Source organism: Haloarcula sp. CBA1129, assembly GCF_008729015.1.
In the GTDB taxonomy this organism is placed as follows: domain Archaea; phylum Halobacteriota; class Halobacteria; order Halobacteriales; family Haloarculaceae; genus Haloarcula.
This window is the reverse complement of record NZ_RKSM01000001.1, coordinates 113,495-170,030: the sequence shown is the minus strand read 5'-3', so window position 1 is coordinate 170,030 and position 56,536 is coordinate 113,495. Positions and strand designations below refer to the sequence as shown.

The window sequence follows — 56,536 nt, the reverse complement described above, 5'->3', positions numbered from 1 at the left end:
CTGCCTCGTCCTCGCGGATGTCCGACAGCACGGCAAGCAGCCGCTCGCGGTCGATAGTGAACGTCACGTCGGACGCCTCAATCGCGTCGATGAGGTCGTCGTAGAACTTGTACGCCGTCTCCTCGTTACAGAGCTGGTCGTACAGCACGCCATCGAAGTCTTTGTCGGCTTCGTACTGGGCCTCGACTAGCATCTCGATTTCCTCGAACGGGACGGTATCCGCTTCGAGGTCGTCGATGAGCGCCTCCAGTTGCCGGCGGTGGTCGGCCGACTCCGTCTCGGCGTGTTCGAGGAGGTCGAGTACTGCCTGTTCGTGCTCACCGCTCGTTTCCTCTGCGTGCTTGGCCGACCGTGCCTCGACGACCTCTTCGAGGACGATACCGATCTGTAGCAGCCGGGCGAGCTGATGGTCGGACGCGACCGGCTGTGTGAGACTCACGGCAACACCCCCGCTCGGCGCTGTGCTGCAGTCATACACGTAGTTCAGAGAGGGCCGGACTTAAGCGGTTCCCTGTCGCCGCTTGGTCGCGCAACTGGCCGTTGCTCACTCTTCAGACGCTATCGGTACAAACCCGCTCGTGACTCTCAAAGCGGCCAGCAGGTCGACTGCTTCCGGGGTTACAAAGCCACGCAAACGACCACGTACACAGCCGTCAAAAGAACGAGTTCTTTCGAGCCTACGAGAGTAATCGGCCGATTACTCGCGCAGACGCTCGTAGATCAGCTGGTCGAGGTCTTCGCGGAGTTCGTCGACCTGCACCTCTTCGAGTACAGGGACGTAGAACCCTTCGACGAGCATATTCTTCGCTCGCTCCGGGTCGACACCGCGGGAGGTCATGTAGAACATGTCCTCTGCGTCGACCTGCCCGACCGTCGCGGAGTGGGAGGCCTCGGTGTCGTGGTTGTTGATGATGAGCTTCGGCGACGCGTCGGCCTCGGAGTCATCGGAGAGCATGAGCGTGTTCTCACGCTGGTAGGATGACGTGTCCCATGCCTCGCGACCGACATCTTGGACGCCTTCGTACACCGAGCGGGCGTCATCGTCGAGAACGCCGCGGGTGACGAGGTCGGCGATGGTGTGTTCGGCCTCGTGCCAGACACGCGACGCGATGTCGAAGTGTTGGTCTTCGTGGCCGAAGAACGCGCCCAGAATCTGGGATTCGGAGGAGTCGCCCAGCAGTCGGGTCTCGACGTTGGACTTGGTCAGGCGGGAGCCGATGTTGCCGTCGATCCAGTTGACCGTGGCGTAGGTGTCGGCGTGGCCGCGCTTGACTTGGAAGTTGTAGGTCTCCTCCGAGAGGTTCTGGAGCGCACCGTACTGGACGTAGGCGTTCTCCTCGGCGACGACTTCGACGATGCCGGAGTAGTACTGGTCAGCGTCGGTCGTTTCGCCGGTCTGCTGGCGCTCCAGAATCGTCACGGACGAGGACTCCTCGGCGAGGACGAGCGTGTAATTGAACAGCGACTGGCTGTTCATCGTCGTCCGGATTTTCACGTCCTCGGCGTCGACGCCCTCGGGGACGTAAACGACCGTGCCGGCCGAGAACAGGGCCGTCGACAGCGCAGTGAGGTAGTCCCGCTGTGGGTCGACAGTGCTGCCGAAGTGCTCCTTGACGAGGTCCGCGTGCTCTTCGAGCGCCTCGCTCCAAGACAGCACCTCGACGCCCTCTGCGTCGACGCGATCTTTGTCCTGTGCGTAGTCGAGCGGGTCGACCAGCGACTCGTATTCGAGCGCGTCGAGGTTCGTCCATGTGCGACCCGGCGTCCGGATGACATCCGGCATCTCCAGATCCTCGAGCGCTGCGAGCGCGTCCTTTCGCGTCTCCAGCAGCCACTCGGGCTCGCCGAGATCCTCTGAAATCTGTTCCACCTGACTCTCTGTGAGATTGGCGTGTACCTGCGTACTCATGGTTATCCGAGCGACCCCTCCATCTCCAGCTCAATGAGGCGGTTCAGCTCGACAGCGTACTCAATCGGTAGTTCTTCCGTGATTGGCTCGATGAAGCCGGCGACGATCATCTGCTTGGCGTCGTCGTCGTCCAGTCCGCGGGACTGGAGGTAGAAGACGTCCTCGTCGCCGATCTTACCGACGGTCGCCTCGTGGGCAACGTCGACTTTGGACTCCTGAATCTCCATGTACGGCATCGTGTCCGAGGTGGACTCGTTGTCGAACATCAGCGCGTCACACTCGACGGAGGTCGAGGAGTTCTCGGCGCCGTCGGCGATGTGGACGAGGCCGCGGTAGTTCGTGCGGCCGCCGTCCTTGCTGATGGACTTGGACTCGATGGTGGACTTCGTTTCGGGGGCGTTGTGGTAGACCTTCGCGCCCGTGTCGATGTCCTGCCCCTCGCCGGCGAAGGCGATGGTGATGTGGTTGTCTGTCGCGCCGGGACCTTTGAGGACGGTGGAGGGGTACAGCATCGTGGCCTTCGAGCCCATGCTGCCGGAAACCCACTCCATCGTACCGTCGGCCTCGCAGATGGCGCGCTTGGTGTTGAGGTTGTACGTGTTCTTCGACCAGTTCTGCACGGTCGAGTACTGGACGTGGGCGTTCTCCTTGACGAACACTTCGACGCCGCCGGAGTGGAGGTTGAACTCGGAGTACTTCGGGGCGGAACAGCCCTCGATGTAGTGGACCTCGGAGTTCTCCTCGGCGATGATGAGCGTGTGCTCGAACTGGCCCATCCCGTCGGAGTTCATGCGGAAGTACGCCTGCACCGGCATGTCGACCGTGGTGTCCTCGGGAACGTAGACGAACGACCCGCCGGACCAGATAGCGCCGTGCAGCGCCGCGAACTTGTTGTCGCTCGGCGGCACGGCCTTGGTCATGAAGTACTCTTTGAGGATGTCTTCGTGTTCTTGGACGGCCTTGTCCATGTCACAGAAGATGACACCCTTGTCTTCCCAGCGCTCCTGCATGTTCTGGTAGACAATCTCGGACTCGTACTGCGCGCCGACGCCCGAGAGGGCGTTCTTCTCGGCTTCCGGGATGCCGAGCTTGTCGAAGGTGTCCTGAATCTCTTCGGGGAGGTCGTTCCAGTCATCGACACCGCCACGGGTCTCGATGTCGGGGCGGATGTACGGGACGATCTCGTCGACGTCGACCTCGGAAAGGTCAGGTGCGCCCGGCCAGCCATCCGGCATCGGCATTTCGTGGAACTGCTCGAGTGCACGCAGGCGGCGTTCGAGCATCCATTCCGGCTCGTTCTTGTCTTCGGAGATGACCCGGATGGTCTCCTCCGTGAGGCCCTTCTCCGCTTGGAAGGCGGACTTCTCCTCCTTCTTGAACTCGAAGCGCTTCTCGGTGTCGGTCTCTTTGAGGTGGTCTTGATCTGAACTCATAGTGTGTGTAGTGTTATCGCTGTGTACGGAAGGGCGTTACGCGGCCTCGTAGGCTTCCTCTCGGACCCAGTCGTACCCCTCGTCTTCGAGCTTTTCGGCGAGTTCAGCGCCACCGGAGGTGGCGATCTGGCCGTCGAGCATCACGTGGACGTGGTCGGGTTCGACGTAGTCGAGGATGCGCTGGTAGTGGGTGATCTGGAGGATGCCCGCGCCCTGCTCGTCACGGAGCGCGTTGATGCCGTTGGAGACATCCTGTAGTCGGTCGATGTCCAGCCCGGAGTCGATCTCGTCGAGCACGGCGACCGAGGGCTCGAGGATCGCGGCCTGAAGGACTTCGTTTTGCTTCTTCTCGCCGCCCGAGAAGCCAGCGTTGAGATACCGGGACGCGAACTTCTCGTCCATGTCAAGCTGTTCCATCTTCTCCTGAAGGATCTCTTGGAACTCGGCGACGCCGATTTCGCCCTCTTCGACGTTGCCCTCCATCGGGGAGGTGTCGTAGCCGGCGGCGTCCTCGTTGGTGTCGCCGCCCTCGGCTTCGGCCTCCTCTTCTTCGTCGTCCTCGAACAGCTCTTCGCGCTCTTCGAGCTTGGCGTTGAGCGCGGTGCGGAGGAAGTTCACCATCGTGACGCCCTCGATCTCGGCCGGGTACTGGAAGCCGAGGAAGATGCCGAGCGCGGCGCGCTCGTTCGGTTCGAGGTCGAGCAGGTTCCATGTCCGGAGGTCCTCCGGGATCTCTTCGTCACCGAACTCGTTCTCGTCGAGGTGGATAAGCACTTCCCCGTCGGTTACATTGTAGGCGGGGTGGCCGGCGATGATCTTCGCCGTCGTGGACTTTCCTGAGCCGTTGGGACCCATCAGCGCGTGGATCTCACCGGACTCGACTTCGAGGTCGACACCGCGAAGAATCGTCTCACCGTCCTCTTCTGCGACTTCTGCGTGGAGATTGTTGATTTCGAGTTTAGCCATAGGTATCTCTTAGGTCAACCGAAAGAAGGTACGTTTCACCCATGAAGCTTTCGCATTGCCGTGAACTCAACTTTAGTATATAGAAATAATATTTCTTTCAGAGATAAGCGCTCGCCCTCTGTGGGTTACATGAAACTACTGAGTCCCGTCTGTTCCTGACCGGATTTGACCTCCTCCCAAGAGATGTCCATCGCCTCCAGAATACGTGCAATCGGGCCTTTCAGCGTCTTATCGAGCATCTTGTCCCAGTCGATCTCGAACTCCGCTGGAATCTGGTCTGCGTACTCGAAACAGATTACATCGGGGTCCCGACGGAACTCGCCGTACAGCGGGTCCCGCTGGGGGTCCAATCCCTCCTCGTCCTCGATACGCTGGAAGAAATCGGAATGGACTCGGTCGAGATACAGCCGCTTCGGTTTCGAGCCGCTCTGGAAGTTCGTCCCCAGCAGGAGGTTGGCGTATTTCGCGCCCCGCACCTGTGCAGTGTCGGTGTCGTAGTTGTCGAGTTTCTTCCCGATACCGCCGGGGATACCCACGTCGTCGTAGTTGACGTTCCCGTCTTGGTAGTCCTCGATAACGTCGCTGACGTACTGCTTGATCGACTCGGCGTCTTCCCCGCGAACGATGCGGTCGATGACCTCCTTCTGGACCCGCTTCGTGATGGGTGCGATGTCCGACCGCTGGTACTCGAAGCCGGTGATGTCGATGTCGTCGACGTGCTTGCCCTCCTTCCAGACGATGTTGCCCGCGTAGCGCTTCTTCTTGCCCGCCTGGAAGAACCGGCGGTAGAGCTTCTCGAACTCGATCTGGAATCGGTGGTCGCTCGCATTGAGCTGCTCCATCGCGAACTCGTCGTAGGAGTCGTTGATGGTCTCCTCCAGTTCGAACCCCTTCTGGATGGTCGTGGCGATGAGTTCGAGTTCGTCGTCGCCCATCTCGGGGTGCTTCTCACGCATCTCGTCGGTGACTTCCACGTCGCCCTCTACGTCGTCGGGGCCGACATCGCCGAGTTGGAGCATGACTGAGTCAGTATCCCCGTATACGACTTCGTACCCCTCGTTTGCGACGACGTTGTCGGTGTAGTCGATAACCTCGCGGCCGGTGGCGGTAACGGCAGCTCCCATCTCCTTGTCGTAGAGGCGGAAGCGGTCCCATCCCAGCACGCCGTATAAACTGTTCATTATCACCTTAACTGCCGCTTGCTGGCGGTCTAAGCGCCCATACTCCGGGTTTTCGGGATCGAATTCATTTCGCTTGGCCTTCTTTTCTTCGCGTTCTGATAGGAGTTCGTCGACCATCTCCCGGATGACGCCGTCCGGTTCCTTCCGGAAGTGGGTGCCGTTGGGGGCGCGGTAGGTATCGCCGTCGTAGGCATCGGGGTCGACTTTTGTCTCAGGGCTGGCGTTCGTGGTGACCATGCACATCGGATACAGCGATTTCAGGTCCAGCACTGTGACGTTCTCGCGGACGCCGGTGATCGGGTCGAAGACGGCCCCGCCCTCGTAGTCCTCACTCTCTTGCTGGCCCTTCGAGGGCAGTGCGAACTCGCCGTGGAGCTTGTGGAGAACGTACATGTCGACGGCGTCGCCGGGCGTCGTCGCGTCTTCCAGTTTGCAGCCGACGAAGGTGCGGACCTCGTCCCAGAAGTCGATGATGTCCTGCTCGCGGTCGAGTTCGACACACAGCTCCACGTCCCGGAGGTTGTACTCCAGCAACTGCTCGGGGTCCTGTTCCCAGAGATCGCCGATGTCGCCGGTGTAGCGCTCCTTGCCGACGCCGAGTTCCTGCTCGCCGACGGCGTCGAGCCGGTAGGATTCGAGTTCGGTGAACTGGGTGCGTTTGTAGGCATAGAGGAGGTCGAAGACGACCCGACCCTTGATGTCCGGGCCGCCCCAGCCGGAGCGCCAGACCTCGTCGACCCGCGACAGGCGGTCAATCTGCAGGTCGTAGTCGTGGGTGTAGCTCTGGAGTTCCTCCAGCCGGTCGAGGAAGTACGGCGCGTCGAAGTCGTCGAAGTTCCAGCCAGTCAGCACGTCCGGGTCGGTGTCGACGATGTAGTCGACGAACGCCTCCAGCATGGCCTCCTCCTCGTCGAAGACGCGCACGTCGGCCTCGAAGTCCTCACGAATCGGGTCGTAGCCGGCCAGCGCCTCGGGGCCGTCGATGCCGTCGGGTGACTCGTACAGCCAGACGACGTACTCGTCGCGGTAGGAGTCGTGGGAGGTGAGACAGATAATCGGCTCCTCGCCGTCCTCGGGGAAGCCGTGGCGGTCGTCGACCTCGATGTCGAAGGTGTTGACCCGCGGGTCGGCATGGGCCTCGACCGGCGTTATCTCTTCGTGGTGGACTTTCAGGCTGTCGTCGTCGAGTTCGCGGGCCGGGACGCGAACGCCGCTCGTGATGTCCTTGTCGATGAGCAGGCGATTGGGGAAGAGGATGTCCGCCTCGTAGTGGTCGAAGTCGTCACGTATCTGGCCCACATCGCGTGGTGTCTGGCCGAATATCTTCGTCAGGCGCTCGCCCCGGATCGATTCGTAGGGCTCGCCGTCCTCATCGACTGCTTCCCATCCGGAGATACTGCCGTACTGCCGGAGCTCGTCCTCGGTGACGCTGTCGGTCGGCGCGTAGAAGTAGGGTTGGAAATCGAAGACCCGCGCATGCATCGGCTCGTTGTCGTCGGTGCGCCCGAAGACGTGAACGACCGGGAACTCGTCGCCGCCCTGCTCCTCGATGGTGTAGTCGACCTGTGTGACAACGAACTCGACAGTCTCCTCGACCGGCGGGAACTCGCGCTCGTCGAGATCGACGACGCTCGCCCCACCGGTTTCGCTCCCACCGTTGCCCGCAATAGCTGCCGCTTCGTCGGCGACCGGGCGGTCCTCCTCCGCGTCTTGCTCGAAGGCCCCCAGTGTTTCCTGATTCCCGTCACTCATTCTTGGCCATGCTTCGAGATGCCGCATAAAAACACCGACGGTCGGCGGGATGTTGCCACAGGCAGAAAGTATATGTCATCGAGTACCATACCCAAGTTTGACGGCCAATGTCGCACCACGCATCCCCCCACGGCGAGGCGGATAGGTCCGAAGAACTGCGGTCGGAGCCGGCGCTCCCGGACGCCATCCAGACGACCGAGACCTACGAAACCGAGGAGGGGACAGTGTTCTACGACGCCGAGAACCCGCTCGCGTGGCTACAGACCGATACGGCGCTCACCTTACAGGAGATTGCATAAGCCCGTTTTCAGGGGTTACGCAACTTGCCGCTTTGTATAGCCCCACGCAGTAGGGTATGCTCTTGCCCGCTGGCGGTTCGAGTGTATAGTAGGTGCCAATACACCTATTTCTTTCGACCGTTCAAGGCCACAATTCCGATTAGACGCGTCGCACGCGGGATAAGACGCCAATTCCTCAATGAGTGTATCGCTCTACCCTATGGAGAAAGATACGGAACAGCAATACTTGCCGCCTTTCTACAGTCGTGCGACTGAAGCAGTCGCCCTAAAGAGTGCGAATTCGATAATTCGCACAAAGTCGTTCTCATCTTATGGGGATGTAGGATCCAAGTCGGTATCAGAACCACTACTTCGTGCGAAGACGTAGTATTCGCACTCAATGGTGCGGAGTTATCCGCACAACAGCGACCGCTGAGAGAGAGCCAAAGACTGCCCCATACCCCTTCAACCCGCCCGTCGAAATTGGGCAAGTAGGTAACATCTTTTTTATCGGGGTGCGGGGTGCATTGGGGCAAGAGAAACGTAGTATTATTACCACGCATATATAGCAAAATCAATAACAGAATTTAAACTTAATTTTTTCTATCAGATAGAAAATAATCCAATAGACTGGCCTTTTTAAGCCCCTTTTATACCATAAGCTCAAAAACAGTAGTGAAGCGGTGGGATTCCGCTTCAACTTCAATTAGCTTGCTGCTACCTGTGGAAGCTTGAAGTGTTGTCCATGTGGCGGGGTTAGTCACCCGCCACTGTTGTCTGTTTCTCGTTGTGGCTACTATTTTCGGCCACGACGTTTTATCGCTGATAGATTCGTCTACATGAATTTTGCCATGCCTGTGGGTTCATACTCGCTGAGACGTTTCTGTTCCTTATCAATAATCTTCGAGTAACCACTCTTTTTCCTCTCTATAGATACATCAAGTTCCTTCGCAGCATGCCGAACAGATTGGCGGCTTATATTAAACAACTGACCTATTTCAGCTAAGCTAAGATGTAATTCGTTATGTAGGCAATCTAATACTCTTGCATCCCACCACGGCCTTTGTTTCTCAGATAGGAGTCTGGAAACTTCTTCATTATCGACGGAAATATCGTAGGGATATTCAGTCATCATAGAACACTCCCATTGCATCAACAATACTAAAGTCACAATCTTTGAGGTATTCGACTACATCATCTCTACGCTTCAGCCGTCGCTGAAACAGTTTAGGTAGCGTCTCAGTTTCTTCGAGTAAGTTTAATGCGGTATTTGTTTCTGCATCGCTTAAACTGCCCTCAAACACATCTGCGACGGCGCTATCTACATCAGAACGTCGCACTTTCTCAGCGATGTGCCTATCATTGGCGATTAAGATAGCTCCGATTGCTATCTTTTCTAAGCTATGTCCAGTCCCATCAACTCCGCTGGCTAAGGTTCGTGCCTCATTTATTGTAGCTGAAGGTACCTCGAATTTAGCACCGATACGCTCTACAGTTTCCAGCTTATCTTGGTGCGCTCTACGTCCAGTAGTATCAGATGGATTAGAAATCTGAGACTCAAGCCCATCACCGTCCTCATACGATGGGCTGGCTCCCTCATTTATCAGCCAGAGGCGTCTCCAGCGGTCTTGCTGGCCTTTTGGAATATCGGACCTATCAAATCTGCTACCGTTACTGCTATCCCCGTCGTACTCTCGCTCACCACCAAACTCAGATAGCTCAAAAGCGTCACGCTCTCGCACTACGGTTTTAGGGTCATGTGCCGTATCGCCTATCTCTCTGCTAAGGTTATCGCTGCTACTATTCCACTGAATATTGCTGCTGCTGCCTATCGCTTCTGTTGTAGTCATATTGATAATTACTGCTGTCTGTTTCAGTTTGCTAACTATTCAAAATCCGAACTATTCACGGTAAGGCCCCGAGTTTCAGATTCGTTGAGTGTAGGCCCACCAAGACGGATATCATCTCTCTCACCGTCGTCTACATTCCCTTCGAGAAGTCCAACACGCTTTAGCTCCTCTCGAATATCTGATGTTTTGACCGTCCAGCGCGGCTTAGAACTATCACGCCCGTAGTTCCGTTCAGATTCCAAAAACTTCTGAATCTCGGCAATAGAGTAGCCACAATCTACATAGAGATATTCGAGTAGTCGAGAATCTGTGTAGATGGGGGTACGGAACTGTTCCGTATCCACGACCGTGCCATCAGGTAGCTCTAATTCGCTCTCAGATGGCTGTGCATCGTCTTCAACTGATTCTAAGCGGTCTACATCATGCAGTTCAAGCGCCTTGCTCACAACCGTTACATCGGCTCTCAATTCATCAGAGATATCACGGACGCTCCCGATAAGCGAGTGTTCTGCGAGAGTTTCCAGAACCCCGCTGGCATCTGGTGAGAGAATATCATCACCGCTCGGATATTTGTTGTAATCCCGATTTAAGAGTGGGTCACCATTCGAGAATCCAACAGCGGGATAATCTCGTTCAAATGCTGCATCGGCTTCATCAGCACATTCATCAGCATGTTCCCCATTTCTTTCTCGTGCCGCTTCGAGTTGTTCTTTATTCAACATTACTCGCCACCTCCGTAGGCCGACCGCGGCACAGCGTAGTAGAGTTTCTCATCGGCCACATCAGTGCCCAGAATTTCCGCCCTGTCCGCTACCTCTGTGCGGCCTACATCAGTGCTCAGAACGACGTATTCAGACTTCTCTCCACGGCCAACAACACTGATTTTAAAGGTGCCATCGCCTTGCTGACCTCCACCAAAGTGACCACAATCTTTCCGACCAAACTCGCTCGGTAACTCTACTGTAGAACCCACAGAGGGAGAAAACACGGTACTGAATATCTCACTCATCGTACATTTCCCTCCGTTCCTCACGGTAATCGGCAAACTCGTCGGGAATGTGGCTGAATGTACCATCGTTCGGTTCGGGGTAATGCTCTTCGCAATAATAATAGCCGCTCTCATCAGGAAATTCAGGGAGAATGATGGTACATTCATCTTCGGCGCATGTTTCGTCGGACATCAGAATCCGACCTCCGAATCATCGGCCAGCAGTTGCTTAGCCCCCTCAGCAGCTACATAGCCGAGTGGTAGCGATTCGTCTTCGCTATCTCGTGCGGCCTTCAGCGTACTTAGTTCGCTCTGTGATACTCGAATTTTCTTGTTTCGTGCCATTTTAAATCAACTCCAAAAACGTAGCACTTCTGTGCCACGCCTCTCGTTTATATCGTACTGACAGGTTATGGAGCCAATCTATTGCTGGATTTCTATATGGCTGATGTCCTACCACCGTCCTACAATCACTCTCAGAAGCCACAGAATACGCTGTGTGCAATCTTATCCAATTTCGAGTGGTGTCCATTGGAATAGAATACCGACCGCTTGAGAAGCCGTGTAGACGGTTACAGCTACTGCTACCGCTGCGGGAAGCCAAAGAACCACCCCCCAACTGCTGCTGTACGGAACAATAGTGAGGCGTGGTAGGTTTGTATATTACTTAAGTGGGTAATCACAGATACATACATAGTGGGAGTGCGGTGGCGGTGACTAAGGCTGTGGAATTGCTGAGGCGGTTACTCAGTGCGGTTCTGAAGGGATTTTGCTGTGGTTCCATCAGCGTGTGGCTGTTACTCATACTCGTGCTGTGGATGAGTGTGGATGATATCTACGCTGGTGGGTTATTCAATAATGTTCAGACTCAAAATAAGATTCCCACCAATAGCGTGGGACATGGATGGAATCGGTCAGATGGGTGGAAATACAACTGAAAAGATAAAATTAGCCCCCAATTGTGGTGGAATCTAATGGTGATTAGTTCAAGTACATTTATAACAGCCGAAGATAGGTCGAAGTGTCCAGAATGCGGTAACAAATACAAACGTCTTGCAACCCACTTTTCCCACTCCCCAACACATCGGCCCGAATTGAGCGAGCTACAGTTGGGAGTTATAGAGTATTTGATACTACGTGGAGTCACAATATCTGATAGGGCAGCATATCCCTCTATCGACGTTACTACCACTGATAAAGAGCTTTTACAGGCATATTCCGACTTACTCGGCTGGGTGAGCAATCCCGTGCGATTATATCAGTGTTCTGAAACTATTTCGGAGAGATTAAACGACCGTCTCGGTGGCGATGTTACTGCTGAAGATTGCAACGACGTATATGCCCTTTCTACGATTCCACATCCCGAATTCGAGAATTATACCGAAGGTAGCACGTCCGTGGAATCTCTCAGCAACGACTGTTTGAAGGCCACAGTCATCACTGCTGGCACCTTTGTAGGAAAACTATTTGGGAGTCTACATATCGACCTACGTGGCTGGGACGTCGATAGTGATAGGTTTGATGATATGTTGGCTGAGCGAGGTTACGATACAGTTTCCTACGATGGCGACGGCTATGCATCTGATGGCCACACACACCGCTATCACTACTCAGATGAAGTTCTCTGTATTCCACACTACGATGCGATGAATCTGCTGGATGAAATAGACCTACCTCTCAAAACTGTAGCTGAACCGATATAACCAGCGTAGATATTACCCATACTCATTAGTTGGTATGAGTGTGAGTAACAAACCACACGCTGATGGAATCCACAAAACCGTCCTTTAGAACACGGTCTTAGTTACCACCCAGCAACAAGAAACGTAAGTAATCCGCCCCACCGCGGTGGGATATGGTGTGTGTAGGTATACATTCTACAGCTACTTGAATGCAACGACCGTAGCACCAACACTAATCTAAAACCTTTAGGGCGAAGCCATATTCGGCTTCGTCTCGTGCGAAGACGTAGTATTCGCACTCTATGGTGCGGCTTACGCAAGCCGCACAACCTATCGCTGAGTGCGATAGCACGAATCGTAGCGTATTCAATCAGCGTGTGGTTTGTTATCATGCTCATCTACAGTACGAGCATAGAATTGTTGGCACGCTGATGAAACCCACAAAAACTCCCTTCAGAACCGCACTGAGTCACCGCACAGCCACTTAGCAACAGTAGTCACCGCCACCGCACTCCCTCTATGTATGTATCTGTGATTACCTACTTAAGTAATATAGAAGCACTACCACCCCACCACCCACCACCACCGCTGAATCACAGAGAATTGTGGTGGCGGTAGTTGGGGCGGTTCTCTACTCTCCACAGCGGTAGCAGTTGTGCGGCTTATACATTCGTACTGCAGGTTTCGTGCTATCCGAACAACCCCGTGGAGTACTGTTTGCACCCCATAGACTGTGGGGGTTGGAGTGGTGCAAACGGGTTGCACGGCTCTACAGCAATACCCGAACGTCGCTACTGGTGGTATGTTCGTGGTAGCAGGTTGCTACGTACAATATTCCGTCTCTGTACGTTACATCTGCGATAGGAACGTTCTACAGCAAATATAGGGGTATAGAAACACCCTATTCAGCCACTCGCTACAATTCAGATTAGACGCGTTGTGTGTGCGCACGAAAGTGGGGTGGCGTGCGGGGGCGGTAGTTGGGGGAGTGGGCGGTCTTTGGCTCTCCCCAGCGGTGCTGTGTGGTGCGTCTACACGCTTCGTGCTATCGCACTCGCCGATAGGTTGTGCGGCTTGCGTAAGCCGCACCATAGAGTGCGAATCCATCGATTCGCACGAGACGGAACCGAATAGGGTTCCGCCCTAAAGGCCGTCTAAGTATTCGCGCCTTTGTTCCGCCTTCTCGTCTTCAGTACGACGGTCGTAATGTTGTTCCAGCACATCAGTCGAGACGTTCATCCTATCTGAGACGACTTTCTCAGGCACGTCTTTGCGTAGGAAGTGCGTGATAGCACCACGTCGGATAGGATGCCCGCTCACACTTGATGGGCAGTCACTCGCATTAGACATTGATTGTGCTGCCGCACACTCGTTTTTATCACGACCATGCGGGCACTCAGTACCGTAGATACACGGTCGGGTAGTAGCCTGAAACCACCGCCGTAGTGTCTTCACTGGTGCCCGACCGTTTTCAGTAGCGAATAATGGCATTCTCCCGTAGTCGTCTTCAATGTCTTTGCGCTTGTGATTGATGTAGTCTTCTAACACCTCCGCTACATCTTCGGATAGTGCTACATACCGTTCGGCAGTTGTCCCATTTTTCAGCGGTGTATCACTCTCGGGCCGATGTCGAATTCGTAGGCGGTTCTGAGCGGGTTCTACATCGTCTACATCCAAGGCGACTAAGGTTCCCGTCCGAATGCCTGTGTGCCAGCACAGTGCCAGCAAAGCATGCTCACGGCTGGCATATGCGAACCGCTCCAAGTAATCCAATGCAGCTTCTGCATGGTCGGCTTCAAGTGTTTCAGTTCGTGCCTCCGTATCTCGGTTCGGAATCTCTACTCGCTCAGGCACGGATGGGCTTACAGCGTCTATCGTCGTACAGAACTGTAAGAACCGTCGCACCGAACTAACCCTCTGTGAGAGTGTAGATTGTGCTATATCACCTTTAATGTTCAAACGGAATCTGTGAACGGTGCGGGCAGAGATATTCCGCATATCGTCTATATCTTCTTCAGCCAACCACTCAACAAATTCATTCAAATGGAACTGTTGTAGTTCTTTAGTCGCTGTAGCCCATTCGTCTACCTTGCTTTCGAGATACAGTCGTAATGCCTCTACGGGGGTGATAGCTTGCAGGTCGGTCGGATTGGTGTTTGCTTTCATCGTTGGTCCGAACCACCAGCAAGCGGTCGCATCTACGACGCCGAGAACCCGCTCGCGTGGCTACAGACCGATACGGCGCTCACCTTACAGGAGATCGCCTGACAGGAAGTACTTTTAGCCTCCACCCGTCGTAGCTAGTGTGATGGATATCCCCGGCGATGACGACCACACCCAGAGCCCGGGGGTTCTCTCGGAAAAGAGCGAGTACGAACCCGACGAGTTCGACCCGGAGAGCCTCGGCCCAGACGTTCCGTCGCCGTCAGACAGTGATTACAGCGGCGATGCCACAGGGCTGTTCGTCAAACTCGTCATCGTCTTCAACGTCGCGCTGCTGGCCCTCTCGCTCGGGCCGATGCTGGCCTACTTCGAGGGGCAGGTCGACCTCGGGGTTCGCATTTTCCTCGTCGGTCTCATCGCCTTCGGCTACGGAACGGTTCGGTACATCCAGTTCGAGCGAGAGCGGAAATCCGACGACGACGGAACCGAAGAATCTGAGACGACTGAGGCCCGTCCCGACGCCACGGAATCGAACGACCACAACGGCTAACCGGACCGGTCGGCTACGAACAGCTATGCGTACTGTGCGGGACGACGACGGCACACGGTACTTGTTGTTGAAGGAGTCCACCGAGTCGAGTCTGGTCCGGAACCCCGAAACCGGCGAGCAGCGACACGTCCCGAACGCTGACCTTGAACCGATTGAGGGTGAATCACCGCTGACCACTGCCGCCGAGGCCGTGCCCGACGCCGCCCGGCGCGTCCTCACGGCGACCCACAACGACCGCGCGCTGGGCCTGCTTGTCGAACTCGACGATCGCGGGCCGCTCTCAGTGGCAGAACTGCTCTCCGCCTACGACCTCTGTGAGAGCGACCTCCACGGCCTGCTGGGAGAGTTCCGGGCCGCCGGCCTGCTCGCTGAAGCGACGGTCCACGGCCAGCGAGGGTACGACACCACCGAGACGGCCAGCGACGGGCTGGCTCACCTCCGTACCTGAGGTCGCGTCGGTTTCCCGACTGCAGTCAGGCCAGTTCTGCGGCCGTCGCCTCGACCTGCTCGACCCGCGAGCGGTTGGTCGTGGCGTCCTTCTCGACGCGAACGAGGGCATCGGCCGCGCCGACCAGTTCCTCGTCGTGGCTGACCACGAGAATCTGCTCGACGCCGACCTCGTCGCGCATGTACTCGACGAGGTCGAGCAGCTGCGTGACGTGGCCCGAATCCAGAAACACCGTCGGCTCATCGAGAATGAGTGGCGGCATCGGGGCAGCACCCTCGATACCCTCCGCGAGCAGACGGTAGATAGCACACCGGAGACTGAGGTTGAACAGCGCCCGCTCGCCGCCGGAGAGCTGTTCGGGTTCCAGCGGCTCGCCGTCCTTCTGGTACACCGTCAGCTGGTACTGCCCGTCGAGTTCGATGTGTGAGTAGGAGTCGTTCTGATACACCAGATCGAACGTCTGGTTGAGCATCCGTTCGAGCGTCTCGACGTTGCGCTGGCGCAGTTCTGCCCGGAGCGTGCCGTACATCTCCTGTAGCTCCTCGGTCTCCTCGTACAGCGTGTCGAGCTTTTCGAGGGTCGCTTCTAGGTCCTCGCGGCGCTCCCGCAGCGACTCCAGTTCCTCAATCTCGTTCGTGACGCCGCCGATAGCGTTTTGCAGTTCGTCGCGTTTCTCGCGTTTCTCCGCCAGCGTCTCCTCGGCCTGCTCGATGTACTTTGTCGCCCGCTGCTTCTCGTTGCGGGCCTCTTCGATGCGCTCCTCGTCGAACGACTCTGCAAGCTCCTGCTTGCGCTCGCGTTTCTCCGCGAGCTGGTCGCGGCGCTGGTCGTTCAGCTCGGCCTGCTGAGAGCGTTTCTCCCGCAGGCGCTCGATGTCGTCGTCGCAGTCGTCGATGTCACCAAGCAGGTCCTCGACCCGCTCTAAATGCTTGATTGCCTGCTTGACCTGCTGGCGCTCCTGATTGCACTCAGCGACGACCGAACGGCAGTCTTCGGCCTGCTCGCGGGCTTCGGCGGCTTTCTCGCGTTTCGTCTCTGCTTCGGACTCGTGTTCTGCTGCTTCCTCGCGGAGCGTCTCGATGCGTTCCTGATCCGCGTCCAGCCCCGCTTCCTTCTCTTCGACCAGTTGGCGGATGTTCGAACGGTTGTTTTCGAGTGTCGATAGCTCGTCCGCTGTCTCGACCAGTTCCGTCGCCGTTTCGTGTTCCGATTCGAGTTCCGAAACATCCTCGCGAGCGTCCGCGAGTGTTTCCTCTAGCTCCGCAATCTGCTCGCGGTCATCTTCGATGGAGTCGACGTGGGGTGACTCGGCCACGTCCTGCCCGCACTCGGGACACTTGCCGGCCTCCAAAAGCGCCTCGGCTTCCGCAAGCGACTCGCGCTCGCTTTCCAGTGTCGTCTCCAGTTCAGTCACTCGCTGTCGAGCGTCGTCGAGGTCGCTGGCGACGGATTCTTTGTACGATGTTGCCCCGTCGCGGTCCGTCGGCGCGTCCTCGAACCGGGCTTCGAGGTCAGCGATCTGGTCGTCGATGTCGCTGACCTGCTCTCGTCGCTCGGCGATTGTCTCCCGCGCAGATTCGATGTCGGCCGCCAGTTCGTCGGCCTGCTCGCGCTTCTCCTCGACCCGGGATTCGAGGTCGGCGGCGCTCTCGGTCAGTGCGTCGGCCGTACTGCTGTATTCTTTCGCATCGACGCGCTGGTCCTCGATTCGGCTCTGCAGTTCATCATCGCGGGACTGCAGTTCGTCCAGCCGCGCGTCGACGGTTTCGGGGTCCGGGTCCGCGCTATCGAGGTCGGTTTCGGCCACCGTCTCCGAGAGGTCCTCGCGGAGTGATTCTCGGCGGTCTTGCAGGTCGCTGATCTGTTCTTTAAGCTCGGTTCGTTTCGTCTCCGACTCGGTAATCGTCGTCTCCAGCTCCTCGATGTCGTCTTCGAGGGTCGACAGTTCCCCGCGTTTCTCCTCGTACTCCTCGAGGACGGACTCGGCCTGCGTGAGCGTCTCCTCGGCGGTGGCCTTCTGGTCCTCGATGTGTTCGATCTCGTCTTGCAGTTCGGACTCCTGCGTTTCGAGGCTGTTCAGCCGCCCGTGGAGCTCTTTCTCCTCTTTCTCCTGAATCTGTTCGTCGAGTTGTGAGAGCGCGCCTTGCTTGTCATCGCGCACGCGACCGACGCCGACGCGGGCGTCGCTGGCCCGCTCACGGTACTCCTCCAGTTTCCCCAGTTGCAGGAGGTCGTCGAGCATATCTTGGCGGTCGCTGGGGGAGGCGTTGATGAGCTTGTTCACTTCGCCTTGGCGGACGTAGGCGCAGTTGACGAACGCCTCGCTGTCCATCCGCAGGAGTTCGGTGATTCGCCGGCGCACGTCGCGTGCCCCCTCGTAGTTTCCGTCGGGCGTCTCCAGAACGCATTTCGCTGTCGTCGGTTGCGCCCCGGTCGCGCGGACCCGGCGCGTGAGGTGGTAGTCACCGCCGGCGTGGGAGAACCACAGGTCGACGGTGCAGTCGTCGGCCCCGATAGTGACCACGTCACCGAGGTTTTCGTCCAGCGCTTTCGAGCCATACAGCGCGAAGAAGCAGGCCTCTAACAGGGAGGATTTCCCGCTCCCGTTGAGCCCGTGGATGACGGTCACACCGTCGTCGAGTCGCAGGTCAGCATCGTCGTAACACTTGAAATTGGAGAGTTTGATACGTTGGAATTTCATTGTGTGGCCTCCATCAGAGGAACTCCTCAACGCTCGCCTGTCCGTCGCCGTCTGTGCCGTCAGCGTCGTTCACCGCTGCGCCGTCGTCGGTGTCGTCCTCGGCTGTGCCGGCGTTCCCTTCTGTGTCGGACCCTCCATCGCTCGCGGCCGTCTCAGCGTCGGCTGCGAGGGCATCCGAATCCGCCGACAGGAGTTCACGCACGTGGCGTTCGACCTCGTCTTTGACGTTTGCGTCGGCGACCTTCGAGGCGCGGATCGTCTCGTCGATGTCGTGAGCGGCCTCGCTCAGTCCGAGGTCGCGAACGCGCTCGGTGACGGCGTCGTCGGGGTCGGCAAAGCTGATCTCGGTTTCTTGCTCCTCGACCGTGATTTCCCGGTGGTCGGTGACCCGAGCGACGAGCGCGCCTCGGTCGAGCGCGAACGACTCGACGCTGGCCGGGGTCACCGGGTCGCCGTCCCCGCTGATGGAGACAATGACCACGGCGTCTTTCAGGTCGTGCTGGCCGACGCGGCTCCGGACGCGCTCGACGCCCTCCTCGGGCCCGAGGTCTACGTCGACGAAGACGAACTCGCGGGTGTCGAGACCGCGGCGGGTGATACGGACCTCGTCGTCGAAGGTGACGATGTTGTAGCCGCGGTCCGCTCGCTCGCTGGCGCTCGCGCGCTCGGTCGACCCGCAGTAGGTGACCCAAGCGCCTTCGACCTGCTGCTTGCCGGGGTCGTGGTTATCGCCGAGCAACATCGCATCGAACGCGACCGATGATTCACTCAGTATCTCCGCGGCGTCCCAATCGCCGTAATCGAAGGGCTGGAACAGGCCGTGAGTGACCAAGGCAGCGCTGTCGGCGTCGTGGGGAGCGAAGTCGTAGTCGAGGTCATCGCGCTGCGAGCGCGGGACAAAATCGAGGCCGTAAAATGCGGTGTCGCCGATGACGGTCGGCTCGTCGCCGAGCCGCGTCGCAAGGCCGAGCGATTCGTAGAGGTCAAGCCACTGCGCGTCCCGCTTTGCCTCGTGATTTCCCACAACAGCAAGAAACGGAATATTGGCTTCGGAGAGTTCTTCGAGAACGTGCAGCGTGCCCATAATGTCGGTGAGCGCTGGGCGGCGGTCGTGAAACAGATCACCAGCGTGGACGACGGCGTCGGCGTCGTCCGCGATTGCGTCCCGGACCACTCGCCGGAACGCATCGAGGAAGTCGTCCCGTCGGTCGGGGACGTTGTACTGCTGATACCCGACGTGGGTATCGCCGGTGTGTATCACCCGTGTCATTTGCCCACCGGTAAGCCAGCGCTACCTAAAGAGGTATCGTGACCGCAGTGAAAGTGGGCGACAGAACTGTGGTCGGTCCGGTAGCTACGACCCATCGCCGGGCCCCGCCGCAGCGTCCCGATAGCGCCGGAACGCTCGCAAAGCCGCCCGCCCTTCGTCAGCCAGCCCGCTCACCTCGTGTTCGGCCTGCTCGACGGCCGCCTCGAGTCGCCCAACGCCGACCGTCTCGACGAAGGCGACTGCTGCGTCTACATCGTCAATCGCTTCGGTCGCCCGCTCGATGACCGTCCGGTAGTCGGCGTCGCCGCCCGTCTCGTGGCTTTCCATCCGGCCTGCACTACTGTCGTCCTCGCGGTCGGCTACTCGGGTCGCTCTGCCCCCATCGTCTCCGTTGTCACCCTCGCCGTCAGCGAGTGCCGTCAGTGCTGTTTTCACTTGGTCGGTATCAGCCATAGCACGGCGTGGCCTCGGCGTCCAATATAAATATTCGTGGCCCCGATGCAGTAGTCGGCCATCCGAGACGGCCCGTCTTAGCCGGACCAATTGAAAAAGCATACAGTTTAATGATATGACTGGTTTGGTAGAGCTGACAGCCCACCGCCGGTGCTGCCTGACAACCCTCCTCTCTCGGATGCGCACCACTATGCCCCTGTCCGAATTCCGCTCCGACGACGAAGCGCTCTCCGCAGTCACAATTGTCGCGCTGCTGATTGTGGCCACCCTGCTCATCTCGGTTATCCTTGCGTTGTTCATTCTCGGTATGGGCGGGTGAGGCGGGACGAGCAGTTTCTGGCGGTGATCGAGGCGTTCCCGTAGCGTCCTGTCCGAGCGTTCAAATACCAGCACGGGACCAAGGCCGGGCATGACAGAAATCGAGACGCTGGCCGAGCGGCTCCGCACGGTCGAACGCGCAGTCACGGACGGCACGACGGAGTTCCCGGAAGTGACGGAACTCGCAGAGTTGGAGAGCCGCATGGACACCGTTGAGCAGCGTATCGACGGCATCGACGAGCGGACGGCGGAGCTCGAAGCGGCCACACAGGCGCTCCGCGGGTACGTGGGGAACGTTCGTGCGGTCAACGAAGATGTCGAACAGCGCGCCGACGCGGCGCTGGCGGCGACCGACCGGCTGGAAGTCCGACTCGACGAAGAACTGTCGTCGTCAACACCGGAGCCATCAGCGGCGGAGACCGACCAGCATCGGACGGGGAGCGCACAGACCCTTCCACGCTCGCCGGTCAGCGGCCACGCCGATACGAGCGCCACGACTGGCCTTGCGGCCGAGGAACAGACCGATTTCTCTGCCATCACCGACAGCGGCGACCCTGACAACGACGAGACTGCTGATGCAGGCGTGATTGGGCGCATCCGCGCGCTGCTGTGATATACCGGTTGGTTCTCGCCGTCGCGGTCATGACCGCACTGGCCGGTGCAACTGCTCCGGCGCTGTCGACGGCCCGAGCAGACGCGGCCAACAGTGCGATGGAGCGCCAACTGGACGAGCTGAGGGCCGAATTGACGACGCTAGTCGAGACTGATGACGCGACGACGAACGGCGACGCGCGGCGCGCGGTAGAGATACGACTCCCAGCGCGGCGCTACACGAACGCCGGCGTCAGTCAGCTACAGTTCGCGGAGCGGGTCGGTGTCGGCGTCGTGACTTGGAGAGTTGAGTCCCGGAAACAGACCGAGCGGCTGGTCAGTGTCCCGATCCGAACGACACCGGCGACCGACCGGCTCGAAGAACCCGGCACACATCGACTCGTGTTCGTGCTGACGCGGTCGGATGGCCAGCGGGTGCTGACGGTCCATCGGTTTAACTCCGAAGCCGCGCCGAGGGATGGCCATGCGTGAGTGGCTCTTTGGGTCATCGACAGCGTCTGACTGTCGCTGTAAAACGGCCATCAAGGATGGGCGGCTGGTGGTGACAGCGGACGAGTGTCCGGGCAGTGGGGACCTCGCCACGTCGGTCGACTGCCGGGCGACAGTCGTCGGTTCGCTCTCCGCGACCGGTGTCGAGACAGTCGTTACGGAACAGGCGGGACAGGAGCGGGTGTACGTCGACCGGGCGGCAGCGGTACTCACCGCTGCTGGCCGGTTCGCGACCAGAGTCGCCCCGCTGGACGACCGCCTCGCAGAGCGCGCTCGTCGGGACCCCGTCGCCGCTGCGACGACGGCGATCGGTCGAGCGGGACCGGTCGCCGATCTGGCGGCGGAAACCGGGCTGGCCGTCGCAACCGAGGACTTCGACACCAGTGCGCAAGCGTTGACCGCCTACACCGGGCCAACGATTAGCGACGCCCGTGTCGGGACAGCGCCCCCAGCCGACGCGGCCCTTCGGGACCAGCAAACGCTCCCGACAGATGCCGTCGTTCGGAGATACGACGCGCACGGCGACCAACTACCGATGTATCACATTGAGCCTCGCGAACAGCGGTTCGACGCGGACACGATGGAGACGCTCGTGTGTGCGTACGAGCGAGTCGCGACCGCTGCCGTCGACGGCAGCTGTCACCCGTACGACGCGGCTACCGCAGTGGCAGGCGACGGGACGACGGCAACCGCTGTCGGTGCCGTGCTGGAAAAACATACGGGCGGACTGGGGATTTTGGAAGATATCTTCGCTGATCAACGGGTATCCGACGTGTTTGCGACGGCCCCCGTCAGTGACACGCGGCTCCGAGTTCGCTGTGACGGCGAGACCATGCGGACCAACGTCCGCATGACGCCGTCGGGCGCGAACGCGCTGGCGTCGACATTCAGACGGTCAAGTGGTCGCGCCTTCTCGCGAGCGAACCCGACGCTCGATGCGACGGCCACAGTGGCTGACCGGCAGGTCCGCGTTGCCGGCGTAAGCGAACCGGTCAGCGACGGCCTCGCCTTCGCCTTTCGCGCCCACGACAACGACGTTTGGCGGCTGGCCGACTTCGTCGACAACGGGACGATGCCGGCACCCGTTGCTGGGCTGCTCTCCGTCGTCGCGGAACGCGGTGGAGCTTGTCTCATTGCCGGTCCTCGTGGCGCGGGCAAGACCACGGCACTTGGGGCGTTGCTCTGGGAGCTCCCCCGCGAGGTCCGGACGATCCTGATTGAGGACACGCCCGAGCTTCCAGCGTCGTCCCTGCAGTCCGACGGACGGGACGTGCAGGCGCTTCGGACTGCCAGCGGGGACGGGCCGTCAGTCGACGCCACGGAGGCCCTGCGGACCGCACTCCGGCTCGGGGAGGGCGCACTCGTCGTCGGAGAGGTCCGCGGCGAGGAGGCCAGTGTCCTCTACGAGGCGATGCGTGTCGGTGGCGGCGACGGGGCCGTCCTCGGGACGATTCATGGCAACGGCCCCGAAGCGATTCGGGAACGGCTGGTGTCGGACCTCGGTGTCCCGGTCCAGTCGTTCGCCGCGACGGACCTCGTGGTAACGCTGGCTTCGCCCGCGTCGGAGCACGGCCGCGGTATCGCATCTGTCGCGGAAATCGTCTCTCATGGCGACGGCGTTTCTTTCGAAATGCTCTACGAGCGCGACGGGCCGACAGCGACAGCTACCGGTCGTCTGGACCGGGGTAGCAGCCATCTAGTGGAATCGCTCGCCGCACCGGGCGAGTCCTACGCCGAGGGGCTCGAAACTATTGAGGCACGAACCGAACGGTTCAGTGAAGCGCCGGCTGTCGAGGCGTGTCGAGGCGAGTCACCCACAAATGAGGGGGAGCCGTGAGCCACGCCAGCGGTTCAGATGACTCCCGCGACGACGCGAGCACGGTACCAGACACACCGCTCACAACCGCGCTCATAGAGGCCTGTCCGGGCACTGCTGAGGTACCAGACGATTATCGTCAGGCGTGTCGACTGCTCTCAGTTTCGGCTCCGCCGGAGACACTGCTGACGGCAAGCTACGCCGTTGCAGCGTGTGGCTCCCTGCTCACACTACTCGTCATTGTGACGGTGACCGGACCACTGGCAACGACTGTCAGCCTCGGACTCCTCACCTTGTCCCTGAGCGTCGCGGCGCTGGGACGGTATGGCGTGCCGTTCGTTGCTGAAGCGAAGCGGATTCGAACGCTTGGGACCGCGCCGTCGCTCGTCACGACGCTCGTGCTTGGCGCGGCGCTCTGGCCCAGCGCTGAGCGGGCGGCGGCGTTCGCCGGACGGGCCGGCGACGGCCTGCTCGCGACACGGCTGGAACACCATCGACAGCGAGCCACGGGCACACCACGGACCGGTCTGGGAACGTTCGCAGCGTCATGGGGTGACCGGTTCCCGGCACTCGAACGCGCAGTCGGGCTGGTCGAGAACGCGACGGCAGCTCCGGCCGAGGAGCGGCCCGAAGTCCTCGACCGCGCACGGCAATGCATCCTCGACGGGACGCACGACGAGATGGCAGCCTTCGCGGCTTCGCTCCGTGGCCCGGCAACCGGCCTGTACGCGTTTGGTGTCCTCCTGCCGCTTGCGATGGTGTCATTGTTGCCCGCCGCCTCAGCCGCAGGCGTGCCAGTGACTGCATCCGTATTGATCGGAACCTACGGCGTCGTCTTGCCCGCTGTGTTGTTGGTCGCCTGTTGCTGGCTGCTGGGCCGGCGGCCGGTCGCGTTCCCGTCGGCGACGGTCTCCCGGAGCCACCCGGACGTGCCAGCGTCTGCAGTCCCGTCGGTTGTGGCCGGCATCGTCGCCGGAATCGGGGGGTGGCTCATTGCCGGCGCGCTCGTCGCTGAATGGGCCTCTCTTGTCGGTGCGCTCGGAGCGGGCCTCGGGAGCGCGCTCGTCAGTTACTACCGACCCATCACCGAGGTCCGCGACCACGTCACCGCTATCGAGTCGGGCCTCCCGGACGCGCTGTCGGCCGTCGGTCGGCGGCTGGACCGCGGCCAGTCGGTCGAAGCGGCGCTTGTCGAGGCTATCGATGAGACTCCCGAACCCACCAGCGGCGTCATCGAAGCCGCTGTCGCGCGTCAGGAACGCCTCGGGACCAGCGTCAAAGGGGCGTTTCTGGGTCCCGGCGGCGCGCTCGCTGACGTTCCGAGTCACCGTACCCGACGGGCTGCAATGCTACTGGACACGGCCGCGACAATCGGACCGCCGGCAGGGGAGTCCGTGACGACGATGGGTGAGCATCTGGACGCGCTCCGGGCCATCGAGCGCGAGACGCGTCGCGACCTCTCGCAGATAACCGAGACGCTGTCGAACACTGCCGCGCTGTTCGGTCCGCTGATCGGCGGCGCGACCGTTGCGCTGGCCGGCTCGATGGGCGGCGGCGAGCAGTTCGCCACCGTTCCGAGTGCCCTACTGGGGCCGGTCGTTGGCTGGTACGTTCTCGTTCTGGCTGTGTCGCTGACGACGCTATCGACGGGCCTGCATCGGGGCCTCGACCGCGCATTCGTCGGCTACAGAACTGGTCTGGCGCTTCTGTCGGCCACGGTCACCTTCCTCGTCGCCGTCATCGCCACCGGGCTGCTGGTCTGAGTGTTTAAGTCGGAGAACGCGGCCAGACCGTTCCATGTTCGAGACGCACGTCGATACGCTGTCTCTCTGGGTCGGTCTGGGAACAGTGAGCGTGGCCGTCCTCGGAGTCATTGTCGGTCTCCCGACGACCGCACCGCCGGACGCGACAGAGGCGGCCGCGACTATCGATGCGGTCACTACCAGCCCTGCAGGGTCCGTCGCACATCGACGACTCGTCGCTGAAGAGTTGGCGTTCGATGGTCGCGAAATCCGCCTTCGCAACGACGGTGGGACAGCCACCGCACGACTGATTCGAGCGGCTGTCCCGGCACGGACTGACCGTCTACAGGCCGTGGCGAATGGGAAACAGCCAGAGACAGTGTACGATTCGGCCGATGACTTCCGTCTGGCCACTCGTCAGGCCCGAACCGGGGACGACGGGTGGCGACCGGCCCCCGACCGACTGACGGTCAGACACGTCGCTTGGGGAGGGACCGATGTTACCATCGTCGGATAGGGCGACGACGGAGCCGCTGGCCGCGCTCGTCGCCGTCTTCGCCATCACACTCGGCGTGGCGTTGTACGCCAGCGTGGTCGACGAAGCGTTCGGAACGCTTGATGACGACCGTAACGTCGCCACACCGACTGCTGATGCTGTTGAACAGCGGCTCTCGTCGACCGGCGTCGTGTGGCCCGGCGGCATCGACGGCGCGCTCTCTGCTGTGCCGGCGAACTACCACGGGAACGCGACCATCACGGCGACGACCGGCGAACGATGGAGCGGTGGCCGGGAACCACCGAGCAATGCCGACACCGAAACCAGAACGGTGAGCGTGCGGGTCGGGCCGGGGGCAGTCCGTCGCGGGACGCTCACCGTGCGAGTGTGGCGATGACCCGAGCAATGAGCGCTGTCGCCGACGTGACGGTGTTCCTCCTGCTCGTCGGTGTGGCCGCGGGGACGCTCGTAAGCGGCGTCGGAGTCGAGAAGCCGGCGACGACAAACCCTGCGGCTGAGCAAGCGTCGACGCTGGCGACAAGCACCGCGAGCGTCGAGTACAATCTGGTCGTCCCAGCGTCAGACCGCCGCAAGCCACCGGACCATACTACGCGGCGACAACGAACGAGCCACGGGACCGTCGCGGAACTACTCGGTGAGGCAGCGATGAGTGGCGTCACTGTGGACGGGAAGCGGGTATCACGCGCCGGCACGGACTTCGAGTCACACATCGCTGCGGCGACGCGTGACAGACTCCACAGCCGTGGGCATCGAACGTCTGTCCGCGTCACTTGGGAACCGTATCCCGGTGCGCCAGTCAGCGGCGAGTACCGCGTCGGTGACCGGCCTCCCGACACCGTAGATGTTCGGGCAGCAACGATAACAGTTCCAAGCGGGATGGGGAACGTCTCACAACAGGCCCGCGAGGCGGCGAAGACAAACGGGTACGACGGTGTGGCGACGGTCGTGGCCCGGAGCGTCGTCGACGGGCTGTTCCCGCCGGCGCAGTCACGGTATGCGCTTCGCGGCGACTACCCATCGGACGTGCTGATGGCCGCCCGGTACGAGCGCATGGCGAGCCTGACGGGGACGACCGTTGCCGTTGCGCGACAATCGACGGTCGAGATGAACCGCGACCTGACCGCGGCACTCGCTGCTCAGCTTCAGACGGACATGCGGTCGCGGTACGACACACCAGCAGACGCCGCCCGTTCACTTCGAGTAAGCCGTGTTCGCGTGACTGTCAGGACGTGGTCACCGTGAGAGACGACACCCGCGGCCGGGTCCCGTTCGCGTTGCTCGGCGTCCTCCTGCTGGTGAGCAGTCTCACGCTGGCCCCGACGTTTGTCAGCGAACCGGCTCCGAGCGAAACAACTGTCGAACGGGCACTGGAGCAGGCCACAGCGGAGACACAAGTGGCTGTTCGGGACGGCGTCTCGACGGCGGGCCGGCAGGCAGCGGCGAATCCGGTCGTCACGGCGGCTGACACACCCGCTGGCCGAGTGCTGAACGACTCGACGGCGTTCCGCGATTCGCTCAGAGTCCGCGCCTATCTCCGGGTCGCGGACCGACTGAAGCGCGTCTCCGGCCGAAGCGGTGAGGTGACCGTGACCGCTAGCCTGCCGGCGGTTTCTAACGCGAGCGACCTCCAAGCAGCGAAACACCGCGTCTCAGTCGAACGCGCAGGAGCGAACGAAACTGCGATGCGGGCGACGGTCGAGAATGTCGTCCTTACAGTTCGGCGCAGTGGCGCGGTGATCTCGACGCGGCGCGTTTCGCCGACCGTCGTTGTTCCGACGCAGGCACTCATGCTCCACGAGCAGGTTTCGACCTATCAAACGCGGCTGAACGCCGGACTGGCCGAGCAAGGACTGAGCCGTCGGATGACCGCCCGGCTGTATCCGATGGCGTGGGCGAGAGGGTACGCGCAGTACGGCGGCGCGGGCGTCGAGAACGTCATCGCGAATCGGCACGTCTCACTGGCGGCGAATGGCGCACTGCTGGGCGTCCAGCGGTCGACCTTCGGGCGGAGTGACCCCGCGGGCCGTCGTGCCCTAACAGAGGCGACAGCAGTGACTGGCATCGAGGACATCGTTCGAGGAAGCAGGGGAGCGGCCCACGCAAGCACGGTGCTCGACCAAGCCCGGTACAAGCCGGTGAGCGAGACGCCGCCGCGTCCGAAGTCCGTGGCCAGTCCGAGCCCATCCGATTCGATGACCGTCGGCGTCAACAAGACGGCCGACACCGCGTTCCGGTCCGTCACCGCGCCGTCGGCGCTCAATGAGACGCTTGAAGACGCATATACCGTCGAGGTAGCGCTGGAAGTCGACAAGCACCGACTGGGCGGGGGGCCGCCGGGGAAGCCGCCAGCACCAAGCGCTGGTTGGACACTGGTCGACGAGCGAACAACCATGGATACGGAGGCCGTCGGGACCGCCAGCGGCAGTGTTGCGACACCGGACGGCTGGCACACCCTCGAAACGTTCGGCCGGACTGTCGAGCGCCAGTACACGCGGACCGCTGTCTGGCAGAACGGGTCGGTACGTCAGCGCACAACTACGGCAAGCACCGCGCGCTATCGCGTGACCGTCGCCGTCGTCGGCCGCCATCACGGCCGCTCATCGGCACCGAACCGCTCGATTCGGACCGCACACAACGCCAGCGCAAGTCCGCTCAACGGGTCGAACCTCGCCGATGTCGAGTCAAAAGCAATGGAGACACTCGTCGGCCACGCCGGGGGCCGGGACGAGACAGCCGAGCGAGTCGTGGACGACAGCCTGAGTCGCACGGAGGCGACGGTGACGGCTGACCGACCGCCAGCACTGCGCAACTGGGTGTATCTGGACCTGATGGGGCTGCGGGAGTCTGTCCGGAACACGACCGTTCGCGTCGAGCGCGGCCGCGTCGGGACCTTCGAGACGAATCCACCGCGGGAACTCAGAAAGCAGGTCGCGAAACGCCGTACCGACCTCGCGGCCGTACCAGACACGTACGACAGTACGGCCCAGAAGGCGCGCGCCGCGGCCCGGCTGACCTATCTGAATGCAGTGTCGGCGGAGTTGGATGAGCAGGCCACGGCGCGGGACGGCCACCGGGAGAAAGCTGACGCCCAACTAACGGAGCGCACTGAAGGGTCGCTGCGTGCCCTCCGGAAAGGGCTAACCGCCCGTGAGACGCGCGTCCCCCGGTCACGCCCGGTGCCAGTCGGTCCGGCCGGTCCCGTCAGAACACGAGTCGATACGCAGACGCCGTATCTGACGCTGGCCGAATTAGACGAGGGTCGGTATCGCGCGCTGGACGGGAGCGAGCATCCGCTAGTGGCGCGGAACACGAACGTGTTCACAGTCCCCTACGGCGACGCCGCCGATGCCGTCGTTGGCGGTGCGTTCGAGGGTGGAGACAGGGTACGCCTTGCAACGGCGGCGAGCACACTCGCGGCCGCGAACGAAACCCTCGAAGGCGAGCCAAACGCCACGCTCGCTTCGGAACGCGACGCACTCCAGCGGGAGGTCGAGGCGGCCAACAAGGAGATGACTACGACGCTCTGGTTAGCAGTCTCCCAGCACACCGGGGCTGAACAGGACGAGAGCAAGGCCATTGTCACTGAAGCGCTGTCGCCGTGGAACACATCGGCGGCCCGAGCGCTGGCACTGACCAACGGCTCAGCGCAGGAACGGGTCGCCCGCGTCGCCGGTGCCCGACTAAATCTCACGCGGGTCGAACGCGACCGCCTCCGCCTGAGGCTCCGTTCGGTCGATACACCGGCGACTAGACCGACACTGGGGTCGACGAACGGGACGGCCGCCGCAGTGCGGTCCGTTGCGAAGGACGAACTGAGCAGAGCGCTGGCAAACGCCGGCAAACAGAAAGCCCAGCAGCTCGCGACAAAGCGGCTCGGGACCGATAAACTGCCGGCGGGCCTCCCGCTGGCACCGCCAGTTACTCCTTGGTACGCGACGGCGAACATCTGGTGGGTGACCGTCGAGGGCGAGTACGCCAGATTCGCCGTCTCCGCGAGTCATGGCCCGCCGGGAGAACCCGGTGCGCGGACCATCTATGCGCGTGACGGGCACAACGTCACACTCGACGTGGACGACGACGGAGCGGCCGAACAGCTGGGGACCGCCGACCGTGTCTCGTTCCGAGCCGATACGGGTGTTGTCGTCGTGGTGCCCCCCAAACCACGCGGAGTCGGTGACAAGGGCGGTAACGCCGTAGAGGAATCGAGCGGGTGGCCGGACGCAGGCACCTGAGCCCGGGCCGCATAACCGAAGTAAAATACCCCGGGGCCATACCGTTTCCCATGCTTCGAGGCGAGTTTCCGGATGCGGGCGAGCAGTCCTCCGATGAGTTACTGGCGGCCTACAGCACCGTGTTAGCCGAGACAGTCGAGACAGTCGGCGTCGAAGCGGTCGTCGCCGAGACCGGTCTCGATCAAACGACGGTGACAGCGTTCGCCGACGGCGATGTCGCCGACCGGACACTCGACGAAGCGGTCGCTGTATTGGCGACCGGACCGGACCGACCGGACGCCGACGCACTGCAGGCCGAAGCCCAAGACATCCTTCTGATGGGGATGACGACGGCCGTGATGGACGTGGAATCGCTGGCCTCCGGCATCGACGACGAACTGGAACCGAAGGAGATCCAGCAGAAGATCGAAGGCCGGTTCCCGGTGACACTGGCGGAGTACGCCCTCCTGCACAGCTACATCGAGGGTGAAAAGCGGTGACGAAACGCGTCGTAATCTTGGGATGTGGGTACGTCGGCCTCGAACTCGGGCGACAGTTGCAGGACAACCACGCGGTCGTGGGTGTCCGCCGGTCCGACGACGGTATCGCGGCTATCGAGGACGCCGGATTCGAGGCAGTCCGGGCCGACGTGACCGACCCCGAGTCGCTGTCTGCGGTGCCGGACGCCGACTGGCTCGTCTTCGCCGCGAGCTCCGGCGGCAGGGGTGCTGAGGCCGCCCGAGAAGTGTACGTCGAAGGGCTTCGAACGGCTATCGACCACTTCTGGTCGCGGGCCGACCCGCCCGAGCGGCTGGTGTACACCTCTAGTACCGGCGTGTACGGCGACCACGACGGCGCGTGGGTCGACGAGGAGACGCCGCTTGACCCACAGACCGAAAAGACCGAAGTGTTAGCCGAAGCGGAGCGGATCGCTCGCGAGCGCCCGGTGGAACACGGCGGCCACGGCACAGTCGCCCGCTTCGCCGGCTTGTACGGTCCGGGTCGCTACCGACTGGAGCGGTATCTGGAGGGGCCGGTAACGGCCGGCTACCTGAACATGGTTCACCGTGATGACGCGGCCGGTGCTGTGCAACACGTCTTGACGGAGGCCCACCGCGACGAGGTGGTGCTAGTCGTCGATGACGAGCCCGTCGAGAAATGGGCGTTCGCCGACTGGCTGGCCGAGCAGTGCGACGTCCCGTTCCCACCGAAACAGACGACCGAGGAACGGCTCGCCGACGACAGCCTCTCGGAGACGGCGAAGCGTCGTATCCAGACGAGCAAGCGATGCTCAAACGACCGACTCCGGGAACTGGGCTACGAATTCGAGTACCCGACCTTCCGGGAAGGATATCGCGACGCCATCCGTGAAAACCGGCAAAATTAGCTGTAACGGGGGCGAACTTTATTACTGATAGGCTGGCGAACAGCGTGGTATGACACGCGTTGCCGCCGGCGGACTGCAGATCGACGCCGCCGCGGCGTTCGCTAGCGAGAACCCCCTGCTGGTCGCTGGTGTCGCTGTGGTCCTGTTTGCTCTCCTCGGTACCGGCATCTGGTTGCGTCGGTATCTCAGCCGAACGCCGGGCGAGCGATTACGTCGGACGCTGACCGGCTACGACCGAATTGCAGTGTTGATGCACCCGAACCCGGACCCAGATGCGATGGCGTCCGCGCTGGCCGTCAACCAGCTCGTCGCCGGCACCGATACGTCAGCGTCCCTGCTGTACCCCGGAGAGATACGTCGCCCGGAGAACCGGGCCTTTCAGACGGTGCTTGATCTTGATTTCGACCACATCGAAACTGTCGAGGACATCGACGAAGAGGCGGTCGTCCTCGTCGACCACAACACGGCACGCGGCTTCCCCGGTGCCGAGGAGGTCGAGCCGGTTGCCGTCATCGACCATCATCCCGGCAACGGTAGTGGCAACGAGTTCACCGACATCCGGTCCGACTACGGGGCCTGTGCGACCATCTTCGCGAGCTACTTCAATCAGTTAGAATTCGAGTTCAGCGACACACAGGGGAACGGGAGTATTGATATCGACGCGGCACCGGCAGAGACAATTCCCTGTGCGCTGGCCACGGGGCTGATGTACGGGATCCAATCAGATACTCGGTCGCTGACAAACGGCTGTCAGTCCGAGGACTTCGCGGCTGCTGCGTTCCTCTACGATGGAATGGACAGCGACCTGCTCAACCGCATCGCGAACCCGCAGGTCGACGCGGAAGTACTCGACGTGAAGTCCCGGGCCATCGGGAACCGAGAGGTACGAGCGCCCTACGCGTTCAGCGACGTGGGCGAGCTCTCCAACACGGATGCGATTCCGCAAGCAGCGGACGAACTGGAGACGTTAGAGGGCGTCTCGGCGGTCGTTGTCGTCGGCGAAAAGCAGGGGACCATGCGCATCGCCGGGCGCTCGCGGGACGACCGCGTCCATATCGGCCGGGCGATAGAAGCCGTCGTCGATGAGATCCCGATGGCCGAGGGCGGTGGCCACGCTCGGATGGGCGGCGGCAAGGTACCGGTCGAGCACATGGCCGGCCTCGGACCCAGCGACGGCGTCTCCCGCGAAGACTTCCGCGAGCGAGTGTTCGACGCGATGAGCGGCGAACTGTAACGGGCGACTTGTGTGCGGTCGGCGAACAGGGTGAATCTCTGTTCTTTTGTCGCTGCCCGACCAACAGCCGGTATGGCCACACGGGAGGCGACATGGGCGTACCGGGACGACCACGACGAGTTCGCGCGCACCTTTTACCGGCGGTTCGGGGACGGCGTCGTCTCCAGCATCGGCATCGGCACGTATCTCGGTGACCCGACCGACGAGCGGGACGCGAGCTACCACGATGCCATCGTCACGGCGCTCGAATCCGGTGTCAACGTCGTGGACACGGCGATAAACTATCGCCACCAGCGCTCCGAGCGCGTCGTCGGTGACGCCGTCGCGGACGCCGACGTTGATCGCGAAGCGGTCGCCGTCGCGACGAAGGGTGGCTTCATCCCATTTGACGGGGCACGACCGTCAGACCCCGGCGCGTTCGTCCGGTCGGAGTATCTCGACACCGGTATCGTCGACCGCGACGACCTCGTTGCCGGCCAGCACTGCATCGCGCCCGACTACATCGACGACCAGCTCGACCGCTCGCTCACGAACCTCGATCTGGACAGCATCGACCTCTACTACGTCCACAATCCGGAGACGCAACTGCAATCGAAATCCCGCGAAGAAGTGTACGACCAGTTAGAGGCGACCTTCGAGCAACTGGAGGAGCGCGCGGCAGCCGGCGACATCAAGCATTACGGCGTCGCGACGTGGGAGGCGTTCCGCGTGCCCGCCGACCACGACAGCTACCTCTCGCTCCCCGAGGTCGTCGAGCGCGCTCGCGCGGCGGCAGAGACGGTCGGTAACGCCGCGACACATCTCCGTGCGATTCAGTTGCCGTTCAACATCTCGATGGCCGACGCGTTCACGGTCGCGGCTCACGACGGTGCGGAGGGGCCGCAGTCGGCACTGTGGTTCGCGCACGAGGCCGGACTTGACGTGTTCACCAGTGCATCAATTATGCAGGGACAGCTAGCCACAGCGGTCCCGGACAACGTAGCGGCGAAGCTCTCGGGCGAGACGAGCGCACAGCGCGCCATCAACTTCGCCCGCAGCGCGCCGGGCGTGACCTGCTCGCTGGTCGGTACGGGCTCGGTCGAGCACGCCCGGGAGAACGTCGATGCAGGCCGATACGAACCGCTCGGTGCGGACGCGTTCGACGCCGTCTTCGAGTAGCTAGCTGAGCTCTTTCCACTTACCGTCGCACTCGGGGCAGACGCGCACTTTCCCGACTTCGTCCGGGTCGTTCTCCGTCGCGAGCGGCTCGTCACAGCTGGTACAGGAGAGCCGTCCGTAGTTGTCCTTCTCGACGTCGCCGGCCCGGAGGGCCTTCCTCACTGAGTCCATACCTGCCAGTGTGCTACCCGCGTGTAAAAACCCCGTGGCGGCGTTCCGGAACGTTGTTCATGTTTTCCGACGTATCGCCGGTCGTGTCTCGTCGCCGCGTCTTCGGCTCGCTGTTGGGGATGGTGTTTTGCATCAACCTCGCGAGAGTCGTCTTTGCGCCACTTATCGAGCCGATTCGGGCGACAACGGGTGCCTCGGATGCAGCGCTGGGCCTGCTCGCAACGATGGCGTGGGCCGGGAGCGCCCTCCCTCGGTTACCGACCGGCGTCCTGTTGACCCGGATATCGCGGGCGAAGGTCATCTTCGGCTCCGGCGTCGTGCTGACGCTCGGGACGACGTTCACCGCGCTCGCGTTCGACCCGACACTGTTACTCGTCGGCGCGTTCACAATGGGGCTTGCAAGCGGCATCTACCTGACCGCGGCGAACACGCTGGTCAGCGAACTGTATCCGGACCGACCCGGCCGCGCGCTCGGGAAACACGGCGTCGCCGCCCAGCTCGCCGCTGTCGGCGCGCCAGCCCTCATTTCGTTCGTGCTCATCGTCGGGACGTGGCGCACCGCGCTGCAAGTGCTGGCCGTCGCTGCGGGACTGGTAACCGTCGTTTTCACGCTCATCGCGAGACGCTCTCAACTCCCCGACGCCGGGAGCGAAGACCGCGACCTCCTCGGCGCGGCGCGTGCCCAGTGGCACATCATCGTCACCAGCATTGCCACCATCGGCATCGCGGGATTGGTCTGGAACGGGCTGTTCAACTTCTACGTCACCTACGCCACGAGTGTCGGGCTGTCCGCGGGGTCAGGCCGGACGCTGCTGTCGCTCGCGTTCGGGGCCGGCGTGCCGGCCTTCTACGTCAGCGGTCGTCTAGCGGACCGGCTCCCGTCGATTCCCTACCTCCTGACGATTCTGGCGGTCTTTACCGGCTGCGTACTGGTGCTCCCGTCGCTGACTGGATTCTGGTCGCTAGCCGTATTCAGCGTCGTCGTCGGCTATGTCATCCACAGCATCTTCCCGGCGGTGGACGCATACCTGCTCGGTTCGCTCCCGGACCGCCACCGCGCGAGCGCCTACGCCACCTCCGGCGCGGGAATGATGTTGCTGCAGGCTCCCGGAAGTGTACTCGTCGGGAGCCTGCTCGACGCCGGCGTCACGTTTCCGACGCTGCTTCGCGGCATGGGACTCGCGTTGCTCGTCGTCCTTGTTACGATGGTGTCGTTGCACCGCAACGGCCGGCTGCCGAGCGCAGCCCGAGCCTAAAGGCTGAAGCCGCTCGGTGCCGCGTCACCTGTATGGACCTGCCACCGGACGAGCTGGCTGGCGTCGTCGACCTTTTCGGGTCGCTCACCAGAGCGGAACTCATCGACGCCTGTGGCGAACTCGCTTTCAAGCAGGCCGTCGACGCCGACCCGGACGCGACCACGGCGGCCATCGACGCCGCTGTCGATTCGTACCACCTCGTCGCCGTCGACGACCACGCCGCCGACACCGACGAGACGCTGCTGGTCGTCGGGCCGGTCGCGTTCCCGGCTCTGCCCGACGGCGCGGCCGACCTCCCGCACATCATGGACGTGCCAACCCGCGATATGTCGCGTGACGCCGTCATCGAGGCAGTCAAGTCCCGCTTCAGGGAGGATGCAGTGATGGCCGTCAAGAACGGCGACGAGGACCGCGTCGAGACACTGCTTGACGTGAGCTACGACATCGAAGCGTGGGAGAACGTGGAGATGGACGGTCTTCGGGACCGACTCGACGACGTGTAATCGACTGGTGACGGCGACAATCAGTCCGGTTTCATCGGAGTCATGCTCCAAACTCCCAGAGGGAAGCGGTCCAGCGTTCCGTATTCTGCACCATTAAAACGGGTAGTTCGCAGGAGTGAGCCACCCGAATTAAGACGCTCGGTCACCTACCATCTGCTATGCAGTTTGACCGGGTCGCGGCTCACGAGCCAGTCGTCGTAGACGATGAGCCACAGGAGGCGGCCGTCATCGCTCCGGTCGTCACGCGACCCGAGGGCGAGGCGATACTGTTCACGAAACGCGCCGACCACCTGTCGGACCACCCCGGACAGATGTCGTTCCCCGGCGGCGGTCGCGAACCCGAAGACGAGGACCTGCTTCGGACGGCGCTCCGGGAGGCCAACGAGGAGATCGGACTCGACCCACTGGCGGTCAACGTCGTCGGCCGACTTGACGATATCCGGACCATCACCCGCTACTCCGTGCGCCCGTTCGTCGGGCGGATCCCGGACCGCGACTATCTGCCCTCGGACGAGGAGGTCGCGGAGATCGTCACCTTGCCGGTGTCGGAACTGACGGACCTGAACAACTACGAGTCCGAGCACCGCGACCACCCACACTACGGTGAGATTCGACTCCACTTCTTCTACGTCGACGGCTACACCGTCTGGGGCGCGACAGCACGGATGCTCACCCAGTTGCTCGAACTCGCGACCGACTGGCGGATCCCACCCGAGCCGGACCGATACATGGGACCGGACGACGACCTGCCGCCGAGCGTGCGCGACGAAGCCGAGTGACACAGCGCCGGCTGCGGTTGGGCCGAGAGCGACAGGATTTTGCGACCCGGCGTCATTGGTGGTGTACTGGATGACCACGCTTACCGGTGCGACACTGGCGGCCGCCGGCATCGACGCGGTGGCGCTCAAGCCGACAGAAGTGGACGTGTCGCGGGCGACGGACCTCGATGTGGAGACGCTTGCAATCGATTACGAGGGGGCGGCCCACGTCCCGGAGACGGACACTATCGAACGGCTGGCATCGACCGCCGACGTCCGAGTCACCACGCCGGTCCGGGCCGACGGCTTCGACCCGCTGGGCGACGACAGCGGGTTCGGCGCGCTGCCGGCAGGTGCGGGACACGTACTGGTTGCCGGCCACAGCGCGTATCTCTCGGAGGACGAGGCAGCGCGGGCCGTCGCACCGCGGTTACGGGCGGCCGTCGACGACGCCACCGACCCGTGGGTCGGCACCGAGGGCATCGAGCGCCTCGCGCTGGCGGTCGGTGGCACGCAGTACGAACTCCTTTCCCGGACGACGGCCCGCGACGTTCGGGCGCTCCGAACGGCCGATTTCGAGGGAGAGATTGCCGTTTACGCGCCGATTGTGCTTTCGAACAGCGAGGACGCGATGCTCGATGCCGTCGCCGACTACGCGGCTCGGCGCGGCCCGGTCCGGAACGCACTGCCGGAGGGCGCGCCGACTGACAGCCAAGCGACGGGCCGAGCCAGAGACGTGCTCACACAGGCTATCCGCGACTACGCGCTCGTCGGCTCCGTCGAGACGGTCGCCGAGCGAACCGAACGGCTCCGCGACATCGGCGTCGACACGATTGTCGGCTATCCGGCGCGTGGCCTCGACCCCTTCCTGTCGTAAATGAACGTCGCTGTCGTCGGCGGCGGGGCCGTCGGTCTGTCGACCGCGCTGGCGCTGGCCCGCCGCGGCGCATCGGTCACAGTATTTGAGCGTGATACTCTCGGCAGCGGCGCGAGCGGCCGGGCGGCCGGTCTCTGTTACGACGCGTTCGCCGACGACGTGGACGCTGCCGTGGCCGCGGACGCGCTGACTCGCTATCGCAATCTGGACCTGTTCGAGCCACAGCCATACGTCTGGGTCGCGCGCGACGAGAGCGACGCCACGGCCGTCCGCGAACAGATTTCGGGGATGCAGCGAAACGACGTGGCGGTCGAGGCGCTCACGCCGACGGAACTCGACGACCGCTACCCCGCGCTGGACACCAGCGGTATCGAAGTGGCCGGCCTTGCCCGCGACGCCGGCGTGCTCGACCCGGACATGGTGGTGGCGAGGCTCGCCGAGCAAGCCCGCGAAACGGGTGCAACCATCGAAACGGACACGCCGGTCTCCCTCGCGTCGCCGACGACTGTCGAGACGGCCGACGGCCGGCGGACATTCGACGCGGTGGTCGTCGCGGCCGGCCCGCAGACGAAGCCACTCGTCGGCGATGTCGGCGTCTCGCTGGCGCTGAAAGCCTACCGGGCGCAGGCGCTCGTGACCGACCCGGTCGACGCCGCGCTGCCGTCGTTCTACGACGCCACACGGGAGTTCTACTGGCGACCGAAGGACGGTTCGCTGCTGGTCGGCGATGGGGCACACGAAGTCGACCCGACAGACTGGGACCCGGCGGCGGACGCCGAGTTCGTCGCCCGGAGCCTCGACCGCGTCGAGCAGACGGCGGCGCTCACGCCAGCCTGTGAGCGAGCGTGGGCCGGCCTGTGTACGGCGACGCCGGACGGCGCGCCGCTTTCCGGGCGGGTCGCCGACGGCCTCTGGGTGGCGACCGGCTGGCAGGGCCACGGACTCATGCGCGCGCCAGCGTTGGGCGACTATCTCGCAGCGGACGTCCTCGACCGCCCGAACCCGCTCTCCGAGCATCTCCCTGACCGCGTCGACCCGACCCGGTTCGACGGCTCCGAGACGTTCGCCGCGCTAGAGGACCCGACGCGTGACTGGGAACAGTGAATACGGTGTCAAAAGCAGTGTCCAGACTGGTCAGCGGTCGTCGCTGTCGCCCTCGACAGCTGATTCGGTCACGTCCTCGACGTCGGCCGTCCCGTTGTCCGCATCGCTCCCTCCGTTTGCCTCGCTGGCGTCGGTTTCGACTCCGACATCCGTTGCTTCGTCCTCGACGTGGTCCGTCTCAACCTTCGGGACGCGGACGTGGAGCGTGCCGTTGCTCTTGAGCGTGGCCTGTGCCGTTTCCGGGTCGACAGCGGCATCGCTCGGAAGCGTGACACTCCCGTCGAGCGCAAGCCCGCGCCCGGGGTAGCGCATCTCGAAGCCGTCGTAGAAGTCCCGGAAGCGGTCGATTCGGACCTCCACGCGGTCGTCGACGTATCGGACTTGGATGTCCGACGCCGTCGTGCCGGGCGCGTCGAAGACGATGAGGTAGGCGTCCTCGGATTCCAGCAGGTCAGACGGCAGTGGCTTGTTCTCCTGAACCCGCCCGGCAGCCCGACCGATATTCTCGAAGATCGCGTCGCTGATAGAGGAGCCGATGTCTCGCATCATAGTTCCACTTCGTCGAGGCAGTCCGTCCCGCCACAGTACGGACAGGAGAAGGCCGCGAGTTCGACATCGTCCGGCATATCATACGTGTAGTGCATCTCGAACATGTCGAGTTCGCAGCTGTCGTCCGTGCAGACGACTTCCATTGTGGCTGGCATACTATTCCGTTGGTCCGTCGGGGACAAACCCCTTACGGACGGGGCTGGGGTTACCCAGTCCTCACAGTCCCAACATTGATGCCGTCACCGGCGTACTCGGGTGTATGAGTGAACGCGTCCTCGGGGCGGATTTCAGCGGCGCAGCGACCGCTGGCGACGCGCTCTGGGTCACTGAGGCGATACCGACGGGAGACGGGCTGGCGGTACAGCGGTGCTACCGCGGAACGGACGAGTGGGGGCGGGACCGTGAAGCTGCTCACGCCGGCCTCCTCGACCGCATTACCGACACTGACGTCGGGACAGTCGGACTAGATTTCCCGTTTAGCCTCCCCCAGACGATACTCGATGCGCAGTGTGGCGGTACTTGGGCCGGCTTCGTCGACTGGCTTACGAGTGGGAGCGGCCCGACCGACCCGGCGTCGCTGTCGGAGGTATGCCGGCATACTGCGGAGATGGCGACCGGAAACCGGGACCTTCGCCGGGAGACGGATTTCCGTCGCGGCGCGCTGTGTCCCTACACAAATCGAACGCGCAGCATGACCTTCTACGGCGTCCGGGACGTACTCGGGCCACTGCGAGGCGACGATGCGACAGCCGTCGTGCCGGTGCAGGGATGGGACGCCGATACGCTGGTCACGGAAGTGTACCCCGCCGCGACGTTCGGCTGGCTGGGCTGTTACCGCGAGGGGTACAAGAACGTCGACGATCCGCGACAGCGACGAGAGGCGAACATCGCGGCGGTCGAAGCGTGTAGCGTCACAGTCGGCGAGCACCGCGACACCTACCTCGGGAACCACGACGCGCTGGACTCGCTAGCCGCCGTGGTTTCGGCAGGCCGGTTGGCCGACGGTGCCAGACCGTCCGCTTCGGGTCCCGAGAGTGAGGGCTGTATCTACGTCTGAGGCATCAGCCGCGGTCCATCTCGTCCGGGCCATCGTTCACACACAGTACTCTGTGGCCGAAGCCCGGCATATATCAGTTTCCGGGCCAACTACCGTCTATGCCTGACGATCAGGGCGGCTTCGAGGGCGTCCGGGAGAACGTCGACGGCCACCCGATGGTCAATCTTATCGGCTATGCTACCCCCTACTGGCTCCGCCTGTTTATCGGAATCGTGGCGGCGTTCTGTACCCGGTTTGCCCGCCTCGTTCCACCGATAATCGTCGCCGCGGCCATCGACCGAGTCGTCCTCAGCAGCGGCGAACCGGGGCTGCTGACCGATGCCGGCCTGCTCCCGCCCGGCGAAATCGTCGGAGAGGCCGCCCGTATTGCCTTCCTCCAGCGACTCGTCGTCATCGCAGCCATCGCCTACCTGCTCCGGTCGGCGACGCGCTTCGCATCGAGGTATCTCCTCCAATCAAGCGCCCAGAAAATCCAGCGGGACCTCCGGAACGACACGTACGACCACCTCCAACACCTCTCGCTGTCCTTCTTTGCGAACCACCAGACCGGCGGGATGATGTCGATACTCAACAGCGACATCAACCGGCTGGAATCGTTCCTCAACACGGAGTTCCGCCAGATGATTCGGGTGGTGGCGACCGTCGGCGGAATCGCGATCATCCTCTACCGGTACTCTCCGAAACTGGCGCTCATCGCGCTCGGCCCGGTGCCACTCATCGGCATCGCCAGCGGCTTCTTCCTCACCTGGATCGAGCCGAGATACCGCTCCATCCGCCAGACAGTGTCGCGGCTCAACACCCGGTTAGAGAACAACCTCAGCGGCGCGCCAGTTATCAAGGCGTTCGACCGCTACGACTTCGAGCGCAAGCGGGTGACCGACCAGAGCCAGGAGTATCACGACCAGAAGGTGGCCGCCCTGCGCATCCGGCGGGCCTTCTTCGCCGGCCTGCGACTGCTTACTGGTATTGCGTTCGTCCTGATTCTGTACGTCGCCGGGATGGACTTCATCACGAACCCAGAGAGCGAAGCGGCGCTGTCGACTGGGGCGTTTGCCCTGTTTTTCCTGTATATCCGCCGGCTGTACTCGCCGATGCGCCGAATCGGGCGGTCAGCGAACAAGTACCAGCTCGCCAAGTCCAGCGCCGAGCGCGTGTTCGGGCTGCTGGGTCAAGCGCCCGCGGTCACCGACCCCGGAGACCCCTACGAACCCGATAGCATCGATGGGTCGGTCGAGTTCGACGACGTGACGTTCGGCTACGGCGACGAGCCCCCGGTCGTCCGTGAGGTTTCGCTGGACGTACCCGACGGCGCGACCATCGGTCTGGCCGGCGCGACCGGGGCTGGCAAATCCACCCTGCTGAAACTGGTGCCGCGGTTCCACGACGTGGATGCAGGCGCGGTCCGAGTGGACGATGTTGACGTGCGCGAGTACGGCCTTCAGAGCCTCAGGAGCGAAATCGCTATCGTCGAACAACAGCCGTACCTGTTCTCGGGGACGGTCGCCGAGAACATCGCCTATGGCGACCGCGAGGTGCTCGACGCCGAGCAGGTGGACGACGAGGTGCGAGGGAGTGACTGGGAAACCGCACGCGACCGTGTCCGCGAAGCGGCGGAGGCCGCACAGGCCCACGAATTCATCCGGGACCTGCCGGAGGGGTACGACACGCAGATCGGCGAGCGCGGTATCAAGCTCTCTGGCGGCCAGCGCCAGCGGGTCGCCATCGCCCGCGCCCTGCTAAACGATCCCGAAATCATCATCTTCGATGAGGCGACCAGCGACGTGGACACGGAGACGGAGGACCGTATCCAAGAAAGCATCGAGCAACTGGTCGCGGACCGAACCGCGTTCGTCATCGCCCACCGCCTCTCGACCATTCAAGACGCGGACCGCATCGTCGTGATGGACGACGGGGAAATCGTCGAACGGGGCAGCCACGCTGACCTGCTCGCGGCCGACGGCAACTACGCCGACCTCTGGCACGCCCAAGCCGACGACCAAACGGTCAGCGCCGACGACTGAGACTGCAGACCGAATCTCTCTGAAGGCGGGTCAGAACCAGTAGTATGACCTACTGCGCCGCCGGGAACTCGTGATTCGCCCGTTCGAGTCCAGCTACATCAGCGAGCGCCGCTGAAGAGACGCTGGTCGGTTTCACTCCCACTCTCTAGTTTGCATCTGCCCCCTCCGGTTGCCACTTGTCAACAATATCCTAGAAATGGAGCAATGTCCGTATGCGCTATAGAGATATTATCGCTCTATTTAATACATATGAGTTATTAGGCCGGAACAGACGTGACATCACTAACTCTCGAACCGCTAACGTACGAGGACATCCCGTCGGAGCGCCGACCCGGCGTACTGCAGGCGTTGGTCCCCGTACTCGGTGTCGTCCTGTTCCTCGGCATCGGATCCGGATTTCTGAAGTTGGCCCCACACGGGCCGCTGCTCTGGAGCATCGTGCTGACTGGCGCAGTCGGAAAATACTGGCTCGGTTACTCGTGGGACGACCTCTACGAGGGTCTCGCGGACAGTCTGCTAATGGGCCTGCAGGCCATCCTCATTCTGTTCATCATCTACGGCCTCATCGCGACGTGGGTTAGCGCGGGCACCATCCCCGGGCTGATGTACTACGGGCTCTCAATACTGACGCCGGACGTGTTCCTCCCGGCGACAGCGCTGCTTGCGATGGTCGTCGCGTTCTCCATCGGGTCCTCTTGGACGACGGCTGGCACGCTCGGTGTGGCCTTTATCGGTATCGGCTCCGGTCTCGGCGTGCCCACACCGATGACCGCTGGTGCCATCCTCTCGGGGGCCTACGCAGGCGACAAGCAGTCTCCGCTCTCAGATACGACGAACCTCGCGGCCGCCGTGACGAACACCGACCTCTACGACCACATCCGGGCGATGCGCAACGGGACCGTTCTGGCGTTTGGCCTCTCGGTCCTGCTCTACGCTGCGCTGGGACTGCGTACTGTCGGTGACATTCCAGCCGGACGCGTCGCCGAGATACAGGGCGCACTCGCTGGCAGCTACGACCTCTCGGTACTGGTACTCCTCCCACTCGTTGTCACCTTCGGGCTGGCGCTGTACGGACTCCCCGCACTCCCGACGCTAGTCGCTGGTGTCTTTGCCGGGACTTTCACGACCATCTTCGTTCAGGGCCGGTCGTTCACTGCCGCTTGGACGGTCTTTCTCGACGGGACGGCCCCTGAAACGGGGATGGACCTCGTGAACGACCTGCTGGCAAGCGGTGGTATCTCGGGATCGGCTTGGACGATTGCCGTCGTCGTCGCGGCCCTCAGTCTCGGCGGCCTCCTCGAACGAACTGGGGTCCTCGCCGTACTCGCACACCACCTCGCGACCGCGGTCCGTGGCCCGCGTAGCTTGGTTGTCGGGACCGGCGTTTCGGCAATCTTCGTCAACGCCTTCTCCGCCCAGCAGTACATGAGCATCGTCGTCCCCGGGCTCACCCTCCGAAATCTCTATGACGAGTACGGTCTGGCCAGCGACGATCTCTCACAGGCTATCGAATCCGCCGGAACCCCGACCGGCGCGCTCTTTCCGTGGCACGCCGGGGCTGTCTACATGTCTGCAGTCTTCGGGGTCGGAACGCTTGCGTACGCCCCGTACTACTTTTTCGCGTTCCTCTCACCGTTGATTCTGTTCGCAACGACAGTGTTTGGTGGACGATACGACGGGACCGAGCACGCTGATTCGGCCACGTCGTCCGCTGTCGCCGACGACTGAGTTCGTCAGCTTCTGCGTGTTCTGTCGCCACGGACGACCAGACACGGTTTTAGGTATCGAACGTCAAGCGACGGGTATGACTGACCCCGAGACGCTCGACGTGACCATCGTCGACGGCTACGTCGACGAGCCCGCACACTTCGGGGTACCGCCGTACATCTCGACGTACCCGCGGTACGCTGCCGGTGCGCTCGTCGACGCCGGCATCCCCCGCGAACAGATAACGTATCACACTATCGACGAACTCAGGGAGGACAACGCCGTCTGGCGAGATATTGAGGCCGCCGACCTCATGGTGTACGTCGGCGGCATGACCGTCCCCGGCAAGTACGTCGGCGGGACGCCGGCCGAACCCGACGAAGTGCGCGAACTCGCATGGACAGCCAACGGGACTTCCATCATGGGCGGTCCGGTCCGCTTCGGCGTCGGCGAGGCCAACGAGGGTGCGAGCGAGACAGCCCGCGACGACCTCGATTTCGACTTCTTGGCGATGGCAGATGTTGAGGCCGCCGTTTACGACCTCGTGGAGTCCGGTCTTGAGGGATTCAACGACCGCTACCGGGACATCGAAGAGGAGACCCGCTGGGCACGCGCCGGCGCGTTCGTCGTCGAACAGCACCCGAACCACCCGGACTACCTCATCTGCGAAATGGAGACGTCCCGGGGCTGTCCGTACCGATGCTCCTTCTGCACGGAGCCGATGTACGGCAACCCGGACTTCCGGCCGCCCGAGAGCGTCGTCGACGAGGTCGACGCCCTTTCCGACCGCGGCGTGAAGCACTTCCGGCTGGGCCGACAGGCCGACATTCTGGCCTACGGCGGCGACGGCGAAGCGCCAAACCCCGACGCCCTCCGACGGCTCTATGGCGGTATCCGTGAGGTCGCACCGGATCTGGAGACGCTCCATCTGGACAATATGAATCCCATAACGGTCGTGAAATGGCCCGAGAAGGCCCGCGAGGGGATTCGAATTATCGCCGAGCACAACACGCCCGGGGACACCGCCGCCTTTGGCCTAGAATCGGCCGACCCGAACGTGATGAGCGACAACAACCTCAACGTCACCGCCGACCAGTGTTTCGAGGCGGTGAAAATCGTCAACGAGGTGGCTGGCTGGCGGCCCGGGGGAGCGAAAGACTCTGCTCCCAACTTCGGCGACGACGCCGCCCGTCGGCTTCCGAAGCTCCTGCCCGGCATCAATCTCGTCCACGGGCTGAAAGGCGAGACGCGAGAGACCTTTGAGCACAACAAACGGTTCCTTCAGCGAGTGTATGACGAGGGACTGATGCTCCGCCGGGTAAACATCCGGCAGGTGATGGCGTTCGAGGGGACCGACATGGCCGACACTGGCGCAGACATCGCCAAGGATCATAAGCAACTGTTCAAGCAGTACAAACAGGAGGTCCGGGAGACCATCGACAACCCGATGCTCCAGCGGGTCGCGCCGCCGGGGACGATACTGCCCGACGTGCATCTGGAGTACCACCAAGACGGCAAGACCTTCGGCCGGCAGTTGGGGACTTATCCGCTGCTCGTGGGTATTCCGGGCGAACGCGAACTCGGCAGCGTCGTCGACATCGCGGTTACCGACCACGGCTACCGGTCGGTCACCGGCGTCCCCTATCCGCTGGACCTCAACGATGCGTCGATGGACGAACTCACCGCGATTCCCGGTATCGGCCGAAGTACCGCCGGCGACGTGGTGGTAAACAGACCCTACGAGTCGGTCGGCGACATCGACGTTGCATCCATCGAGCGCTTCGCGACCGCCCAGTCACCGGAAGGCGCTGACTAACGGCCGTTTCGGTCCCGGCAGCGTAACGAACGGAAAGTACTTTTCACTCCGGGGATGACCAAGAGCGTATGACTGCAGTCGAGGTGAGCGTCGTTCTCCCTGCCTACAACGAAGCAGACACCATCGAGCAGACGGTCTCCACAACGCTCGAAACGCTCGCCTCGTTTCTCCCCGAAGACGCGTATGAAGTTATCGTCGCAGAGGACGGCTGCTCGGACCGCACGCCAGAAATCGCGACGCGACTCGCACACGAGGACAGCCGGGTCCGACACGTCCACAGCGACGACCGCCTCGGCCGCGGTGGCGCGTTAGAGTATGCCTTCGAGCGGGCCGACGGCGAGACGCTGGTGTATTTCGATACTGATCTGGCGACGGACATGTCGCATCTCGAAGAGTTGGTCAACGCTGTCCGTATCGATGGGTACGACGTGGCGACGGGATCGCGCTGGATGCCTGAGAACCGTGCCGATAGACCCGCAAAGAGAGGTATTCCGAGCTTCGGCTACAACACGCTTGTCCGGGCGGTCCTCCGGTCCGAGATTCAGGATCATCAGTGCGGGTTCAAAGCGTTCGACCGGCAGGCACTGGAGACGCTACTGCCCCGCGTGCAGGACGAACACTGGTTCTGGGACACTGAACTGCTGGTGAAGGCCCAGCGCGACGGCTACCGGGTGAAGGAGTTCCCTGTCGACTGGACACCGAAGGGTGATTCGAAGGTCGATATCGTCCGGGACGTGTTCGGGATGGGCAGCCAGATACTCCGGACCTTCTGGGAACTGTCGGTCAGTCCCCGAATCACCCGCGAGGTATCGCTCGGCGCGGGGACGATGCTCGTCGTTATTGCTCTCCTGTTGATGACGCAGTATCTCGACCCCGACCGCGTCCTCGCGGAGATGGCCGGCGCAGCACCGGAGATCGTCGCGCTGAGCGCCGTCGTCTACGCCGTCTCGTGGCCGCTTCGCGGTATCCGCTACCGAGACATCCTCGTTTCGATGGGGTATCGAGAGCGCTGGGGGTTCCTGACGGGAGCGATATTCATCAGCCAGACTGGAAACCTCGTGTTTCCGGCACGGGCCGGCGATGCTGTCCGGGCGTACGTCATCAAGGCCCGTCGCTCGATTCCGTACCCCTCCGGGTTCGCATCGCTGGCCGTCGAGCGGGTGTTCGACCTGCTGACGATAACGCTGCTTGCCGGCGTCGTTATGATCGGACTGGCTGCAACCGGGTCGGCCGAACAGTTGCTGACCGCGTTGACAGGCGGCACCGTCGGCGGCGACGCGGCAAGCAGCGGTCGAACGGCCGTCGCCGTCGCCGCCGGGGTCGGCCTCGCAGCGATCGGCGCGGTGGTCGCTATCGTCGCCAGCGCACGCACGGACCGGAACTTCGTCCGGGCGATTATCGGCCGACTGAGCAGCGACTCGTATGCCGACTACGTCGCCGGCGTTATCGAGGGGTTCGTCGGTGACGTGCAGACAGTTGCTGCCGACGGCCCAGCCTTCGCTCGTGTCGGTGCGGGGAGTCTGCTCATCTGGACGCTTGATGTGGTTACGGCGTTGATCGTCTTCGCCGCTTTCGGCTACAGCCTGACGCCGTCGCTGGTGGCTGTCGGCTTTTTCGCGGTCAGCGTCGGTAACCTCGCAAAGGTCCTGCCGCTGACACCCGGCGGCGTCGGTCTCTATGAGGGGGCATTCACCGTCATCGTCGCGTCGCTGACGCCGGTCAGCGTCGCCGCGGCTGTCGGCGTCGCTATCGTCGACCACGCGGTCAAGAACGTCGTCACCATCATCGGCGGCGTCGCGTCGATGGCTTGGCTCAACGTCTCGCTGACGACGGCCGTCGAGGAGTCCCAGTCTACAGACGCTATCGAACCGGAAACGAACGACTGAGTACAGTTTTGACGCGCCCCGCAGCAGCACTCCATCACTACCGGGATTTCCCTGACAGTACCCGGGACGGTACAACAATACTCTACTAAGATTCATTCCAGCTGGCAGATTCTGGAGCAGTGTATTTCTTTACTAATCTTATAAATAATGGCGTTTTTACCAACAATGTTAATTATAATAGTTAATATTATATAATTTGGAAGGCTACGCGTTTCTGGTATGTTCCAACGTAGCATACAATCGGGCGAACTGGACAGCCAAACGCGACGGAGGTTCCTCAAAGCCTCGACCGGTACTGTGGCATCGGTGGCAGCACTCGGTGCGAGTGGCTCTGTACGAGGCGGCAAATTCGGCGGTGATGACGGAGAGTACACGGCTCCATCGGGGTTCCCGCTCGTTTCGACGCGTGATCAGTTCACAGACGACGCAAAACTGAAATCTGAGTATACTGAGACAGAGTACGAAGCAATCGGGGATTGGGACTCTAGTCAGGACAGTGATTATTCGGAACTCGTCATCTTCGTCCACGGTTGGAGTCTCGGGGAAACGGATGCTCGAAACGCCGCCTACACCTGTCAGATCGGGCTTGAAGAGAACGAATACGACCAATTCACCGTGGGATTTACTTGGGATGCCGATAAGGGCGACGGCATCGGCTGGAACGAGGGCGTCGCTATCGCCGAACAGAACGGTCCGAAACTCGCACAGTGGGTTGTCGACCACAACGACGGCGGTGGGCTTCCAATCCGGATAATCGGACATTCGCTTGGCGCAAAGGTAGCTGTCGAGGCGGTGGAATCGCTTCACGAGCGCGGCCGTGAAGATGCCGTCACATCGGTGACGCTACTGGGTGGCGCTATCGGAGAATCCGTCGTTGAGGTCGACGAAGCGTACGGTGAGCCGATTGAGTACGCCACCACGTCTTTCAACAACTTCCACAAGGACGACGACACGGTGCTGGGGATTGCATTCAGTGCTGCCGAGTGGGCGGAAGCGGTCGGTGAAACGGGTGTTCAGAGTCCCGAAGATGCCCCCGAAAACTACACTGATTACGATGTAACGGAGATCGTTGCTGACCACAATTCATATTACGAACCTAGCGAGGGGTGTCTGCCCGCTGTCGTCGAGACGTTTCAGTAGGAGGTGATAGCGAAAAGGACTACTCCACATCGTCGGCAATTATATCTGGGTTGTGGGAAATCAGCCTGAAACACACAAGGGCTGCCATATGAATGGTCATGCGACTGATGCACAAACATGGGTTACGTGACGTGTATCGACGGTCTCCATTACAATACCGGAATGTTTTAATAACTTTCGTTCGAATACAGTGTTACCGACTGCCTCCGGGTTCTGCGATGTCTCTCACCCGGTGAGCACCCGCCTTCGCAACCAATGAGTGAACACACACGGACGCGACAGCAGCATGAGGAACAGACGACGGAGTCGACGGAATCGGAGAGCACAGCGTGCCCGGAGTGCAGTGGCTCGCTCGTTATCGACGACGAACACGGCGAGACGGTCTGTGAGGACTGTGGCCTAGTCGTCGAGTCCGACGAAATCGACCGCGGGCCCGAGTGGCGCGCGTTCGACTCCAGCGAGAAAGACGAGAAGTCCCGCGTCGGCGCGCCGACGACGAACATGATGCACGACAAGGGCCTCTCGACCAACATCGACTGGCGCGATAAGGACGCCTACGGCAACTCCCTGTCGGGCAAACAGCGCCAGAAGATGCAACGCCTGCGCAAGTGGAACGAGCGGTTCCGTACCCGTGACTCCAAGGAGCGCAACCTCAAGCAGGCCCTCGGTGAGATCGACCGCATGGCCTCCGCGCTCGGTCTGCCGGAGAACGTCCGCGAGACGGCCAGCGTCATCTACCGCCGTGCACTCGACGAAGACCTGCTTCCCGGCCGCTCCATCGAGGGTGTCTCGACGGCCTCCGTCTACGCCGCCGCTCGTCAGGCCGGCGTCCCGCGGAGCCTCGACGAGATCACGGAGGTCTCCCGCGTCGAAAAGAGCGAGATCGCCCGCACCTACCGCTACGTCGTCCGCGAGCTCTCGCTCGAAGTCCGCCCCGCCGATCCCGAGAGCTACGTCCCGCGGTTTGCCTCCTCGCTTGAACTGTCCGACGAGGCCGAGCACCGCGCCCGCCAACTGCTCCAGAACGCCAAGGAACAGGGCGTCCACTCCGGTAAGTCGCCGGTCGGCCTCGCCGCCGCCGCCGTCTACGCCGCTGCGCTGTTGACCAACGAGAAGACGACCCAAGCCGCGGTATCTGAGGTCGCCGACATCTCCGAGGTCACCATCCGCAACCGCTATCACGAACTGCTGGAAGCCGAGCAGGACCTTCCTGTCGCGTAAGCTCGGTACTCGCGTTGCACCGCTGTGAGGGCCGTTTTTGCCATCGAGTGTCACACGCAAAGCGTGTACTTCGCCGACCGATAACCGCAAGACTAGAGTCGTCCCGTCCGCTGGGACCCGGTATGGAGACGACACACCGGGTTCAAACCGGTGACGCCCGAACGCTCGACTGTCCCGACGACAGCGTCGAACTGGTGGTCACGTCCCCCCCGTACCCGATGATCGAGATGTGGGACGACATCTTCGCTGAACTGGACCCCGACATCGGATCGGCGCTGGACCGCGGCGACGGGGACCGAGCGTTCACGCTGATGCACGACGTACTCGATTCGGTGTGGGCGGAGATAGAGCGTGTTCTGGTTCCCGGCGGTATCGCCTGCATCAACGTCGGGGACGCGACACGTTCGATGGACGACGGCTTTCGCTCCTATCCGAACCACGCGGAGATAACCGACCGGCTGACCGACCACGGACTGCGCGCGCTGCCCGACATCCTGTGGCGCAAACCGACCAACAGCGGCGCGAAGTTCATGGGTTCGGGGATGGTCCCGCCCAACGCCTATCCGACGCTTGAACACGAACACATCCTCGTGTTCCGCAACGGGGAGCGCCGCCGCCTCGAACCGGGCGCTGACCGCCGCTACGAGAGCGCCTACTTCTGGGAGGAACGCAACGAGTGGTTCTCCGACCTCTGGGAACTCCGCGGCGAGGCACAGGAGCTCGACGACGGCCTCCGGGACCGCTCGGGTGCGTTCCCGCTGACGGTGCCGTACCGACTCATCTCCATGTTCTCGGTGTATGGCGACACCGTGCTCGACCCGTTTCTCGGGACCGGGACGACCACGCTGGCAGCGATGGTCGCCGGTCGGAACTCGGTTGGGGTGGACCGCGATCCGGACCTGCTATCGGCGCTCGAAGACCGAGTCGCCACCGCACCGGAACGCTCCCGGACCATCGCTCAGGAGCGCCTCGCCGACCACCGCTCGTGGGTGGAACAGCGGCGGGCCGACGGCAAGGAACCGGGCTACGAAGCCAAGCAGTACGACTTCGCCGTCAACACGAAACAGGAGCAGCGGATTCAGTTCTACGCGGTCGACTCTATCGAGCCGACCGATGACGGTTTCCGGGCCGTCCACGAGCCGGTCGAGTAAGCGCGGCTTTTTGTGCGACTCCATCGAAGCCAACGTATGAACTTCGAGTCGTTCACGCTGCTCGCCGCTACCGATGACCTCGGGGTGGCGCCGGCCGCCCGCGCCGATGCCGACGGGGTGGAACTACGGATGGATTTCGCCGACGAGCCACTGGCACAACTAGACGCCTACGACGGTGAGCTCCCGGTACTCGTCACGAACCGACCGACGTGGGAGGGCGGCGAGGCGGCCGACACCGCCGGCCGACTCGACGCGCTCGAAACCGCGCTCGAACACGACGCCGTGACGGCCGTCGACCTCGAACTCGCAGCGCTCGAAGGAGCCGGCGACCACGACGCCGGACGGGTCGCCGATACGGCCCGCGACAACGGCGCATCCGTGGTCGTCTCGACGCACAACTTCGAGTCGACGCCCGACCGTGACGCCATCGTGAGTCGACTCGAACGAGCCTGTACACACGGCGACGTGGGAAAGATGGCAAGTACGGCCCAGTCGCCGGACGACGTACTGGCGATGCTGGGAGCGACCCGTGAAATGACGACCGGCGGCGAGCAGGTGGCCACGATGTGCATGGGTGCGGCCGGTCGCCACTCCAGAGCCGTCGCCCCGCTGTACGGCTCCCGTATCGGCTACGCGCCGGTCGACCCGGCCGACGCGACCGCACCGGGGCAGTACGACCTCGCGACGCTCCGGACGCTGGTCGGACAGCTACAGAGCAACGCCTGAAGGCAGCCTGCGCCTGTCACATGATTTTCCTCCGGACGGTAATCCTTCGGAAGATATAGGAGTATGCGAGACGGATTCGCGGAGTATGACTGACATAGGACGCAAGCGGCCGTTACTGGCCGTAGTGCTTGCGTTCATTTTCCCGGGATTGGGACACTTCTACCTTCGTAAGTGGGGTCGGGGACTGCTGTGGCTCGGGTTCTTGTTCATGCTGTCGGTGGTGTTTGTCGTCACTGGCGCTATCGAGCCCGTCACCCAGCTAAGCCTAGATGCTATCTCGTCGTCGTATCAGTCCAGACCCACGGAAGTAACAATCGGCTCGGTCGTGATTACGACGCTTAACGTCGCCGACGCCTACTGGGTCGCGGTCAACGAAAACCAGACACAGGAGGTCGAAGCCGGCATGAAGTGTCCGAACTGCGGCAAGGAACTCGATGAGGACATCGACTTCTGCCACTGGTGTACGACGCAACTGGAACCGGTCGAGGCAGACCAGCAGTAACCTCGGGCCTGCGGTCAGTCCCGGGCTGAAGCCGGCTTACTTCTCGATGATGCTCTCTTCGATCCGTTCGCCGAAGTGCGTCGCCGTATCCTCGTGGTAGATGAGGATTTCGTCACCGGGTTCGAGGTTCGTGACGGCGGTTCGCCCGTCCTGAGTGTGGACTTTGATCGTCTCGGCGTTCTGGAGCAGCGTCTCGATGCGGTCGCCGTCCGCGGTCTCGGCCTGCACGCGGAACATGGGGCGCTTCTCGATTTTCGCGCGGCCGACGATGGCCTCGCGGGTGCGACCCTTCGCGTCGACGATCTGGACCTCATCACCGGACTGGAGTTCCGAGAGGTACTTCGTCCCGCCGTCGGGGGTTCGGACGTAGGCGTGGACCGCGCCGGCATTGACCCGGAACGGCCGGGAGGCGACGTACGGCGACTCCGCCGTCTCAGCGTGGACGAAGAAGAGGCCGCGCGCCATCGACCCGACGAGCATCCCCTCGTCGTGTTCCATCAGGCTGCCCGTGTCGATACAGACGCGGTCGGCGGAGCCAGTCTGCTCGATGGCGGTGACCTCGGCGTACTCCAGATCGAGTGACTCCCGGCCCATCTCGTCGCGGACCTCGACGGTCTTGCGTATCTCGTCGACGTCGTCCGTGTCCAGCAGGACGCCGTCGGCCCCCAACTCCAGCGTCTCGTAGGCCGTTCGGGCGTCCTCGGCGGTCCGGACGCCGGCGATAAGGTCGGTCTCCTCGCCGACGCGGGCGATAAGGTTCTCCAGCGGGATTATCTGCCAGTTCTCGCCGATAACGATAGTGAAATCGGCTTCAGCGGCGACCGCTTCGGCGAAGGCCTCGTAGTCCTCATCGAAGATGCGGACGTAGCCGCCATCGGGAGCGGCCCCGTTCTGCCGGAGCGTCGAAAGATCCGCTGAGCCGGAGAAATCGGACGGAAGGTCAACCGTGCCGTCGCCCTCACCGTCTTTGCCGACGATGGTTGCATCGGCCTCTGAGTCCGCTGCCTCGGCCTCCATCACGTGGACGTCGCCGTTGGTGAACGCGGCGATGTTTATCTCCCCGAGTTCCGAGACGCGGTCGACGTCTTCCTCGTCGACCAGTACCCAGTCGACGCCGGCCTCGATACCGGCGGTTATCCGGCGTTTCCGTGTCTCCCAGTCGCCGACTTCGCTGTCGGCTTTGAGCCAGACGCTTCGAGTCATACGCCCACGTCCGCAACGGCGGGGCTTGAACGTGGCGGAACCCGGGTCGGACTGTCGGATAGCAGACAGTCCAGCGGGAGTCGTGATCTGTCGCTGCCGAGGACGAGAACCGTTGGATTTCCTGTAATTCGAGACTGCGCAATTCGGCCGTTATTATTTACTGTATCTAGTTATCGTAATCAAATGTTGGCCAGCAGACTTATCAATGAGCTTGACCAATCATGTGATCACAGAATACTTTCCTGCTACAGATGGTGACTAACCACGTCTATACAGTTGCCGGGGCGAAAGGCGGGGTCGGAAAAACGACATCCAGCATCAACCTCGGGACGCTGCTGGCAACAGCTGGATACTCGACTGTCGTCGTGGAGATGGACCTCCCGATGGCGAACCTCGTCGATTTTCTCGATGTAGACATTGACACCGACGAAGACGCGACGCTGCATGACGTACTCGCCGGCGACGCGTCAGTAACGGATGCGATGTACGAAACCGACACAAACCTCACAATCGTTCCGAGCGGGACCACGCTCGACGGGTACGTTGACACCGACCTCGACCGGCTTCCCGATATCGTCGAAACCCTCCGGTGGCACCACGATGTCGTTCTGTTAGACACGCCAGCGGGCGTGAGTGAGGAGACGATTCGGCCGCTCCAGCTCGCCGACGAGGTTCTGCTTGTTTCGACACCGCGGGTGGCGTCGATCCGGAACGTTTCGAACACGAAAGAGCTCGCCGAGCGGGTCGACGCGCCAGTCCGGGGCCTCATCCTCACGAAGTCCGGGACGGGCGCGTCACCGGGTGCCGACGAGATATCGGAGTTCCTCAACGTCGAACTGCTCGGTCACGTTCCGGAGGACGACGCCGTCCCGCACTCACAAGACGGCGGCGTCCCTGTCGTTCAAAACGCACCCAGCAGCGGCGCCGCAATCGCTTATAAACGGATCTCGAAACAGCTTGTCGAAGCAGAAAAGGCGTCAACTGAGTCCACAGCGGACACACCCACTCAATCGGACTCACCCATCCCGGACGACACAGTGTCAGCATCCCGTCGAACGGACCACCAGACACAGCCGCATACAGCCGAGTCCGTCGGCACAACGGACGGTGGCCGGAAAATTCACCACTCGGATGGGAGCGCTGACGATAGCGACCTGATCGGCCCATCGCCGGCCAGTCAGGAAGCCGGAGCTGATCGGCCGGCGGATGACACAGCGGAATCAGCTGGCTCCGCGAGAACGCCTGTCTCAGAGCGCCAGCCACCGGGATCAGAGGAGAACGCTGAAGCCCCGTCGATAATTGACGGCACTGATCTGGTAGACACCGATTCAGGACTGGGTGACGGAGCAGCTGAAAATGCCCACATGCCGGACGCGGCCGCTGGGACATCGCAATCCGCTGGCAACGATTTGGGCCAAGATACCGGCGCATCACAGCACGAGACTGAGCCGGCCACCGGCTCGCCGTCAGACTCCACGCGCGAAAGTGATTCGGAGGCCACCAACGATGGGGATGATGCTGACGGTCTCGGCGCGCGAATGCGGGCGTTGTTTGGCCTCTAAGCTTCGACGGCCAGTCCGGCCTCGCGGAGCGCCTCTTCGGTGGTGGCGTCGTCGTGGACGACAGCGGAGACGGCGCGGGCGATCTTCTCCGGTTCGTCGTGCTGGAAAATAGAGCGGCCCATCGAGACGCCGGAGGCCCCGGCGTCCATCGTTCCTCGGACCATGCGAACGGTGTCTTCGTCAGTCCCCTTCGAGCCGCCGGCGATGACCACCGGCAGCGACGTGGACTCGACGACGTGCTGGAAGGTTTCCGCGGAGCCGGTGTAGCCCGTCTTGACGATGTCCGCGCCGAGTTCCTCGGCCAGCCGGACGGCGTGGCCGACGGATTGGTTGTAGTCCTCGTTCTCGGCGTCGATGTCGGGGCCGCGGGCGTAGGCCATCGCCAGCACCGGCAGGCCGTACTGGCTGGCTTCGGTCGTCAGTTCGGAGAGCTCTTCGATCTGTTCGGGTTCGTACTGGCTGCCGACGTTGATATGGAACGAGACGGCGTCGGCCCCGGCGCGGATGGCGTCCTGAACAGTGCCGGTGGTTCGCTTATCCTGCTCGTCCGGCCCGATAGTGGTAGAGCCGTTGAGATGCGTGATGTAGCCCGCGTCGTTCTTGTTCGGATGGACGCGCCCGGCGATACCCCGCTGGGTGAGGACGGCGTCCGCGCCCCCGCTGGTGACCGCGTCGATGGTGGATTCGATGTCTTTGAGGCCCTTTACAGCCCCCATTGTGATGCCGTGGTCCATCGGGATGATGACGTATGTGTCGTCTGTCCCGATGCGTTCGAGTCGTGCGCGTTTTCCTGCAGTCATGTTATGAGACAGTGTGGCAAGTACGATTATGTGCGTTCCGGTTGCGGTCGTTCTGACGCTCCCCGGAGCGCACCCTCCTTGAGTTCGCGAGCCTTCGCTTCGAGCCGGTCGGCCACCTCCTCGATGGAATCGCCGTTCTCGTGGCCCTCGGCGACGATATCGACCAGCGCGGAGCCGACGATAATACCGTCAGCGCCGGCAGAGACGATGCGCTCGGCGTGGTCACCGGTTTTGATGCCGAACCCGACAGCCTTGGGAACGTCCCAGTCGGAGAGTCGGGCCAGCGATTCCTCAGTGGCGTCGTCCACGTCCTCGCGCGCGCCGGTGACGCCCAGACGCGCCTGAACGTAGACGTAGCCCGACACCTGTTCGAGCATCCGTTCGAGCCGGTCGCCTTTCGTCGTCGGCGCGACGATGAACACCAGGTCGAGACCGAACTCGTCACAGGCCCGACGCAGCGGGGCGGCTTCCTCGGCGGGGAGGTCCGGGACGACAAGCCCCTCGATGCCGACCGCGGCGGCTTTCTCGACGAACGGACGCGGCCCCTCACCCGCACCGTATTGATAGATCAGGTTGTAGTAGGTCATACACACCAGCGGCACGTCCACGTCGAGGTCCGTGACGAACTCGAAGAAGCGGTCGGGCGTCATCCCGGCTTCGAGCGAGCGAACGATGGCGTTCTGGATGGTCTTACCCTCCGCGATGGGCTCGGAGAACGGCAGGCCGAGTTCGATCACATCGGCCCCGCCGCGGGCCAGCGCCTCGACGTACTCCAGAGAGGCCTCATAGTTCGGGTCGCCGGCGGCGAGGTACGGGACGAAGGCGGATTCGTCGGCGAAAGCGCGTTCGAGCCCCATCAGAGGCCACCCCCGCCGACGCGCTCGAAGATAGACATGTCGGGCGCGATGTCGAGGTCGCGCTTGCTGGTCTCCTCGATGACCGTTTCGAGGTCCTTGTCGCCGCGGCCGGAGACGTTGACGACGACGGTGTCGCCGACCTCGTCGTGGTGCTCTTCCAGATACCCGAAGGCGTGGGCCGTCTCAAGCGCCGGGATGATACCCTCGTCTTGGGAGAGCCGGTGGAACGCCTCTAGCGCGGTGTCGTCGTCGACGTTGACCGGCGTGACTCGGTCCTCGTCGACAAGATGGGCGAGTTCCGGGCCGACGCCGGCGTAGTCCAGCCCCGCGGACACCGAATGCGATTCCATAATCTGGCCGTCCGAATCCTGCAGGAGCTTCGTGCGCGCGCCGTGGAGGACGCCCTCATCGCCGGTCGACAACGTCGCGGAGTTGGGCGCGACGCCTTCCTCCTCGTCGACCTGCAGCGAGGAGCCGCCCGCCTCGACGGCGTAGAGGTCGACACGGCCTCGCGGCTCGTCGCTGCTCGACTGTTCCGGGGAGCGTGGCTCCCCATCATCC

55 protein-coding genes (2 of these 55 cut by a window edge) are annotated in these 56,536 nt (G+C 62.3%); 33 read left to right on the top strand and 22 right to left on the bottom strand.

Annotation, left to right across the window (positions count from 1 at the left end; all coding sequences use genetic code 11):
• From Har1129_RS00765 to Har1129_RS00745, 5 genes are all read right to left on the bottom strand, one after another.
• Window positions 1–439: the 5' portion of a ferritin-like domain-containing protein gene (locus tag Har1129_RS00765; protein WP_151098909.1), read on the bottom strand. It extends 44 nt beyond the left edge of the window; only the first 439 of its 483 coding nucleotides appear in the window; it begins with the start codon at window positions 437–439; its stop codon lies off the left edge, out of view.
• Window positions 440–697: 258 nt separating this feature from the next.
• Window positions 698–1,909 (bottom strand): Fe-S cluster assembly protein SufD, encoded by a 1,212-nt coding sequence (sufD, locus tag Har1129_RS00760; protein ID WP_151098908.1) that lies wholly within the window; start codon window positions 1,907–1,909, stop codon window positions 698–700.
• Between the two features lie 2 nt (window positions 1,910–1,911).
• The gene (sufB, locus tag Har1129_RS00755) at window positions 1,912–3,342 is read right to left on the bottom strand and encodes a Fe-S cluster assembly protein SufB (protein ID WP_151098907.1); all 1,431 of its coding nucleotides are present in this window, start codon (window positions 3,340–3,342) and stop codon (window positions 1,912–1,914) included.
• Window positions 3,343–3,378: 36 nt separating this feature from the next.
• The gene (locus tag Har1129_RS00750) at window positions 3,379–4,308 is read right to left on the bottom strand and encodes an ABC transporter ATP-binding protein (RefSeq protein WP_151098906.1); all 930 of its coding nucleotides are present in this window, start codon (window positions 4,306–4,308) and stop codon (window positions 3,379–3,381) included.
• 125 nt (window positions 4,309–4,433) lie between these two features.
• Window positions 4,434–7,241 (bottom strand): DNA-directed DNA polymerase, encoded by a 2,808-nt coding sequence (locus Har1129_RS00745; protein ID WP_151098905.1) that lies wholly within the window; start codon window positions 7,239–7,241, stop codon window positions 4,434–4,436.
• Window positions 7,242–7,348: 107 nt separating this feature from the next.
• Here Har1129_RS00745 and Har1129_RS00740 point away from each other — a divergent pair, with 107 nt between their 5' ends.
• Window positions 7,349–7,540 (top strand): hypothetical protein, encoded by a 192-nt coding sequence (locus Har1129_RS00740; protein WP_004517169.1) that lies wholly within the window; start codon window positions 7,349–7,351, stop codon window positions 7,538–7,540.
• An 814-nt stretch (window positions 7,541–8,354) separates the two neighbouring features.
• Here Har1129_RS00740 and Har1129_RS00735 read toward each other — a convergent pair.
• From Har1129_RS00735 to Har1129_RS20335, 6 genes are read right to left on the bottom strand one after another with little or no spacing between them, the layout of a single operon-like run.
• Window positions 8,355–8,651, bottom strand: coding sequence for a hypothetical protein (locus tag Har1129_RS00735; protein ID WP_151098904.1), 297 nt, complete (start codon window positions 8,649–8,651; stop codon window positions 8,355–8,357).
• Window positions 8,644–9,369: a hypothetical protein gene (locus Har1129_RS00730; RefSeq protein ID WP_151098903.1), complete on the bottom strand. Its 726-nt coding sequence runs from the start codon at window positions 9,367–9,369 to the stop codon at window positions 8,644–8,646. Before Har1129_RS00730 ends, Har1129_RS00735 begins: the two co-directional genes overlap by 8 nt.
• A 35-nt stretch (window positions 9,370–9,404) precedes the next feature.
• Window positions 9,405–10,091 carry a hypothetical protein gene (locus Har1129_RS00725; protein WP_151098902.1) on the bottom strand — a complete coding sequence of 229 codons (687 nt, stop codon included), beginning with the start codon at window positions 10,089–10,091 and terminating at the stop codon, window positions 9,405–9,407.
• Window positions 10,091–10,378 carry a hypothetical protein gene (locus tag Har1129_RS00720; RefSeq protein ID WP_151098901.1) on the bottom strand — a complete coding sequence of 96 codons (288 nt, stop codon included), beginning with the start codon at window positions 10,376–10,378 and terminating at the stop codon, window positions 10,091–10,093. Before Har1129_RS00720 ends, Har1129_RS00725 begins: the two co-directional genes overlap by 1 nt.
• Window positions 10,371–10,550, bottom strand: coding sequence for a hypothetical protein (locus tag Har1129_RS00715; RefSeq protein ID WP_151098900.1), 180 nt, complete (start codon window positions 10,548–10,550; stop codon window positions 10,371–10,373). The genes Har1129_RS00720 and Har1129_RS00715 overlap by 8 nt, the downstream gene beginning before the upstream one ends.
• On the bottom strand, window positions 10,550–10,702 hold the full coding sequence (locus Har1129_RS20335) for a hypothetical protein (protein ID WP_191906103.1): 153 nt from the start codon (window positions 10,700–10,702) through the stop codon (window positions 10,550–10,552). Before Har1129_RS20335 ends, Har1129_RS00715 begins: the two co-directional genes overlap by 1 nt.
• 629 nt (window positions 10,703–11,331) lie before the next feature.
• Here Har1129_RS20335 and Har1129_RS00710 point away from each other — a divergent pair.
• On the top strand, window positions 11,332–12,060 hold the full coding sequence (locus Har1129_RS00710) for a hypothetical protein (RefSeq protein ID WP_151098899.1): 729 nt from the start codon (window positions 11,332–11,334) through the stop codon (window positions 12,058–12,060).
• A gap of 1,122 nt (window positions 12,061–13,182) precedes the next feature.
• Here Har1129_RS00710 and Har1129_RS00705 read toward each other — a convergent pair.
• Window positions 13,183–14,205, bottom strand: a complete 1,023-nt coding sequence (locus Har1129_RS00705; RefSeq protein WP_151098898.1) for a site-specific integrase — start codon at window positions 14,203–14,205, stop codon at window positions 13,183–13,185.
• 142 nt (window positions 14,206–14,347) lie between these two features.
• Between Har1129_RS00705 and Har1129_RS00700 the strand changes: the two genes are divergently transcribed.
• Both Har1129_RS00700 and Har1129_RS00695 read left to right on the top strand, forming a co-directional pair.
• Window positions 14,348–14,752 (top strand): hypothetical protein, encoded by a 405-nt coding sequence (locus tag Har1129_RS00700; protein ID WP_151098897.1) that lies wholly within the window; start codon window positions 14,348–14,350, stop codon window positions 14,750–14,752.
• A gap of 25 nt (window positions 14,753–14,777) precedes the next feature.
• Window positions 14,778–15,200, top strand: coding sequence for a hypothetical protein (locus tag Har1129_RS00695; RefSeq protein ID WP_151098896.1), 423 nt, complete (start codon window positions 14,778–14,780; stop codon window positions 15,198–15,200).
• Window positions 15,201–15,225: 25 nt separating this feature from the next.
• Here the strand turns inward: Har1129_RS00695 and rad50 are convergent, their stop codons facing one another.
• The 3 genes from rad50 to Har1129_RS00680 all read right to left on the bottom strand — a co-directional run bounded on the left by rad50 (window position 15,226) and on the right by Har1129_RS00680 (window position 19,624).
• On the bottom strand, window positions 15,226–17,901 hold the full coding sequence (rad50, locus tag Har1129_RS00690; protein ID WP_151098895.1) for a DNA double-strand break repair ATPase Rad50: 2,676 nt from the start codon (window positions 17,899–17,901) through the stop codon (window positions 15,226–15,228).
• Window positions 17,902–17,914: 13 nt separating this feature from the next.
• The gene (gene mre11, locus Har1129_RS00685) at window positions 17,915–19,171 is read right to left on the bottom strand and encodes a DNA double-strand break repair protein Mre11 (RefSeq protein WP_151098894.1); all 1,257 of its coding nucleotides are present in this window, start codon (window positions 19,169–19,171) and stop codon (window positions 17,915–17,917) included.
• A gap of 84 nt (window positions 19,172–19,255) precedes the next feature.
• Window positions 19,256–19,624: a hypothetical protein gene (locus Har1129_RS00680; RefSeq protein ID WP_151098893.1), complete on the bottom strand. Its 369-nt coding sequence runs from the start codon at window positions 19,622–19,624 to the stop codon at window positions 19,256–19,258.
• 190 nt (window positions 19,625–19,814) lie between these two features.
• On the opposite strand from Har1129_RS00680, the gene Har1129_RS21105 reads away from it, so the two are divergent.
• The 13 genes from Har1129_RS21105 (at window position 19,815) to Har1129_RS00620 (ending at window position 33,108) form a co-directional block, all read left to right on the top strand.
• Window positions 19,815–19,943: a hypothetical protein gene (locus tag Har1129_RS21105; protein ID WP_255518320.1), complete on the top strand. Its 129-nt coding sequence runs from the start codon at window positions 19,815–19,817 to the stop codon at window positions 19,941–19,943.
• A 90-nt stretch (window positions 19,944–20,033) separates the two neighbouring features.
• Window positions 20,034–20,555: a hypothetical protein gene (locus tag Har1129_RS00675; protein WP_151098892.1), complete on the top strand. Its 522-nt coding sequence runs from the start codon at window positions 20,034–20,036 to the stop codon at window positions 20,553–20,555.
• Window positions 20,552–21,025 (top strand): hypothetical protein, encoded by a 474-nt coding sequence (locus Har1129_RS00670; protein WP_151098891.1) that lies wholly within the window; start codon window positions 20,552–20,554, stop codon window positions 21,023–21,025. Before Har1129_RS00675 ends, Har1129_RS00670 begins: the two co-directional genes overlap by 4 nt.
• Entirely contained in the window at window positions 21,018–22,880 is a 1,863-nt protein-coding gene (locus Har1129_RS00665; RefSeq protein ID WP_151098890.1) for an ATPase, T2SS/T4P/T4SS family, read from the top strand. Before Har1129_RS00670 ends, Har1129_RS00665 begins: the two co-directional genes overlap by 8 nt.
• Window positions 22,877–24,622: a type II secretion system F family protein gene (locus Har1129_RS00660; protein ID WP_151098889.1), complete on the top strand. Its 1,746-nt coding sequence runs from the start codon at window positions 22,877–22,879 to the stop codon at window positions 24,620–24,622. The genes Har1129_RS00665 and Har1129_RS00660 overlap by 4 nt, the downstream gene beginning before the upstream one ends.
• A 34-nt stretch (window positions 24,623–24,656) precedes the next feature.
• Complete coding sequence (locus Har1129_RS00655) at window positions 24,657–25,118, top strand: hypothetical protein (protein WP_151098888.1); 462 nt, start codon at window positions 24,657–24,659, stop codon at window positions 25,116–25,118.
• A complete protein-coding gene (locus tag Har1129_RS00650; protein ID WP_151098887.1) occupies window positions 25,099–25,494 on the top strand; it encodes a hypothetical protein in 396 nt (131 codons plus the stop codon). Before Har1129_RS00655 ends, Har1129_RS00650 begins: the two co-directional genes overlap by 20 nt.
• The gene (locus tag Har1129_RS00645) at window positions 25,491–26,360 is read left to right on the top strand and encodes a hypothetical protein (RefSeq protein ID WP_191906102.1); all 870 of its coding nucleotides are present in this window, start codon (window positions 25,491–25,493) and stop codon (window positions 26,358–26,360) included. The genes Har1129_RS00650 and Har1129_RS00645 overlap by 4 nt, the downstream gene beginning before the upstream one ends.
• Window positions 26,348–29,350: a hypothetical protein gene (locus Har1129_RS00640; protein ID WP_151098886.1), complete on the top strand. Its 3,003-nt coding sequence runs from the start codon at window positions 26,348–26,350 to the stop codon at window positions 29,348–29,350. Before Har1129_RS00645 ends, Har1129_RS00640 begins: the two co-directional genes overlap by 13 nt.
• 50 nt (window positions 29,351–29,400) lie before the next feature.
• Complete coding sequence (locus Har1129_RS00635) at window positions 29,401–29,829, top strand: DUF5791 family protein (protein WP_151098885.1); 429 nt, start codon at window positions 29,401–29,403, stop codon at window positions 29,827–29,829.
• Entirely contained in the window at window positions 29,826–30,716 is an 891-nt protein-coding gene (locus Har1129_RS00630) for an SDR family oxidoreductase (RefSeq protein WP_151098884.1), read from the top strand. The genes Har1129_RS00635 and Har1129_RS00630 overlap by 4 nt, the downstream gene beginning before the upstream one ends.
• A 49-nt stretch (window positions 30,717–30,765) precedes the next feature.
• On the top strand, window positions 30,766–31,950 hold the full coding sequence (locus Har1129_RS00625; protein ID WP_151098883.1) for a bifunctional oligoribonuclease/PAP phosphatase NrnA: 1,185 nt from the start codon (window positions 30,766–30,768) through the stop codon (window positions 31,948–31,950).
• 72 nt (window positions 31,951–32,022) lie between these two features.
• The gene (locus tag Har1129_RS00620; protein WP_151098882.1) at window positions 32,023–33,108 is read left to right on the top strand and encodes an aldo/keto reductase; all 1,086 of its coding nucleotides are present in this window, start codon (window positions 32,023–32,025) and stop codon (window positions 33,106–33,108) included.
• Here Har1129_RS00620 and Har1129_RS20330 read toward each other — a convergent pair whose 3' ends face one another.
• Window positions 33,109–33,279 (bottom strand): HVO_0758 family zinc finger protein, encoded by a 171-nt coding sequence (locus Har1129_RS20330; RefSeq protein ID WP_004517187.1) that lies wholly within the window; start codon window positions 33,277–33,279, stop codon window positions 33,109–33,111.
• A 119-nt stretch (window positions 33,280–33,398) separates the two neighbouring features.
• Between Har1129_RS20330 and Har1129_RS00615 the strand changes: the two genes are divergently transcribed.
• The 5 genes from Har1129_RS00615 to Har1129_RS00595 all read left to right on the top strand — a co-directional run bounded on the left by Har1129_RS00615 (window position 33,399) and on the right by Har1129_RS00595 (window position 37,777).
• On the top strand, window positions 33,399–34,535 hold the full coding sequence (locus Har1129_RS00615; protein ID WP_151102058.1) for an MFS transporter: 1,137 nt from the start codon (window positions 33,399–33,401) through the stop codon (window positions 34,533–34,535).
• 32 nt (window positions 34,536–34,567) lie between these two features.
• Window positions 34,568–35,038, top strand: coding sequence for a hypothetical protein (locus Har1129_RS00610; protein ID WP_151098881.1), 471 nt, complete (start codon window positions 34,568–34,570; stop codon window positions 35,036–35,038).
• 158 nt (window positions 35,039–35,196) lie between these two features.
• Window positions 35,197–35,817 (top strand): CoA pyrophosphatase, encoded by a 621-nt coding sequence (locus Har1129_RS00605; RefSeq protein WP_151098880.1) that lies wholly within the window; start codon window positions 35,197–35,199, stop codon window positions 35,815–35,817.
• A 70-nt stretch (window positions 35,818–35,887) separates the two neighbouring features.
• The gene (locus Har1129_RS00600) at window positions 35,888–36,673 is read left to right on the top strand and encodes a luciferase (RefSeq protein WP_151098879.1); all 786 of its coding nucleotides are present in this window, start codon (window positions 35,888–35,890) and stop codon (window positions 36,671–36,673) included.
• Window positions 36,674–37,777, top strand: coding sequence for an FAD-binding oxidoreductase (locus Har1129_RS00595; protein WP_151098878.1), 1,104 nt, complete (start codon window positions 36,674–36,676; stop codon window positions 37,775–37,777).
• A gap of 30 nt (window positions 37,778–37,807) precedes the next feature.
• On the opposite strand, the gene Har1129_RS00590 is transcribed toward Har1129_RS00595, so the two are convergent.
• Both Har1129_RS00590 and Har1129_RS20325 read right to left on the bottom strand, forming a co-directional pair.
• A complete protein-coding gene (locus tag Har1129_RS00590) occupies window positions 37,808–38,326 on the bottom strand; it encodes an Hsp20/alpha crystallin family protein (protein ID WP_151098877.1) in 519 nt (172 codons plus the stop codon).
• Window positions 38,323–38,481, bottom strand: a complete 159-nt coding sequence (locus Har1129_RS20325) for a hypothetical protein (protein ID WP_004517194.1) — start codon at window positions 38,479–38,481, stop codon at window positions 38,323–38,325. Before Har1129_RS20325 ends, Har1129_RS00590 begins: the two co-directional genes overlap by 4 nt.
• 104 nt (window positions 38,482–38,585) lie before the next feature.
• Between Har1129_RS20325 and Har1129_RS00585 the strand changes: the two genes are divergently transcribed.
• From Har1129_RS00585 to Har1129_RS00540, 10 genes are all read left to right on the top strand, one after another.
• Entirely contained in the window at window positions 38,586–39,383 is a 798-nt protein-coding gene (locus tag Har1129_RS00585; RefSeq protein WP_151098876.1) for a DUF429 domain-containing protein, read from the top strand.
• Between the two features lie 98 nt (window positions 39,384–39,481).
• A complete protein-coding gene (locus tag Har1129_RS00580; RefSeq protein WP_151098875.1) occupies window positions 39,482–41,404 on the top strand; it encodes an ABC transporter ATP-binding protein in 1,923 nt (640 codons plus the stop codon).
• A 273-nt stretch (window positions 41,405–41,677) separates the two neighbouring features.
• Window positions 41,678–43,132, top strand: coding sequence for a Na+/H+ antiporter NhaC family protein (locus Har1129_RS00575; RefSeq protein ID WP_151098874.1), 1,455 nt, complete (start codon window positions 41,678–41,680; stop codon window positions 43,130–43,132).
• 76 nt (window positions 43,133–43,208) lie between these two features.
• Window positions 43,209–44,927: a radical SAM protein gene (locus Har1129_RS00570; RefSeq protein ID WP_151098873.1), complete on the top strand. Its 1,719-nt coding sequence runs from the start codon at window positions 43,209–43,211 to the stop codon at window positions 44,925–44,927.
• A 68-nt stretch (window positions 44,928–44,995) separates the two neighbouring features.
• Window positions 44,996–46,813 (top strand): flippase-like domain-containing protein, encoded by a 1,818-nt coding sequence (locus tag Har1129_RS00565; RefSeq protein WP_151098872.1) that lies wholly within the window; start codon window positions 44,996–44,998, stop codon window positions 46,811–46,813.
• A 219-nt stretch (window positions 46,814–47,032) separates the two neighbouring features.
• Entirely contained in the window at window positions 47,033–47,953 is a 921-nt protein-coding gene (locus tag Har1129_RS00560; RefSeq protein ID WP_225307709.1) for a DUF726 domain-containing protein, read from the top strand.
• Window positions 47,954–48,208: 255 nt separating this feature from the next.
• Entirely contained in the window at window positions 48,209–49,174 is a 966-nt protein-coding gene (locus Har1129_RS00555) for a transcription initiation factor IIB family protein (protein ID WP_004517203.1), read from the top strand.
• 122 nt (window positions 49,175–49,296) lie between these two features.
• Window positions 49,297–50,325: a site-specific DNA-methyltransferase gene (locus tag Har1129_RS00550; protein WP_151098871.1), complete on the top strand. Its 1,029-nt coding sequence runs from the start codon at window positions 49,297–49,299 to the stop codon at window positions 50,323–50,325.
• Between the two features lie 36 nt (window positions 50,326–50,361).
• Entirely contained in the window at window positions 50,362–51,051 is a 690-nt protein-coding gene (locus tag Har1129_RS00545) for a type I 3-dehydroquinate dehydratase (protein WP_151098870.1), read from the top strand.
• Between the two features lie 85 nt (window positions 51,052–51,136).
• On the top strand, window positions 51,137–51,553 hold the full coding sequence (locus tag Har1129_RS00540) for a DUF6677 family protein (protein WP_151098869.1): 417 nt from the start codon (window positions 51,137–51,139) through the stop codon (window positions 51,551–51,553).
• Between the two features lie 36 nt (window positions 51,554–51,589).
• Here the strand turns inward: Har1129_RS00540 and Har1129_RS00535 are convergent, their stop codons facing one another.
• The gene (locus Har1129_RS00535) at window positions 51,590–52,756 is read right to left on the bottom strand and encodes a 3-dehydroquinate synthase II (protein WP_151098868.1); all 1,167 of its coding nucleotides are present in this window, start codon (window positions 52,754–52,756) and stop codon (window positions 51,590–51,592) included.
• Window positions 52,757–53,007: 251 nt separating this feature from the next.
• Here Har1129_RS00535 and Har1129_RS00530 point away from each other — a divergent pair, with 251 nt between their 5' ends.
• Window positions 53,008–54,318: a P-loop NTPase gene (locus Har1129_RS00530; protein ID WP_151098867.1), complete on the top strand. Its 1,311-nt coding sequence runs from the start codon at window positions 53,008–53,010 to the stop codon at window positions 54,316–54,318.
• On the opposite strand, the gene Har1129_RS00525 is transcribed toward Har1129_RS00530, so the two are convergent.
• The 3 genes in view from Har1129_RS00525 to trpB are tightly spaced (at most 26 nt apart) and all read right to left on the bottom strand, a layout consistent with a single transcriptional unit that may run on beyond the window.
• Entirely contained in the window at window positions 54,315–55,118 is an 804-nt protein-coding gene (locus Har1129_RS00525; protein WP_151098866.1) for a 2-amino-3,7-dideoxy-D-threo-hept-6-ulosonate synthase, read from the bottom strand. The genes Har1129_RS00530 and Har1129_RS00525 overlap by 4 nt on opposite strands.
• Window positions 55,119–55,144: 26 nt before the next feature.
• Window positions 55,145–55,975: a tryptophan synthase subunit alpha gene (gene trpA / locus Har1129_RS00520; protein ID WP_151098865.1), complete on the bottom strand. Its 831-nt coding sequence runs from the start codon at window positions 55,973–55,975 to the stop codon at window positions 55,145–55,147.
• Window positions 55,975–56,536: the final stretch of a tryptophan synthase subunit beta gene (trpB, locus tag Har1129_RS00515; RefSeq protein WP_151098864.1), read on the bottom strand. The gene runs 749 nt beyond the window's last position; the window shows 562 of its 1,311 coding nt (coding positions 750–1,311); the start codon falls outside the window, past its right edge; the stop codon is at window positions 55,975–55,977. The genes trpA and trpB overlap by 1 nt, the downstream gene beginning before the upstream one ends.

Bases quoted from the DNA above. Each gene is read 5' to 3' on its own strand.
- Har1129_RS00635 (WP_151098885.1), top strand. From the start codon at position 29,401: ATGCTTCGAGGCGAGTTTCCGGATGCGGGCGAGCAGTCCTCCGATGAG.
- Har1129_RS00735 (WP_151098904.1), bottom strand. From the start codon at position 8,651: ATGACTGAATATCCCTACGATATTTCCGTCGATAATGAAGAAGTTTCC.
- Har1129_RS00530 (WP_151098867.1), top strand. From the start codon at position 53,008: ATGGTGACTAACCACGTCTATACAGTTGCCGGGGCGAAAGGCGGGGTC.
- sufD (WP_151098908.1), bottom strand. From the start codon at position 1,909: ATGAGTACGCAGGTACACGCCAATCTCACAGAGAGTCAGGTGGAACAG.
- Har1129_RS00650 (WP_151098887.1), top strand. From the start codon at position 25,099: ATGTTACCATCGTCGGATAGGGCGACGACGGAGCCGCTGGCCGCGCTC.
- Har1129_RS00675 (WP_151098892.1), top strand. From the start codon at position 20,034: ATGACAGAAATCGAGACGCTGGCCGAGCGGCTCCGCACGGTCGAACGC.
- mre11 (WP_151098894.1), bottom strand. From the start codon at position 19,171: ATGACACGGGTGATACACACCGGCGATACCCACGTCGGGTATCAGCAG.
- Har1129_RS00585 (WP_151098876.1), top strand. From the start codon at position 38,586: ATGAGTGAACGCGTCCTCGGGGCGGATTTCAGCGGCGCAGCGACCGCT.
- Har1129_RS00525 (WP_151098866.1), bottom strand. From the start codon at position 55,118: ATGACTGCAGGAAAACGCGCACGACTCGAACGCATCGGGACAGACGAC.
- Har1129_RS00560 (WP_225307709.1), top strand. From the start codon at position 47,033: ATGTTCCAACGTAGCATACAATCGGGCGAACTGGACAGCCAAACGCGA.
- trpA (WP_151098865.1), bottom strand. From the start codon at position 55,975: ATGGGGCTCGAACGCGCTTTCGCCGACGAATCCGCCTTCGTCCCGTAC.
- Har1129_RS20330 (WP_004517187.1), bottom strand. From the start codon at position 33,279: ATGGACTCAGTGAGGAAGGCCCTCCGGGCCGGCGACGTCGAGAAGGAC.
- Har1129_RS00565 (WP_151098872.1), top strand. From the start codon at position 44,996: ATGACTGCAGTCGAGGTGAGCGTCGTTCTCCCTGCCTACAACGAAGCA.
- Har1129_RS00745 (WP_151098905.1), bottom strand. From the start codon at position 7,241: ATGAGTGACGGGAATCAGGAAACACTGGGGGCCTTCGAGCAAGACGCG.
- Har1129_RS00740 (WP_004517169.1), top strand. From the start codon at position 7,349: ATGTCGCACCACGCATCCCCCCACGGCGAGGCGGATAGGTCCGAAGAA.
- Har1129_RS00710 (WP_151098899.1), top strand. From the start codon at position 11,332: ATGGTGATTAGTTCAAGTACATTTATAACAGCCGAAGATAGGTCGAAG.
- Har1129_RS00615 (WP_151102058.1), top strand. From the start codon at position 33,399: ATGGTGTTTTGCATCAACCTCGCGAGAGTCGTCTTTGCGCCACTTATC.
- Har1129_RS00645 (WP_191906102.1), top strand. From the start codon at position 25,491: ATGACCCGAGCAATGAGCGCTGTCGCCGACGTGACGGTGTTCCTCCTG.
- Har1129_RS00715 (WP_151098900.1), bottom strand. From the start codon at position 10,550: ATGTCCGACGAAACATGCGCCGAAGATGAATGTACCATCATTCTCCCT.
- Har1129_RS00590 (WP_151098877.1), bottom strand. From the start codon at position 38,326: ATGATGCGAGACATCGGCTCCTCTATCAGCGACGCGATCTTCGAGAAT.
- Har1129_RS20325 (WP_004517194.1), bottom strand. From the start codon at position 38,481: ATGCCAGCCACAATGGAAGTCGTCTGCACGGACGACAGCTGCGAACTC.
- Har1129_RS00610 (WP_151098881.1), top strand. From the start codon at position 34,568: ATGGACCTGCCACCGGACGAGCTGGCTGGCGTCGTCGACCTTTTCGGG.
- Har1129_RS00625 (WP_151098883.1), top strand. From the start codon at position 30,766: ATGACACGCGTTGCCGCCGGCGGACTGCAGATCGACGCCGCCGCGGCG.
- Har1129_RS00620 (WP_151098882.1), top strand. From the start codon at position 32,023: ATGGCCACACGGGAGGCGACATGGGCGTACCGGGACGACCACGACGAG.
- Har1129_RS00725 (WP_151098902.1), bottom strand. From the start codon at position 10,091: ATGTTGAATAAAGAACAACTCGAAGCGGCACGAGAAAGAAATGGGGAA.
- rad50 (WP_151098895.1), bottom strand. From the start codon at position 17,901: ATGAAATTCCAACGTATCAAACTCTCCAATTTCAAGTGTTACGACGAT.
- Har1129_RS00600 (WP_151098879.1), top strand. From the start codon at position 35,888: ATGACCACGCTTACCGGTGCGACACTGGCGGCCGCCGGCATCGACGCG.
- Har1129_RS00540 (WP_151098869.1), top strand. From the start codon at position 51,137: ATGACTGACATAGGACGCAAGCGGCCGTTACTGGCCGTAGTGCTTGCG.
- Har1129_RS00570 (WP_151098873.1), top strand. From the start codon at position 43,209: ATGACTGACCCCGAGACGCTCGACGTGACCATCGTCGACGGCTACGTC.
- Har1129_RS00595 (WP_151098878.1), top strand. From the start codon at position 36,674: ATGAACGTCGCTGTCGTCGGCGGCGGGGCCGTCGGTCTGTCGACCGCG.
- Har1129_RS00680 (WP_151098893.1), bottom strand. From the start codon at position 19,624: ATGGCTGATACCGACCAAGTGAAAACAGCACTGACGGCACTCGCTGAC.
- Har1129_RS00750 (WP_151098906.1), bottom strand. From the start codon at position 4,308: ATGGCTAAACTCGAAATCAACAATCTCCACGCAGAAGTCGCAGAAGAG.
- Har1129_RS00695 (WP_151098896.1), top strand. From the start codon at position 14,778: ATGCGTACTGTGCGGGACGACGACGGCACACGGTACTTGTTGTTGAAG.
- Har1129_RS00555 (WP_004517203.1), top strand. From the start codon at position 48,209: ATGAGTGAACACACACGGACGCGACAGCAGCATGAGGAACAGACGACG.
- Har1129_RS00730 (WP_151098903.1), bottom strand. From the start codon at position 9,369: ATGACTACAACAGAAGCGATAGGCAGCAGCAGCAATATTCAGTGGAAT.
- Har1129_RS00605 (WP_151098880.1), top strand. From the start codon at position 35,197: ATGCAGTTTGACCGGGTCGCGGCTCACGAGCCAGTCGTCGTAGACGAT.
- Har1129_RS00655 (WP_151098888.1), top strand. From the start codon at position 24,657: ATGTTCGAGACGCACGTCGATACGCTGTCTCTCTGGGTCGGTCTGGGA.
- Har1129_RS00720 (WP_151098901.1), bottom strand. From the start codon at position 10,378: ATGAGTGAGATATTCAGTACCGTGTTTTCTCCCTCTGTGGGTTCTACA.
- sufB (WP_151098907.1), bottom strand. From the start codon at position 3,342: ATGAGTTCAGATCAAGACCACCTCAAAGAGACCGACACCGAGAAGCGC.
- Har1129_RS00580 (WP_151098875.1), top strand. From the start codon at position 39,482: ATGCCTGACGATCAGGGCGGCTTCGAGGGCGTCCGGGAGAACGTCGAC.
- Har1129_RS00545 (WP_151098870.1), top strand. From the start codon at position 50,362: ATGAACTTCGAGTCGTTCACGCTGCTCGCCGCTACCGATGACCTCGGG.
- Har1129_RS00535 (WP_151098868.1), bottom strand. From the start codon at position 52,756: ATGACTCGAAGCGTCTGGCTCAAAGCCGACAGCGAAGTCGGCGACTGG.
- Har1129_RS00550 (WP_151098871.1), top strand. From the start codon at position 49,297: ATGGAGACGACACACCGGGTTCAAACCGGTGACGCCCGAACGCTCGAC.
- Har1129_RS00700 (WP_151098897.1), top strand. From the start codon at position 14,348: ATGGATATCCCCGGCGATGACGACCACACCCAGAGCCCGGGGGTTCTC.
- Har1129_RS00665 (WP_151098890.1), top strand. From the start codon at position 21,018: ATGCGTGAGTGGCTCTTTGGGTCATCGACAGCGTCTGACTGTCGCTGT.
- Har1129_RS21105 (WP_255518320.1), top strand. From the start codon at position 19,815: ATGCCCCTGTCCGAATTCCGCTCCGACGACGAAGCGCTCTCCGCAGTC.
- Har1129_RS20335 (WP_191906103.1), bottom strand. From the start codon at position 10,702: ATGGCACGAAACAAGAAAATTCGAGTATCACAGAGCGAACTAAGTACG.
- Har1129_RS00705 (WP_151098898.1), bottom strand. From the start codon at position 14,205: ATGAAAGCAAACACCAATCCGACCGACCTGCAAGCTATCACCCCCGTA.